This is a genomic window from Pseudomonas sp. B21-056, assembly GCF_026016325.1.
Taxonomy (GTDB): Bacteria; Pseudomonadota; Gammaproteobacteria; order Pseudomonadales; family Pseudomonadaceae; genus Aquipseudomonas.
This window is the reverse complement of sequence record NZ_CP087203.1, coordinates 2,117,948-2,175,618: the sequence shown is the minus strand read 5'-3', so window position 1 is coordinate 2,175,618 and position 57,671 is coordinate 2,117,948. Positions and strand designations below refer to the sequence as shown.

Sequence of the window (57,671 nt, the reverse complement as noted above, 5' to 3'; positions counted from 1 at the left end):
CGGGCCCGTGCGGCGTTCACAGCCACCGCCATCGCCGAGGCGTTCCGGGCCCGCGGCCAGAAGGTGTTGCTGCTGCTCGACTCTCTGACCCGGTTCGCCCGCGCACAGCGTGAGATTGGCATCGCTTCCGGCGAGCCCTTGGGCCGCGGCGGCTTGCCACCGTCGGTCTACACCCTGCTGCCGCGGCTGGTGGAGCGCGCCGGCATGAGCGAGAACGGCTCGATCACCGCGCTCTACACCGTACTGATCGAACAGGACTCGATGAACGATCCAGTGGCGGACGAAGTGCGTTCATTGCTCGACGGCCACATCGTGCTGTCGCGCAAGCTGGCCGAGCGCGGGCATTATCCGGCCATTGATGTGTCCGCCAGCATCAGCCGGATCCTCAGCAACGTCAGCAGCCGCGAGCACCAACGGGCGAACAATCGCTTACGCCAACTGCTGGCCGCCTACAAGCAAGTGGAAATGCTGTTGCGCCTGGGTGAATACCAGGCCGGGGCCGATCCGGTCACCGATTGCGCCGTGGAACTGAATGACGCCATCAACGCCTTTCTCCGTCAGGACCTGCGCGAACCGGTCGCCCTGACGCAAACCCTGCAAGAGTTGCAGCGGCTCACCTCGCAGTTGCCGGAGTAGCCGTGGAAGAAGCGCTGGAAGAAGACCCGCAAAGGCTGGCTCTGGAACAGGTGATCGGCCTGATCACCCCGTTGCGCCAACACCGCCAGGCCAGTGCCGAACGGGCGCAACGCCAGGCACAGGTGGAACTCGATTCAATGCGCGACCACTTATCAGAAACCCGGCTGTTATTGGATCAGCAGCGTGACAACCACCGGCAACGACGCGAGAGCCTTTCGGCGGCGCACCTGAACAAGACCCTCAGTCTCAAAGATGTCGACAGTTGGCACGAGAAAGAAAAAAACATGCTCGACCGTCTCGCCCTGATCCGCCAGGACATGCAGCAACAGCAACTGCGTATCACCGAACAACAAGCGCTGCTTGAAGAGAAACGGTTGCAGGCCAAGGCCTTTCAACGGGCAGTCGAGAAACTCGCCTGCCTGAGCGAGGCCCTCAACGAAGAAGGTTAGAAGCCGATGAATCCACCGATCAAACCCGCGCCAAAAGCGCCGACCACGCCGCAGCGTCCGATGTCCACAGAATGGCCGGCGGTGCCTGAGCGTAACGAGCGTCCGGCCTTGGGCGGTGCCCGTCGTGGCGATACGCAAAGCAGCCGAGCGACCCTGAACAGGCAATTGCCGGACATGCCGATGAGCACCGATGGCCTGTTCTTTTCCCAACTGCTGGTGCTGCCCGTGGGCACCGAGCCCGATCAGCAAGGCTTCGCCGGCGGCGGTGTCGCTTTCCCGGTGCAGACAGAACAGGTGCCGCCCCAATTGATCGACGAGCTGGCGCAACGCTTGTTGGGCCAACCGGATGGTCCGCTCAGCTTCACCCTGCTGATGCCCAACCTCGGCAGTGTAAGTGTCCAGACCCACAAGACCGACAACCGCTGGAACGTGCAACTGGGCTTTGCTCGCCGCGACGTGCTCAAGCGCCTGCAAGGGCATGCCGGCGCCTGCCGGGACTCGCTGTCGCACGCACTGGGCCAGGACGTCGACCTGGACATGCACGAAGACTGCGCAGCATGACCACGCTGAACCTGCGAAAAGTCTGCGCCTTGCGGGCCCGCGTAACCCGCGAGCTGGGTGCCGGTCAACGCTTGGGCTTGCGTGTGCAGGATGAAGACGCCGAGCTGATGCTGTTACCGCCACTGACCGAGACCGCCGCCCCGGCCTCCGGCGTTTGGCTGGACAGCGCCGTCGGTGCGCTGTGCCTGACCGACGCCGAAGCGCTGCTGAGCCTGCTCGGCGACGCCCCCTTGACCCTGCAAGGCGAACAGCAAGCGTGGTACTGGCAGTTTTTCAATCAACGCTTGAGCCCGACGATTGCCGCGCTGCTCGCCCCGCTTGAACCACTGCCCGAGCATCCGGTGACCGCCACCGTCGGCTGCCGTGTCCAGGTTCGCCGCGCCGGGCAGACCCTCCACGCCCAATTGCACACAACACCTGATTGCCTGCTTCGGCTGTTGCGCGCGGGGCCCTGGCAGGCCCGCAAACAAGCGTTGGATGAGACATGGCCCGTGACCACGCCATTGGTCCTCGGTGAGCTGGCCTTGACCCTGGAACAACTGGCGTCATTGCGCCCCGGTGACGTGGTACTGCCCGCCCGGTGCCGATTCGACAGCAGCGGCCACGGTCGCCTCACCCTCGCCGGACGGCAGTGGGCGGCACACGCCAGCGACCAGGCGCAGCAACTTTATTTGCGGCTAAGCCACGAGGAGCACACGCCCGATGAGCACTGAAGACCTCTATTACGACGACGTCGAAACCCTCGAAGACAGCGATGATGTGGCCGACGAAGCCGATAACCGGGAGGCCGTCCAGCCACCGTCCGAGTCGCTCCATGACGATGCCCCTTACGCTGTCGGCGAGCCCTCGGGACAAGCGGAGTCACCCGGCTTCCAGTCGCTGGCACTGGACCTGACCCTGCGCTGCGGGGAACTCAAGCTCACCCTCGGCGAACTGCAAAGGTTGAGTGCGGGGAGCATCCTTGAAATCAGCGGCGTTGCGCCCGGCCATGCCACTCTGTGTCACGGCGAGCACGTGGTGGCCGAGGGAGAACTGGTGGACGTCGACGGCCGGCTTGGCCTTGAGATTACCCGGTTGGCGACCCGATCATGATCATGGACGGGATGAACCCGGTTCTGCTGGCGCTGTTCCTGGGCGCGTTGTCGCTGATCCCATTCCTGTTGATCGTCTGCACCGCCTTCCTGAAAATCGCCATGACGCTGTTGATCACCCGCAATGCCATCGGCGTACAGCAGGTGCCGCCGAACATGGCGCTGTATGGCATCGCCCTGGCCGCCACGATGTTCGTCATGGCCCCGGTCGCCCATGAAATCCAGCAACGGGTGCAGGCGCACCCGCTGGAGATGGGCAGCACCGATAAACTGCAGGCCAGTGCAAAAACCGTGATCGAGCCCCTGCAACGCTTCATGACACGCAACACCGATCCCGATGTCGTGACCCACCTGCTGGACAACACCCAGCGCATGTGGCCCAAGGAAATGGCGGACCAGGCGAGCAAGGACGACCTGTTGCTGGCGATCCCGGCGTTTGTCCTGTCGGAGCTGCAAGCCGGGTTCGAGATCGGCTTCCTGATCTATATCCCGTTCATTGTCATCGATCTGATCGTTTCCAACTTGCTGCTGGCCCTGGGCATGCAGATGGTCTCGCCGATGACCCTGTCACTGCCGCTCAAACTGCTGTTGTTCGTGCTGGTGTCGGGCTGGTCGCGCCTGCTCGACAGCCTGTTCTATTCGTACATGTGAGGCGGCCATGGAAGCGTTGGCGTTGTTCAAGCAAGGCATGTTCCTGGTGGTCATCCTGACCGCCCCGCCGCTCGGCGTGGCAGTGCTGGTCGGCGTGGTCACGTCACTGTTGCAGGCACTGATGCAGATCCAGGATCAGACCCTGCCCTTCGGTATCAAGCTGGCGGCGGTTGGACTGACCCTGGCCATGACCGGCCGCTGGATCGGCGTCGAGCTGATCCAGTTCATCAACATGGCGTTCGACCTGATTGCCCGGTCCGGAGTCGCCCACTAGATGCCCTTCAACGCCCAGGATCTCTTCGAGCTGATGCTGGGCATGGGCCTGGCGATGGCGCGCTTGCTGCCGTGCATGCTGCTGGTGCCGGCCTTCTGTTTCAAATACCTGAAGGGACCGTTGCGTTATGCCGTGGTGGCCAGCGTAGCGATGGTCCCCGCGCCGGGCATCAGCCGCGCCTTGACCTCGCTGGACGAGAACTGGCTGGCCATCGGCGGCCTGCTGCTCAAGGAGGCCGTACTCGGTACGCTGTTGGGGCTGCTGTTGTATGCCCCGTTCTGGATGTTTGCCTCCGTCGGTGCCTTGCTCGACAGCCAGCGCGGCGCACTCAGCGGCGGCCAGATGAACCCGACCCTGGGGCCGGACGCGACTCCATTGGGTGAGTTGTTCCAGGAAACCCTAATCATGCTGCTGATTCTCTCCGGTGGGTTGTCGCTGATCACCCAGGTGATCTGGGACAGCTACAGCGTCTGGCCGCCGACCGCCTGGCTGCCCGGAATGACGGTGGATGGGCTAGATGTGTTTCTCGAGCAACTGAGCCAGACCCTGCAACACATGCTGCTGTACGCCGCGCCCTTCATCGCGCTGCTGCTGTTGATCGAAGCCGCGCTGGCGATCATCGGGCTGTACGCACAACAGCTGAACGTTTCGGTCCTGGCCATGCCGGCCAAGAGCATGGCCGGGCTGGCGTTCCTGTTGATCTACCTGCCCACCCTGCTGGAACTGGGTAACGGCCAACTGGCAAAGCTGGCCGACCTTAAATCGCTGCTTAGTCTTCTGGTACAGGTGCCGTGAGCGAAAAAACAGAAAAGGCCACCCCCAAGCAATTACGCGACGCCCGCGAAAAAGGCCAGGTCGGGCAAAGTCAGGACCTGGGGAAACTGCTGGTGCTGATGGCCGTCAGCGAAGTCACCTTCAGCCTGGCCGACGAAAGCATTGAGCGCCTGCAAGGGTTGTTGGCAATTTCGTTCAAGAGCATTGATGCTCCGTTCACGACAGCGATCGAGCTGATCGGCAGCGAGGGCCTTGCCGTGCTGCTCAGTTTCACGCTGTGCAGCGTCGGCCTGGCGATGCTGATGCGCCTGCTCGGCACCTGGATACAGATCGGCTTTCTGTTTGCGCCAAAAGCATTGAAGGTCGACATCAACAAGATCAACCCCTTCTCCCACGCCAAGCAGATGTTTTCAGGGCAAAACGTCACCAACCTGTTGCTCAGCATCCTCAAGGCCGCCGCCATCGCAGCCACCTTGTATACCCTGGTCAAACCCGCGCTGGGCACCTTGATCCTGTTGGCAAACAGCGACCTGACGACCTATTGGCATGCGCTGGTGGAGCTGTTCCGGCACATCCTGCGGGTGGTCCTGGGGCTGCTGCTGGTGATTGCCATGATCGACTTCGCCATGCAGAAGTACTTCCACGCCAAGAAACTGCGCATGAGCCACGAGGACATCAAGAAGGAATACAAACAATCCGAAGGCGATCCCCATGTAAAAGGTCATCGCCGGCAACTGGCCCATGAAATCCTCAACCAGGAACCCAGCGCGGCGCCCAAGCCGGTGGAAGAAGCCGACATGCTGCTGGTCAACCCCACGCACTACGCGGTGGGCCTGTATTACCGGCCAGGCGAAACACCGCTGCCCAGGATTCATTGCAAAGGTGAGGACGAAGAGGCGCTGGCGCTGATCGAACGCGCCAAGAAAGCCGGTATTCCGGTGATCCAGAGCATCTGGCTGGCGCGCACGCTGTACAAGGTCAAGGCCGGCAAATACATCCCCCGGCCGACGCTGCTGGCGGTTGCACACATCTACAAGGTGGTTCGCCAACTGGAAGAAGTCACCGATGAAGTGATTCGCATCGACGACGCACCGTGATAGCCAATGATCCGGGGGCCGTCAATGCGACGGTTCACTCAACTGCTCCAGGCCTGCCAACTGCAACTGACGGAAGCGGATCTCATCGAGACTGGCGACAGTGGCGGCCCCTTCGTGCACCGCATGCCACACCACAAAGTCGTGCTGGACATCCACGAACAGAAAGTAATGGTTGAAACGCTCGGCCTGGGTGAAGCGCCGTTGCAGCGCCTCATGCAGTTGTTCCGGGCGCAGGGCTCGGCCCTCGATGTGCAGTGCAATGCCCCAGTCATGGTGTTCACAGCGACTGACAAAGGCGACGCCTTTTGCCACCGGCCAGACCGCCGCCCGCCGGGCGGCAACCTGTGCGTAGAACGCCGCTTTTTCCGTTACCTCGATCATCGCTAGTCCCTCAGTTGCACAACGGTGTAGTCACGATCCTTGTCACTCTCCTGAAGGCCCTCGCGCATATCCGCCGGCCACCAGATCACCAACTCTCGGTCGTTGGAGTCCGGGCGCTTACAGGCGTACCCGGAACAGCCATGAGTGGCGCACCCCGCCAGGATGGCGAACAGCACGAACAGAACCGCAACCTGTGGGATCTTCATGGTTTTACTCCCCGGAGCAGCGAAGGCCGGCTCTCTTTGGCCATTTTCGACACCTGTGGTTGACGCACGGCGATGTATATCTCGCTTTCCTGACCCGGTTGCAGCCATGCATGAGGCCAGGCGGCCACACCGATGACCCAGCGGCCGCCACAGCGGCTTTCGTCGATACGCACCGGCTTGTCGGTAGTGTTACGCGCCACGACCACCGCAACGCCCCAATCCTTCTGGACAAACCACTGCGAGCGTTCCCGGTCGAGCGTCAGGCCTTCGCCCGGATCGCACAGGCTCTCGGTTTCGAACGGCAGCGTTTCGCCGGAGCGCATGCCCTCGGGCGCGGTGCCATCGACCAGTTGGGTAAAGACTCGCTGGATATCGCCACGGGTCGGCAGCTCTCCGCCGTCGCGGCGCTCCTGGATCTTTTTCATCTGGTCATCGATGTCATGGGGGTTGCCGTTCTCTACATAGCGCGCCGGATTGACCTGGTCGCCAATCAACCGCGGTGTCAGGATGAACAGCCGCTCGCGCTGACTCAGCTCGCGACTGTGGGACTGGAACAACAATTTACCGATGTAGGGAATGTCGCCCAGCAACGGAATCTTGTGGAGTCGGTCATTGGCTTCCAGGCCATGAAAACCACCAATCACCAGGGAGCCATGCTCGGCAATCACCGCCTGGGTGCTGACGTTGCCCCTGCGCACGCTGGGCTGTGTGTCGTTGATGGTCGAGACATCAATCTGACCGTCCTCGATGTCGACAATCATCTGTACTTGCGGCTTACCCTCGTGGTCCAGCGAGCGCGGGATCACCTGCAGGCTTGTCCCCGCCGTGATGGGCATGATGGTCGCGGCACGTTCAGAGGTGGCCGTGAGGTACTCGGTGCGACTCAGATCGATCACCGCCGGCTGGTTCTCCAGCGTGAGGATCGATGGGTTGCCGATGACCGATGCCGACCCATTGCCCTCCAACGCATGCAGCTCCGCGGAAAACTTGCTCGCGTTCTGGACGAACAACGTCGAACTGGTGCCGGCGTCGAACAGATTGGCGCCGCCACTGAAATTGCCCGAGTTGAAGTTCCAGCGGCTGGACAACTCCGCCAGTTCATTGCGATCGATGTCCAGGATCACCGCATCGATCTCGATCAGGTTGCGCGGGACGTCCAGTTGCTTGACCAGTTTTTCGTACACCGCTTTGCGTTCGGGCAAGTCATAAATCAGCACGGCGTTGTTGCGCACATCGGCACTGACACGAATGCTCGCGCGGCCGCCGGCCTTGCCCTTGGCGGATTTCTTGCCCAGGTTCAGGACCCGGTCCAGACCTTGTTGCAGGACTCCGGTGTCAATGCCGCTGGAATCCATGTTGTAGGGCAGACTGGTCGCGCCCGGTGCGCTGAAGCTCGAACGGCCGCCTCCACCGGCACCCGACAATAGATTGATGCCATTGATGTCGTCGCCGCGTGCGCGGCTTTCCAGCAAATCCTGCAAGATGCTGGCGACACCGGCCACGGTCAGCTCCTGGTCGCGATAGTGAATGGTGCGATCCGCCGCGTTGGCGTACCTGAGCGGCAACACCACAACGTCCTGTTTATCGGCCTTCTCCGGCGGCTCGACCTTTTTGCTGTAGTCACGCACGAACTCGACATATTTGGCCGGGCCGCGGACCAGCACCACCCCTTCGTTCGGCAACACGCCCCAGCCGAAACGCTTATCCAGCAGGCCGACGTCGGTCAGGGCGGTTTGCAGGTCATCCACCGCATCGGATGAGACTTCGATACGCGCCGAGGTGTGCTCGCTGGACGGGCTGATGTACAGCATGTCGTTATAAACGAACCACTGGAAATGGTATTCCTGGCTCAACCGCTCCAGGAAGGCTTCGGGGTTTTCGGCGCGGATGCGCCCATCGAGTTTGCCCTCGATGGGCGTCATATCCAGCCCCAGGCCGAACTCCTTGGCAAAGTCCGCCAGCGCCGTCCCCAGTTCGGTCTGGCGGGCGTCATACGCGTAGGCGGTATGTTTCCAGGAATCGGGAACGGCCGCCCACGTGGCGGGCGTCACCCCTATCAACAGCAAAGGCAACCACATCAAGGCCTTACGCATTTCACACTCCCGGTTGCCGCTGGTTGAGGTTCGTGCGTCCAGCCTGAGTGGACGCCTGATGGTGAAGCGTCGCTTGCGTCAGGCTGAGCATGGCCGCCCGCTGGTTGGCCAGGCTTTCCAGACGGCTCAGCAACTGATCACGGTTACAAGGAACAGCCATCCAACTGATCAGCACCACACAACGGGTCTGTGGGTCGATGGCCAGCGCGCCCTCGCAGGAACACGCCAGGCTCGCGCCGCCCTGACCGAGCACGGCCGCGAGTCGTTGCGGGTCGCTGGCGTCGTAGGGATCGAGCAGCTCGATGCTGCAGCACACCCCGCCGTCGATCACCGCCAGGCGTGCGTTGGCGTCATCGATCCAGCAGTCCAGCGGCGTCGCCGGAAGCTGCCGGGACCACTGGTCGAGGATGTCGGCGAAGTCACTGAATTCCATCGATGATCGCTTTGGTAATGCCGTGTTTGGCGCGCAGACTTTCGTTGACGGCGATGCTGGCGACATCGGTCTCACGCTGGGCGTCGTTGAACGCTTCCAGGTCTTCGATCGAACCGCTTTCCGAGGCATCCATCGCGGCATCGTCCATGTCGGACTGGGCGCGACTCAATGAGTGGTCGAGGTGGTTTTGCACGCTTTTGAAATTGATCACTTGCGGATACTCCAGACAAGAAAGGTTCATCCCTTGAGTGGAGCAAACCCGGTCAGCGGTTCCATCACCGGGTGAAAGCCATTTCAGTCAGTCTGGTCAGCGCCCAGCAACCCCTTGCGCAGGTCCGCCCAATCAATCTCGAATGCACCGTTGGCGTCGCTCAGGCGCAGGCTGTCCGGCACCATCGTTGCGTCGCGCTTGAGCTGCCAGTGTCCGGCATAACGGCTCTGCGCCAGCCACTCGGCCAAGGGCTCGACCATGTCCGGATGAGCACTGAGCGTCGCGACGGCTTCATTGGGTTGGCTGGCGGCCAGGTTCTTCACCAGCGCCCGCGCCCGTTCGGCCAGGCTGGTTTCGTCCAACAGATGCCGCAACGCATCGCTCAGCAACGCTTCCACTGCGTCCATTGCCTGTTGCTGCAATGCTTCCCGCTGCGCCTCAAGCCCTTGGAGAAAAGCGTTGGCTGTTTCCCAGAAACGGGCCAACGCTTGCTGATGAAGGCGTTCGCCCTCCTCCTGCTGGCGAACCAGGATTTGCTGTACCTGCTGTTGAGCGTCGACGAGGATCTCCCGCGCCAACAGGCTGTCAGCGATGGCCTCACGGCGCAAAATCGGCTCGGGCAACACCGCAGCGTCCGTCAGGGCAATAGTGCGTTTGGCGAGCATGGACAACTCCTGGCGCGCGGGGAAAGGGGCTCAGTTCGTCATGACACGCCAGAGGATGGCGCGCCATAACGTCTCGAGTTTGTTTTCGGGGGCCTGGGGCGGCTGTTCGACAATGTCATCGGGCGGCCACGCCAGCCGCAAGCGTGACCAGCAAGCCGTCCCCAACCAGGCGCCGAGCAACAGGCGCGCGTCGTTGCATTGAGGTTGCAGCCAGGCGCCGGGGCGCAATCCCTTGGACACTGCCCGGCACCATTGCCCGTCCGCACCGTCAGGTTCGGCGGGGGCAAAGCAGATGCCCTGCGCCAATGCCAATGCCCGATCACGCTGCACCGGTGTCAGCTCCAGCCAGCGCAACACCGGCTCGGCGACCATGGGGGGCTGGCTGGGGTCAATGCCGACACTGTGCAAAAACACCCCGTGACGGCCGACCATGAGGGCTTCGCACGCGCTGATCGACAGGCCCGCCGAACCGGCAAACCGGCTATGCCAGGCCGGGTGCGCCCAATCCCAGGGATTGCACCACCATCGGACCCATCGATCCTCAGCGCTCAGGTTCATCAGGCCCGGGCCGGCAAATTCGAATGACCGCGACGCGCAAGTCCTGCCCGCCGCAACAATCCTGCGCGCCAGTCACCCCGCAGCAACAGCGCGACGATCACCAGCAACAACCCGGCGCCCGCAGGCACCAGCCAGAGCATCATGTTCCAGAACGGCAGGTTCGCGCTGTCGATCTTGAAAGGGCCGAAACTGGCCCATTGCGTGGTGTCCTGAAACTCCACCGCCGGCACGAAGACAATGGCGAACTTTTTCGAGTCCGCCGATTGTCCGGACATCCCCGGGATACTGCTCGCGACCATCTGCTGGATCCGTCCTCGTACACTGTCGGGATCAAGGGTTGCCGAATACTTGATGAATACTGCGGCGGATGCAGGCTGGACCGGCTCGCCCGGTGCGACCCGCTCAGGCAACACCACATGGACCCGGGCGACGATCACGCCGTCAATCTGCGACAAGGTCGCTTCCAGCTCCTGGGACAAGGCGTAGATATAGCGGGCCCGCTCTTCGAGGGGCGTCGAAATCACCCCTTCTTTCTTGAAGATCTCACCCAGGCTGGTGCGTGAGTGACGAGGCAGGCCCGCGGCGTCCAATACGCGCACGGCACGGTTCATTTCCCGGGTGGCGACAGTGACCACCACACCGGTTTTTTCCATGCGTTTGCGCGCATCGATGTGCTGATCCGCCAGGCGCGCGACCACCTCATTGGAATCCTGCTCGGACAAACCAGTGAACAGCTCGGTTTCATCACTGCAGCCGCCGAGCAGGAGCATGCACAACAGCAGCAGCCCTGCGCTGAGAAAATTCACGGAAAACCTCTACTGCAGATTGGTCAGCTTATCCAGCGCCTGGGCACTCTTGCTCACGACCTTGGTCGTCAAGGCCATTTGCAACGAGCATTGCGACAGCGCACGGCCCATCTGGATGATGTCCGCGCCATCTTCCGTTGTTGCGACTTTCTTCATGGCGCGCATGGCCTGCTGCGAGAGCTTCTCGGTATCGCCCAGGCGCTCGGACAGCGCGCCGGCTACCTGATCCGAAAGATGAGACGTCGTGTTGTCCGGGCGCACGGCGGCGTTGAACAGATCGACATCCGACTGAACGGGCTCGGAAACGAGCCCCTGCTGCACATCCTGCCCCAGCTCCGGCGAAGGGTTCTTGTAATGAGTAAGGTGGGAAATGGTCACAGGGGACTCTCCGTCAGGCCTCGGCCATATAATTGCTGCCGTGCAGCAGTGAGTTGGTGATCTGGGCTGCGGTTTGCGCCGCGCTGCTTTGCAGGTCCGGGCCGTGCACAGACAATTCCAGCCCAACCTTGACCCCGCCTCCCAACAACTGACCCAGGTCGAGCTTCAGGGTAATGTCACCCTGGTTGCCGCCCGCCTGTGGTGAGACGCCGATCGGCGAACCGAGACCTCCGCCAGACTCGCCCGACAGCCCCAATGAACCACTGCTATTGTCAGTCGTGTCGGGAACCGGATTGCTGGCGGTGTCAGCATTGCCAGGGGCGTTCGCGCTGTCAGTCAGCAGGCTCCCAAGCCCACCATCGGTAGGGCTCACATCGTCCTGCTGCTTGCCGAACTGCTGGCTGATCAAGTCGAGGGCTGCACGAAACTTTGCGGTTTCGTCGTCATCCAGAAAATTGTCTTCCTTGAGTTCTTTCGTCCACGAGCCCGAGTCCGGAGAGGGGAACTGAGCCTTGTTGTCATCCATGAACTGCGCGATCTTCTTCAGGATCGGCATGTCGTCGCGGGAGAAGGTCGCACCGTTGTTCTGCTTGGTCAGCAGATCATCGAGCAACGCTTTGCCGAAACCGTTCAGCACCTGCGTCATCAAATCAGGTTGACCGGCGCCACCCAGGCCGCCGCCATTGGCGCCATTACCACTCCCCGTAGCCAGGTCTGCGGAGGCGCCGAAATTATCACCCAGCTTCTTGTGAATGAAGTTGTCGAGTGCTTTCGCGACGCTTTCGGGGTCACGCCTGTGATTGCCGTTGGCAGCCATCATCTTGGCGAGCATTTTGCCCAAGGGTGAGCTCTCGTCCAACTGGCCATCCTTGGTCAGCGCCTTGACCAATTGTGAGATGACATCCTGGAGCGCCTTGCTGGATTTGCTTACATCAGAGGTGGCGTTGTGTACGCCGGGCAAGGAAAAAAAAGCTGCTATTCCTCGCGGTTGATTAATGCCGTTGGAACCTTGCATAGAACCTCCATCCTCAGGTAGCAGCCCCCTCAGGCAAGGGGGCGATCAGAAAGAATTAGTAACTGACGCCTTTCGCGCTCTGCGCGGTGGCGCTGATCTTCTTGTTCGAGGAGTCGTCCTTGCCTGACTGGATGGCGTTGTACACGTCCATGGTCTGTTTCTTGATGGTTTCCGCCGACTGCAACGCGATCAGTTTTGCCTGGTTGGCGTCCTGCTCGGCACTGGCTTTTTCCTGTGCGTTGATCGCGAGGTTGTTGTTGCTGGAGCTCTGCGGCAGGTTGTACTGCTGACCACCGCTGTTGTTGTTAGTCGGCAGGTTGTATTGCTGACCACCACCGTTACCACCAACCTTATTAGTCGCCATTTTCGTATTACCCCTTGGTGTACACCAGCGTGATTGCTTGGTACTCACTAGGTGGCAACGACCCACGGATCGGTTCCAGCCAACGCGCAAAAAAATCAGATGCGCAGTTCCTTGATGCGGCGATACAGCGTGCGGCGCGGCATGCCCAGCTCGGCGCTCACGGCATCGACACAGTTGCGGTGGCGTTTGAGCGACTCCTGGATCAGGACTTTTTCGATCACCCGCAGCTGCGACTTCAGCCCGCACGACAGGTCATTCTCGTGGTCCGGCCCAACCCCCAGCACCGGGAAACCCAGAACGAATCGCTTCGCTGCCGCCTTGAGTTCGCGAATGTTGCCGGGCCAGTCGTGCGTCAACAGCACCTGTTGCAAGTGTGGACACACCCGGGGGGCCAGCGTCTTCAACTCGTTGGCGGCGGCAGTGGCGAACCGGATGAACAACGGCACGATGCGCTCACATTGAACCCGCAGCGGCTGCAGCTCCAGGGTGAGGACGTTCAAGCGAAAGTACAGGTCGCGGCGAAAGTGCCCCTGCTCCACTGCATCGTCCAGTGAGCGTTGCGCCGAGGCGATCACGCGGATATCCAGTTGGATCGTGGTCGTTGAGCCGAGCCGCTCGATCGCACGGGTTTCCAGTACCCGCAACAACTTGGCTTGCAGGCTGAGGGGCATGCTGTCGATTTCATCCAGGTACAGGATCCCGCCCTGGGCCGCTTCGATGTAACCGACCCGTGATCGGTCTGCGCCGGTGTAGGCACCGCTGACCACGCCAAACAACTCGCTTTCAGCCAGCGATTCGGGAATGGCCGCGCAGTTCATCGCAACCAGGCGCCCCTTGCGGCCGGACATCGCGTGGATGCGCTCGGCAATGGTGTCCTTGCCCGTGCCGGTCTCGCCCGACAGCAACACATCGATACCTAACTGCGAAATGCTCTGCGCGATGATCTCCAGATTGGGGATGCATTCTTCGTCAAAATATTCTTCAAACCCGTCGTCAAGATTCATCCACGACCTCTAATCCATCAGGAATGTTCGAATACCGCAACGTTGCCGATTCAGGCAGACGCAGCGATGCGGGCCGCGACGCCCAGCTCCTTCATGCGGTGGTAGAGGGTGCGCTTGGGGATTTCCAGCTCTTGAACCACGGCTTCGACGTCCTGGCGGTGCCGCTTAAAGGCATCCTGGATGAGCATCTTCTCGATGACCCGCAGTTGATCGCGCAGGCTGGGGGCCGGACTGTGACTGTCCACCGGGTCTGCGCCCAACAGCGGGAAACCCAACACGAAGCGCTTGGCGGCCGACTTCAGTTCACGAATATTGCCCGACCAGTCGTGGCTGAGCAGCAGTTGCACACGCCCACTGTCGAGTGTCGGCACCGGACGACCAAAGTCGGCCGCGATGTGCTGGGTGAACTGGTCGAACAATGGCAGGATCTGTTCGCGGCGCTTGCGCAAGGCTGGCAGATGCAGCGTCAGCGCATTGAGCCGGAAAAACAGATCGCGACGAAAAAGCCCTTGTTCCACCAGTTGATCCAGCGGCCGCTGGGCCGAGGCGATGATTCGCAGATCGACAGGAATGAAAGTCGTTGAGCCGAGGCGCTCGATGCCCCGCGTTTCCAGGACTCGCAGCAACTTGGCCTGCAAGCTCAACGGCATGCTGTCGATTTCATCCAGGTACAACGTGCCCCCCGAGGACGCTTCGATATACCCCTGACGAGAGCGGCACACGCCGGTAAATGCGCCACTGACCACGCCAAACAGCTGGCTTTCGGCAAGCTGTTCCGGGATGGCGGCGCAGTTCATGCCCACAAACGGTCCGGATCGGCCGGACTGCTCATGAATGCGGTTGGCCAGCGTATCCTTGCCAGTCCCAGTCTCCCCGCACAACAGCAAATCCATTTCCAGAAAAGCATCATTTGTTACGGCTTGATGACAAGTTGTAAAAATTGTACTACCCCAAACCTCGCGACCACTTACATCGACTTCGATGCTCATCGACAACTCTCTCTCTGTGGATGCAGGCGAATTCTTAAGCGCACGCCTTACAAGGCAGAAATATGTTCATTTAGTTCCCGAGGCCAACAAGGAAACTATAATTTCCTTATAGAAATTCCCGCATAACATCACTCTCTGTTGAACGTTACAGGCAGGGGAAGATCTTCAAGGCAGGTCATTTAATAAACGATATTCCGATGCAGTCAAGCCCTCACAATTGGCTGATACCGGGTAGGCATCCCCCTACCCCTGTGCGGTCCGAAGCGATTTTGAGAGGAATTCGCACTCGATAGAGCGGCTAACACACTGTGGAGGGACCGGGCAATTAGAGGGATAAATATCGTGATCCGCATCACACTCGAAAAAGTGTCAAAGCAACTAACAAGTGATAGTGCCCGAAAAAACAAGTTTGCTCTTACAGCTAATGAATCACGCCCCACAGAACACCACTTACTTTCCGCCTTCGGCAGAACTTAGAATTATCCTGAGAGACCCAGGCGAAAATTAAAAACCCAGAGACAAGTTGGGTTAAACCAATTAAAAGTGTTGAGTTAATTCATGAGCGTTGCGGCATTTCATCTATTCGGTTTTCCGAATGGTGTCGGAGTGGGCGCTGCCGCAAAAAGCAAAGCCCTCAGGTTTCAGGGGGGCATCCTCAGATAGCTTTTCGCCACCACTCATTCGGTAAACCGAACACAAGAGCTGTAAACGGGGCGAACACGTCGCGCACAGGATCCGTGACTCATCCGCGGCGATTCACTTCTGGAGCCTGCAGAATGCGATCATCTTCAACGTCACTAGAAATCTTTTGCAACAAACCGCAGGCCTCGCCGCGATGGAAGAATAGTATTACTAAATATTTTTTTCAGTTGCTTACAAAAAACTGGAAAAGTTCAGACGAATATCCTCTCCATCCGAAACGGATCGATGTGCAAGTAAACGGTCCGAGAATGCATCCAGCCGTGCATCGGTGGAGGGTGTTTTTGAGGCTTATAGGAGAAACGCACCAAAACAGGGCGAATTCAGGCGGATTTCCTTGATTTCGAGGTCAGAATCCAGCCTTATTCCCGTGGCTCACTGGCGTAGAGCACCACTCGCGGCCCCCTACGCTCCTCACGGACGACGTTGTAATAGCGCACACGCGGCGACGAACGGTCGCTTGTGGCCTTCGGTGTTTGTTTGATTATGGATACAAAAGGCTCCCCCATTTCCTGGGCTGGTGTACCCATCTCGGATACCGCTGTGCCTTCGACCGTCTTAATAGATGGCATTTCTTCAGGCGTTGGCAGGCCTTCAGCTATTTTCACCGGTTGCACAGCTTTCGGCACTGGCGCTCGTCCAGCCATCTGCGCGGATTTGCTCGTCTTTTGCTCGGCCGGGTGCCCGGTTGCCAGGCTTTCGCTGTGTGGCGGGGCAATCGCAACCGTCGGCGCCTGGCCTGTCAGTCGCGCAATGTGCGCCGTCAGCACCTGGCTCTGGGTCTTGGGTATCAGCAGGCGCCCAGGCCCTTCCAGGGTTTTCTTGCGCAGAAACGCCGAATTCAGTCGCAACAGCTGCCCCTCCTCCACGCCTGCCGCGGACGCGAGCTGCGTCAGGTCCACGGCGTGATTAAGCTCCACCACGTCGAAATACGGGGTATTCGCCACGGGCGTCAGGTGTACGCCATAGGCTTGGGCGTTGCGCACAATCAAAGACAGCGCCAGCAAGCGCGGGACATAGTCCTGGGTTTCCTTGGGCAACGTCAGGTGCCAGTAATCGGCGGGCCGGCCGCGCTGGCGATTGGCTTCGATTGCCCGGCCCACGGTGCCCTCACCCGCGTTGTAGGCCGCCAACGCTAATAGCCAGTCATTGTCGAACTGATCATGCAAGCGCGTCAGGTAGTCCATTGCCGCCTTGCTCGAAGCCACCACATCACGTCGAGCGTCGTAGGTAGCACTCTGGTGCAAGTTGAAGTCACGGCCCGTGGCGGGGACGAATTGCCACAAGCCTGCCGCCGCACGAGGGGAACTGGCCATCGGGTTGTAGGAGCTTTCGATCATCGGTAACAGCGCTAACTCCAACGGCATCTTGCGCTCATCCAGACGCTCGACAATGTAATGCAGGTAAGGGCCGGCACTGGTGCTGGCCCCGCGTAAAAAGGCGCGATTGCCCAGCAGCCAGTCACGCTGGCTGACAATCCGTTCGTTGATGCCCTGCCTGTCAACCAGGCGAGATCGCTGGGCAATCCGCAACCAGACATCCTCACCGTTGTACACGGGCATGTCAGCCACCGCCGCACGCCCTGAACTCGCCAGGTCGCCATCGGCCTTATAAGCCAGGCCGGCCAGCAGGCGCGGCGAGTGCTCCATGCGCGGCTGCGAATAGTCAACCGTCTGGCAGCCTGCGCACAGTGAACCCAAAGCCAAGGCAACGATTTGAATCGAGTGGGCCAGCGAGCGAGGGCTCAAGGCACCAGGGAGAATGGCCGGCATGGAGGGATGTCCTGAAGGTATCCATCCTACGTGGCCCGGGTGTCGTTGCAGTTCCATCCCAAGCAGGTACGACCGTGTCATTGATCGATGCTGGAACGGCTCTTCTATTCATTGGTGCAATGGAACCGGCAGGCATTGCACGCCACTCAACGACAGAAGGATTTTTCCACAATTGACCGAAGCGGCCCTCAGGCAATGGCTTGGACAGGGAGATACACGATGCTGCCACCAACAACCAACCGCACGACCATCCGTACCGTCCATCCAGAACCAATGGAAGGTTCGCGTCCCACCCCTGAGCTTCAGCAACGCACCGAACAACCCACCCAACGCGCCTCGCAATCGCTGACCGGTGTGGGCAAACGGATGCTGAAAAGCGTCGGTAAGCTGTTCCAGAAGCCCAAGCCCCCCAAGCAGTCAGCCGCCAAGCCGCCCGCCCCGCTGTCAAACGAACGGGCTGCAACCAACGCCGCTCGCCTGGCACGCTCGCCCGACAGCCGCCTGCAAGGCTCCGATGGCCTGCGCCAGTCACTGCTGCGCCCCAGTCCAGGCCAGGCCAGCAGCTCTGCAACCCAAGCGAATGAGTTCGACGAACCACCGGTTTCAAAAGACCAGCGCCGTGTTCGTTTCAACCTGCCGGACGATCCGCAGGTGCATTCAGAAAGACGACAAACGCCCGTCGACCTGACAGATGAAGAGGCCGCAACCAATGCTGCGCGTAAATCCCAGCAGCCCGACAGCCGCCTGCAAGGCTCCGATGGCTTGCGCCGGTCCTTGCTGCGCACCCGTCCAGACCAGGCCAGCGGCTCCGGCACCAAAACGGATGAGACCGACGAGGCCCCTGCTCTCCCATCCCTCGTGGAGCACCCCTTGCGCCGCAGCGGCGGCAAGCGTTTCGATCTGAACGAAGAGGGGCTGGTGCCCAGTACCCGTCCACAAGAAGCAATTACGTTGGGTGCCGGTGGCAAGCCGGACTTTTCCACGTTCAGTACCTCCGGGCTGGCGCCGTTGCTGGGCGATATTCTCGGCAAACCTGGGCAAACCTACCTGGCCCATGAAAGCAAACCGGGCGTGATGGGGCATCAGCTACTTGAGTCGAACGGCCACCTGTTGCACCTGATGCAAGACGACAGTGGGCTGGCATTGCTCCGTAGCAGCAAGGAGGCACTCGACGTGTCCAGCGGCCCGCCTGCGCAGGTGAGCCTGCAACGCGAAGCCGGTCATCTTCAGATTGTCAGCGGCAGCGGGCACCAAACCCAGGAGCTGCCGGGCAAGGCCCACATCGCCCACCTCACCGGCGTGCATCAAAAGTCCGATGGCGACCGCCTGCGTGTGCATGAAGACCGACTCTATCAATTCGACCTGTCCAGCGCGCGCTGGAAGGCTCCGGAAGGCACCGAAGACCTGACGTTCAACAGCCTCGCAACGGGTGGCAACGGTTCGGTCTACGCCAAGAGCGATGACGTCATCGTCGACCTTTCCAGCCCGTTGATGCCGCACCTGGAAACCACCGACCTCACGGCGTTTTCGGTGGCTGCGGACAACATGGCGGCCGTGCTCAGCGGCACCGAGACCCAGTCTGTGCAATTGACGGATATGAGCCCCGGAATCGATGGGCCGCGCCGGGAAAAAACCAAGGCACTGGAACTCGACGGTGGCCAGGCACAGGCCGCCGCGATAGGCCTGAGCGCCGACCGGCTGTTCGTCGCAGATACCCAGGGCCGGCTCTACAGTGCCGACCGCAGCGCCTTTGAAAACGATGAACCGCTGCTGCGCCTCATGCCCGAGCAGGCCCATTACCAGTTGGCCGATCAACCGCTGGGAGGCCATCACAGCGTCAGCGGTTTTATCAGTGGGGACGATGGGCGCGTCCATGCGTTGATCACCAACCGCCAAGGCGAGGTCCACACCCATGCACTCGACGAGCAAGACTCCCGGCTGGAAAGCGGCTGGAACCTCAGCGGCGCACTGGTACTGGACAACGTCCGTGGCCTGACGGCACCGGCGGCACCCGCGCCCGCCGACCGGCTCAACCTGGACCGCGCCGGGCTGGTGGGCCTCAGTGCCGGTCGCATCCAACGCTGGGAAGCCACCGCCCAATGCTGGAAGGACGCAGGCATCAAGGATGTTGATCGCCTGCAACGCGGAGCCGACAGCAACGCCTACGTACTCAAGGGCGGGAAGCTGCTCAAACTGGATGTGAAACCCCAACACCCCAACCTCGCATTCAGTCCCACCACGGCGCTGGCGCCAACGCCGCGCTCGACCAAAGTCACGATGGGCAAGGAAATCGAAGGGCTCGACGATCGGGTAATCACTGCGTTTGCCATGGTCAGCGACAAGCAATTCGTCGCGCTGGACGACCAGAACCGCCTGACCGCCCACCATAAGACCGGCAAGCCCGTTACGCTGGAGTTTCCGGGCCTGGACGGCGATATCAAGGCCTTGTCGCTGGACGAAAAGCACAACCTGCACGCGCTCACCAGCACCGGCGCGCTCTACAGCCTGGCCAAGGAAGACTGGCAAGCCGTGAAGCTGGCGGATCATCTGCGCGCCAGATGGACACCGGTGCCCACGCCCGCAGGTCAACCGGTCACCGCGCTCTACAGCAACGACAACAATGTCCTCAGCGCCCAGGTCGAAGATGCGCCGGGGAATGCGCCGATGCAGTTCAAGGGGGGTCAGTGGCAGGCTTTCGCACCGCGCCCCGTGGAAGAAAATGGCCTGAACGACACGTATGCCAGGATCAATCGCGCACACAAGACCCTGCGCATTCCAGGCACGGGGCTGACCGCCAAGCTGGACGTCAATGTGCTGGGGCGCAGCGGCATGGAAAAAAGCCAGCCTGCCAGCGCCAGCGAATTCATACGCGCCAACGTCTACAAGAACACCCTGGAAACGCCCCGTTGGATGAAGAACGTCGGCAACCATATCCAGCATCGATATCACGGTCGCGAAGGACTGACAGAGGTGTATGACAGCCAGTCAATCCTGTTCAAGCAACTGGAACTGGTTCATGAAGCCGCAGGAACGCCCCCGACCCCGGGTAACGACCTCAAGGCGCGCATCGCCCGACTGGAGCTTGGCCCACAGGGGGCCGAACTGATCAAGGAACTGGAAGCGTTCCGCGACGAGCTGGAAAAGCACAGCTACACGGCGCTGATGGCCATTGGTCAAGGCTATGGCCAGTTCAAGAACCTGCGTCAGCGTGACGGCCTGCTCAACATGCACGGCGAACTGGCGAAGCCGTCGGCGCGCACTCAGTTCGGTAAGAAACTCGCGGACCTCGGCTCAAAGCTCAACATCAAAAGCTCCGGGCATGACCTGGTCAAGGAACTGCAGGACGCCTTGGTCCAAATCGCTCCGTCGGCGGATAACCGCACCGCCAGCCTGCTTGGAACCCTCAAGGACCACGGCCTGAAACTCAGCCACGCGAAAGCCGATATTCCCCTGGGGCAACGCCGCGATGCCAGCGAGGATCATGGCTTGACCAAGGCGCGCCTGGCCTTGGACCTGGTGACCCTGAAAAGCCTCGGTACGCTTCTGGACCAGGTCGAGATGCTGACGCCCCAGAGCGACATGACCGCGTTGCAGAAAAAACTCGCGACGCTGCGCGATACCACCTATGCCGAGAACCCGGTCAAGCAGGTGACGGACATGGGCTTTACCGATAACGCGGCGCTGGAAAGTGCCTATGACGCGGTCAAGACATTCTTGAAATCGTTCAAGAAATCCGACCATGCCGTCAGCGTCAACATGCGGGCCGCTACCGGCAGCAAGGACCAGGCCGAACTCGCCGACAAGTTCAAAGGCATTCTCAAGCAACTGGAGCACGACGACGATGAAATCGCCCTGCAACGCAGCTATGGGTTGAACCTCACCACCCCCTTCATCGGCCTCGCCGACCACGCCAACGGACCCTGGCCGTCTGCCGGCACCTCCGGCAACCGCAATTACCTCCTCAATGCCGAACGTGGCGATGCAGGCGTCACCCTGTACCTGATCAGCGAAGCCGCGGGCAACATCAGCGCGGGCGTCGGCGGCGGCAAGGATTTCTGGCCGGGCTTTTTTGACGAAAATGATCCGGCGCGCAGTGTCGACATCGGTAACGACCGCTCGATGACGCCCAACTTTCGCCTGGGGGCAGACCTGACCGCCACCGCCGCCGCCAGCCAGCGGGCCGGCGTGGCGTTCCTGGTTCCCGACGAAGACATCGACGGGTTCGTCGACAACCTGTTCGAGGGCAAGCTGAACCCGCTGGATGTGCTGAAGAAAGCCGTGGCCCATGAATCCTATGAGGCCCGCCGGTTCAACTTCGATATCACGGCCGGGGCCAACGCCGACCTGCGTGTGGGTTTCAACCTGTCGGAAAAAGACAGCAAGCCCTTTTCTGCCGTGGCACGCCTCGGGATCGCCGCAAACGTCAGCGTTAATTTGCTGACCTACACCGATTACTCCCTGACCCAGAAGAATGACAAGGTTGAACTGCGCGAGGGCGGGAAGAATCGCCCGCGCCTGTTCAACACCCTGGGCATTGGCGGACAGGTCCGTGCCCAGCTCGCCGGCACCCACACCGACCCGACGTCAGCGCCCATTTCCGGCCCGGCGCCCACCCCGGCCGTGCAATCGGCCGCCAACAACCTGGGCGTGGCCGCCACCGTGACCGTGGATGCAAGAACCACCAAACGGGTCAAGTTCCGCTATGAAGTGGCAACGCCGATGACCTCGAAAACCCTTGGCAAACTGTCCACCAGCCTGGAGAGCGCCTTCAAGGATAACGCCACGAAAACCAAGCTGGCGGAACTGGCCGACCCACTGAACTCACGTTACACCGGTATGACCCCGGAAGAGGCGGTTCAGGCGCAGCTTGACGGCCTCAACGAACTGTTTGCCAACACACCGTCACAGAACGACAAGCAATACGCTGCCCTGCGCGAATTGAAACGAGCAACGTCGCAGCACGTGGCATCGGCCGATAATCACAGCGTACTGAGCAATGCACGCTTTGAGACCAGCAAGACCAATCTTTCAGGCCTGGACCATGAGGGCATGATCACCAGCATCATCAACTCGGTGACCGGAATGACTTCCCTCGGCAATGCGGCGCGGGTCGCCGACCTGATGAGCCGGGATCCGAAGCTCAAGGCCATGCTCGATCAGATGCAGGGCAGCCAAGGCACCCTGGCCCGCGTACGACTGGAGCCGAAGGATTCACTGATCGACCAGATCGATGAAGGAAGCCGCAACGGCACGATGACCCAAGGTGACCTCTCCACCCATCTGGAGAATCGGGAAAATATGCGGATCAAGCGGCTGACGGTGTTCCATACCGTTACCCAGACAGAAAACTTCACCTCTCCGTCGCCGCTGGTCAGCTACAACAGCGGTGCTTCGCTGAGCGTCAGTAAAACCCTGGGGCGAATCAATTTCATCTACGGCGAAGACCAGGACACGCCCATTGGCTACAGCTTTGACGGTGAGCTGTCACGGCCTTCAGAACCGCTTAAAGATGCCGCTGGCCAGTTGAAGCAGGAGGGGTTCGAGCTGAAGACCTGATAGGCAGGAACAGGCAGAAAAGGAAGCGCCGAGACAAGGCGGCGCTTTCTCCCTGTCAAGCCGGCAAAAACGTGCGTGCTTCGCGCGCCTGGGCGATAAAGCCCCGGGCCACGTTGCAGAATCCTGGTTCATCGAGGGATGCCAGTTCACGCTGGGCACACAGGCGTACATCCCCTTGGTCAACGGCAAACCAGCAACCGTGCAAGCGGGCGACATCGAAGTTCAAGCTCAGGAGGCGCTGCAGATCGGCAGAACGTTCCGGGCAGCGGCCAACGCTGCAATGAAAGATCACCATCTCGCTGTGCTCTGGCAGCTCGATGATGGCGACTTCATTGTCCTGGCTGTCATACAAGGCACAGACACCGTTCTGCAGGGACAATGAGGTGCCTAGCTGTGCGCCCAGGGAATTGAGGAAACGGGTAAAATCAAGTGCTGGAGTTTTCATCGCTTCAGTCCTTTGGAAAGAAAAAGCCGAGGTTAGCCAGACACTTTGTGGTCATCGAGCCCCATCGGTTCCGATGAAGACGAGGAACCCATCCGCTCCCGGTTGCGACTCACTTCGAACAACGCCTCCCCCTCATTTCAACCACCAAACCGACAGAGATCTGGCGTCCGGCCTTGCAAATCCAAGGCCTGAGCCCGTAAGCCCTGGCGCACTGCTGTTCGGCAGCGACAAACAAATGCTGGAGTGTGCCCGTCAAATTTCAGCCGAAGCGGGATATCGACCCGCCCGGCAGTAAGGAGCGAACAAGGTGCACGCCTTTAGCGCCAGGCTTCATCTACTTGAAACAACAGCAGACTTTCAAAATCCTCCGGCGGCATGGCTTTTCCATACAACCAGCCCTGCGCGCTATGGCAGCCGTGGTCTTGGAGAAAAGCCCGTTGGAAGTCTTCTTCCACGCCTTCCGCAATCAACGTTAGTTTCAGGCTGTGGGCCATGGAGATAATCGCCTTGACCAACTCGGCGTTATCGCGGTTATGTTGAATGTCATGAATAAAAGACCGGTCGATTTTCAGCGTTTCGACGGGTAGGCGACTCAGGTAACCGAGCGCCGAATAGCCTGTGCCGAAATCGTCGATTGCGATCGAAATACCCATGGCATCCAGTTGCTCAAGGATCTCGCGCACGGCAATGCTGTTGTCCAGAAGCAGGCCTTCCGTTATTTCCAGCGTCAACCAGCCTGGTTCGCAGCCGGTGTTCTTCAGGATCGTGCGGATTGAACTCAGCAGGTCGTTTGCCTGGAACTGCCGTGGAGACAGATTAACGGCTATTTTCAGCGGCGAGTGGCGAGCGTCATGGTTCCAGGCAACGGCACGGCGACAAGCCTGCTCCAGGACCCATTCGCCTATACCGACGATCAATCCCGTTTCCTCGGCAATCGGAATAAAGGTGTCCGGCGGTATCTGCCCGAGCTGCGGGTGGTTCCAGCGCAACAAGGCTTCGGCGCCGATCAGTCGCCCCGAGGCCAAATCGATCTGCGGCTGATAGTGCAGCGCCAACTCGCCATTGCGCAGCGACTGTCGCAAGCAGGCTGCCATGGCCAGGCGGTCGGTGGCTTGCTGGGTCAGGCTTGGAAAATAGAGCTGGACACCGTTGCGGCCACGCTCCTTGACGTAGTACATGGCTGAATCGGCGTATTGCAGGAGCTCATTGATGTTATCGGCATCCGTTGGGCTACGGGCGACACCCAGACTGCCGGAGACGAAAATTTCCCGACCCTGGATTCGGTAGATCCCCGTCACAGACTGCAAGAGGTTCCTGCACTGACTTTCCAGAACCGTTGCAGTGGCGTCCTGGGGAAGGATCAGCGCGAACTCATCCCCTCCGAGGCGCGCCACAGTACCGCCGCTGCACACCAGACGAAGCAGGCGCTTGGCAACTTCACGCAACAGCTCGTCACCGGCCCCATGACCCAGCGTATCGTTCACCACTTTAAAGTTATCGAGATCGAGCACCGCCACCGCGACTGGGTGGCCGCTGTGTCTGGCTCGAAGCAACGCTTGCTGCAGGCGCTCCTTGAACAATTCGCGGTTGGGCAATTCGGTCAATGCGTCATAGAAGGCCAGCGCATGCAAACGCTGCTGATAGGTTTTCAGCTCGCTGATGTCCTGGACAGTACCGAGTACCTGCATAGGAGCACCATTGGCGGCGTACTCGATGCGCAGTTCGGAATGCAGATGCAGTAACTGCTGCCCCACCGAGATACAGCACTCCAGCGCGACAGATGAGTTACGGCTGGAGAAAGCACCGTAGATACTCTCAAGAACCCGTGCCCGATCCTTGAGCACGACCAGGTCGAGAACGTCCTTCTGGGACGGACGCCAATCGCGCGGCTTATCGACCATGCGACAGAGCTCCGCCGACAGTCGCAGCGTTCGATGTCGGTAATCCAGCTCCCAATGGCCGAGTCGTACCAAGGCTTCGGCCTGCTCGAGACGTCGTTCGGTGGCCTTCAGCGTGGAGATGTCACGTCCGATGGTGAGCACGCTGGCGACCTGTCCGTGCTGATCGAGCTCAGGCACTACCTGGACATGGTGAATGAGCTGTTCACCATCGGCCTTGGTCCAGACTGTCTCCACTGTCTTGGACTGACCGCTCTTCAAGACACCCAGAATGCCCTGGTGATAACGGTTCGCCACCTCCTCCGGTAGCAGGCCTCCGTAGGTGATGGGTGTCCCTATGAACTCGCTGAGCTGGACGCAGAACACTTGCTCGCAAGCGGGATTGAAGTAGGTACGCCGGCCTTCGAGGTCGTAGCGAATGATGAAATCCAGTGAGTTTTCAACCAGTGTACGAAACTCCTGTTCCCTGATCCGTAGCGCTTGCTCGGTACGCCGCAACTGGGTGATATCGCGCCCCACGGCCAATACGCTGACGACCTCGCCGCCGGCCGACAGCTCCGGAACGATACGGATGTGGCTGGTGACCATCTGACCGTCCTCCCCCGGCCAGGCCAATTCGTATTCGTCAGGCTGTCCATTGCGCAGTACCTCCTGCAACACGGTTTCATAAGCAAGCATTGCGGGGGAAGCGGATGAATGGCTGGGTTTTACGCCAAGCAAGGCCGTAGCCGATACACCGGCCATCTGCGCCAGGGCGGGATTGGCGTAGGTGCGTAGGCATTTCTCGTCGTATCGGGCGATGGTATCCGGCGTGTTCTCGGCCAACGTGCGAAATGCGAGTTTGTCGCTCAACAATTGGCCTTCATAGCACCTGCTCGCCGTGACATCACGCGCGGCATGAAACACGTACGTACCACCGCCCACCTCATCCTTGATAGGAACAAGACTGTGTAGGAAGACACGCCGCCCGGTGGCAAGGTCCAGCTCGTACTCGATGCTGATGGGTGTTCCGGCAACGACGCAGGTGCGACTGTCGAACGTTATCCGTTGGGCGCTGGCTTCAGACAGAAGCTCATCCAAATACCGTCCGGGCGATGCAGCTTTAGCCAGGCCGAGCAACCGTTCAAAGACGGGGTTGACTTCACGAATGCGTAAACGGCCGTCCTCGGCGAACTCATAAAAAGCCAGACAATCGGCGGTACGTTCGAAGGCTTTATGGTAGAGCCGATTGCGGATATCCATTTGTTCGGCGAGCGAAGTGCCAACGGAGGAATCGTTGGAGGCAGGACTTGCAGAGGTACTTATCATCTTGTTTGCCGAAGGAGGAACGCGCTTCACGGGACTTCCAGGGGGCCTGGGAAATCGTTTGTGGAACCTGAAGTGGACTTCCCGTCCGATGAGCAGACCTGCAAACAGGTCATGTATGGCCAAGGATCTCGTATTGGACCTGGCAATACATGATGCAGTCTTCTAGAGGCAACTAGCCATCAGCCCATGCTGTTTTGGAGGTAGGCTTTGCGGCTGTTCCAGTAGGTATCTGCCTACAGAGTGCACTGGCGAGCGCTCAGACCAAGCGGCGGCAGATCCATGTGATCGTCAGTCGGATCGTGAATCGTGGGGACTTACTTCAACAATGCTGAAAAGCGCTCCCCCTGTTGGGGGTGCGCCTGGTTTTAGTGAATCAGAACCTATAGGTAACGGAAGTACCGAAACCACTGGCGCTGTTCTTGTATTTGGCGCTGTACGCGCCCCTGGTTGCTGAAGCGTCGTTGACCTTCACACGCTCTTCCCACAGATAGGAGTAGGCAAGGTCGACCGTGACATTGTCCACCGGCGTCCATCCGGCACCCAGGCTGACCACCGTGCGGTCACCCGTCGGAATACGCGGCGAACGGTTGGTGTTGTTGGTGGGCGACTGATCCACCGAAAAGCCCGTGCGTAATACCCATTGCTTATTGAGTTGGTACGACGCGCCCACTGCGTGTGCCCAGGTGTCGTGCCAATTCTCTTCTTCAGAGACGCGACTCAACGCGCCGCTTAACGCGGGAGGCAAGCCGCTGTTCTCGATGGTGATGTCTTTGAAGCGACTCCAACGCGTCCAGGTGCTGCCCAGGTAAAGGGTCCAATCGTCATTGAGTTGATGTGTCGCTGAAAAGTCCACGGACTCGGGGGTGTCCACATCCAGCGAAGCGTCGTAGCTTTCGCCGCTGAGCCCCAGAAGGGAAAAGGCGCCTCCGGAGACTTTGGTTTTGGCATTGTCCAGGTGGTAACTGACCTTGGAATGGTAAGTCATGCCCACCCGGGTGCTGTCCGTGGCCTGAACCAGAATACCGGCGTTGAAACCAAGGGCCGTGTCGTCGCCCTTGCTTGTGAGCTTGCCGTCGTTGGTACCGGGACTGAAGGGGTTCAATACCATTGCCGACAACTCACCACTGATGCGGTTGATCGTTGGACCGAAACCGATCGAAACCTTGTCATTGAAGGCGTAGCTGACGGTCGGTTGAAAGGTCAGCGTAGTGACTTCGCTTTTGTTGGTGAAGTAACGGCCAGCAAACCCACTGCCATAATCCGTAATCAGACCGAACGGCACATAGAAACCGACACCGAACGCCCAATGTTCATCGATGGGATTGACGTAGTAGCCCATGGGCACCGTGGTCGTCGGGACCATGTCGCCGTCTTGCTGGCCGCCGAAGGTGCTGCGGGTCTGGCTGATGTCTGATTTGGCGAAAAGCGTCGCGGCGCCCACACTGACTTGTTCGCTCTTCAAACGAGACATGCCCGCCGGGTTACCGAAAACGGTGCTCGCATCATCAGCGGAAGAGGATCGACCGGCAAAGCCGGTGCCCATTGCGCTGACGCTTTGTTCATTGAGAGCAAAACCGCCGGCAAACAATTGTGAAGAGGCCAGCGCGACAGCGAGGCCAAGTGGCGTGTTGAGCATCATTTTTTTCATTGTTGGCTCTCTAGGGTGATAGCAGATGGTGTGTTGCAGGGGAAACAGTTCAGGCCTTGCAGCCAGTGGGCGAGCACCAGGATTGAGGTTCGCGACGAGAACTGGCGCAGGACATTCGCGTCGCGATCATGACGCCGCCTCCCAGCGACGGAACAGGACGCTGGCATTGACGCCGCCGAAGCCAAACCCATTCGAAAGCGCGTAGGTCATCGATGCCTTGCGTGCCGTCAGGCCAACCAGGTCGAGACCGCTGGCGGCCTCATCGGGATGGAGCAGATTCAACGTCGGGGGAATGATCTGATCGCGCAAAGCCAACACCGCAAAGAGCGCTTCAATGCCGCCAGCAGCTCCCAGCAAATGCCCCGTAGCGGACTTGGTCGAGCTGATCGCCACGCCTGACTGGCTGCCGAACACGGACCGGATTGCCGCCAGTTCACCCTTGTCGCCAACCTGCGTCGAGGTCGCGTGTGCGTTGATGTGCTGTATGTCACCAGCACTTACACCGGCCTGGCGCAAGGCCTGCTCCATGGCGCGGCGAGCCCCACTGCCATCTTCCGGCCCCGCAGTCAGGTGATAGGCATCCGCGCTGGTGCCATACCCCACCAACTCGGCCAGAGGCGTCGCGCCACGGGCGAGCGCGTGCTCCAGTGACTCAATCACCAGCAACCCTGCGCCTTCTGCCATGACAAACCCGTCGCGATCGCGATCAAACGGACGCGATGCTTCCTGCGGGCGATCAGCAAACCCGGTGGAAAGCGCACGTGCGGCAGCAAAGCAACCGAGCGTCACCCGATCGATCGCCGCTTCGGTGCCGCCGCAAATGGCGATATCGGCCTCCCCGCTTCTGATCAGTCGCGCCGCATCGCCAATGGCTTGTACCCCGGCGGCACAGGCCGTCACTGGTGCGCCGAGTGGGCCCTTGAAACCGTTCTGGATAGAGACGTGACCGGCGGCCATATTGGCGAGAAACGACGGCGCGGTGAACGGCGATAATCTACGCGGTCCACGGGCATCCGTGGTACGGACGGCATCGGCAATCGCACCGAAGCCGCCGACGCCGGAAGCGATAATCGTCGCGGTCCGCTGCTGGTCCGCTTCGTCCGTGGGATGCCAGCCTGCCTGCGCCAGCGCTTCATGTGCGGCGACGAGGGCGAACTCGATGAACCGGTCCATCTTCTTGCGCTCTTTGGGCGCAATGATCCGGTCGGGCGCGTAACCGGCGACGGGATCTTCTTCCAGGGTCGGCACTTGCCCCGCCACGGCGACGCCAGTGCCCTCACCGATTGCATCCGGCAGACTCCGGATGCCGGAGCGGCCGTCCAGCAACCTGCGCCAGACCTCCTCCATGCCGCACCCCAGGGGTCCGACAATACCGCCGCCGGTTACTACGATTCGCTTTTGATCATTGGAATTCATCATCAGGCCCTCTTCATTCTCAGTCGGCGTTTTTACCTGGCTGCCAGTGCTTCGGTTCTTGCTGCGTTGTCAGGACGGATCTTGAACCAGATGGCATACATCGCTGGCAGGAACACCAGCGTCATCACGGTCCCAACGAGTGTTCCGCCGATCAGGGTGTAAGCCAGGGCGCCCCAGAACACGGAATGGGTCAGTGGGATAAAGGCCAGGATGGCCGCCATCGCCGTCAGCAATACGGGCCTGGCGCGTTGCACCGTGGCCTCTATCACCGCGTGGAAGGGATCGAGCCCTTCTTTCTGGTTGTCATCGATCTGCCCAATCAGAATCAGCGTGTTGCGCATCAGGATGCCGGACAGTGCGATCAGACCCACCAAGGCGTTGATGCCAAACGGCTGATGGAAGATGAGCAAGGTCGGCACCACGCCAATCAATCCCAGCGGCGCCGTGAGGAAGACCATCACCATCGCCGACATCGAACGCACCTGCAAAATGATGATCAGTAGCGTCAGGGCAATCATGATCGGGAACAGCGGCAACATCGCTTTCGAGGCTTTCGCCGACTCCTCGATAGAACCGGCCTGTTCGATGCGGTATCCGGCTGGAAGCGTGCTGATGATCGGCTGCAACTCGCTCATGATCTTCGTGGAAACGTCCGGCGGTTGCAGATCCTCGGCGATGTCCCCGCGCACCGTAATGGTGGGCGTACGGTCACGACGCCGCAGGACTGGATCCTCCATGCGCACCTCGACACTGCCGATCTGCGACAGCGGAACACGCTGACCGGCCGAGCCCACTAACGTGAAGCCCTGTATTTTTGCCGGATCGAGCCGGATATCCCCCGCTGCGCGGCCCACGACCTGCACTGAACGAATGTCCTCGCGCACAGAAGTGATAGGGATGCCCGAAAGCAGGAACTGCAATTGCTGACCAACCGCACTCGACGTCAGCCCCACCGCCTGCAAGCGGTTCTGGTCCAACGAGAAATGCAGCGTCGGTATCCGCGAGCCCCAGTCGGTGTTGACGGTCCTCATCATCGGACTTGCCCGCATGACGGCCTCGACCCGGTCTGCAATTTCGCGCAACTTGGCGGGGTCCGGGCCCATCACCCGATAAGCGACGGGAAAGGGTGAATACGGACCGAATACCAGTTGGGTTACCCGGACACGGGCCTCAGGCGCGAGCCCGTCGGCCGCCGCTTGGCGAATACGGTGCTTGAGGGTTTCGCGCTCCTCCTGGCTGCCTGTCAGCACCACAATCTTGGCGAACGATGGATCCGGCAGCTCCGGCGCCATCGCCAGGTAGAAACGCGGTGAGCCCTGGCCGATGTAGGACGTGACGATTTTCGCTTCGTCCTGTTTTTGCAGCCAGGTTTCAATCTTCGCCGTCGTCGCGCTGGTCTGCTCGATGGAGGTGCCATAGGGCATTTGCACTTCGATCAGCACTTCCGGACGGTCGGAGGCCGGGAAAAACTGCTTCTTGACCACGCCCATGCCGAGGATAGCCACGACAAACAAGGCAATCACCGAGCCGGCCACCAGCCATTTGTGGCTGATGACGCGTGTCAGCAACCGGCGAAAGCGGTTGTAGTGGCGGGTGTTATAGATGGCCGCGTGGCCACCCTCGACCTTTTTGATGTTCGGCAACAGCTTCACACCCAGGTAAGGCGTGAAGGCCACCGCGACCACCCAGGACGCGATCAGGGCGATGCCGACGATCCAGAACATGTTGCTGGTGTATTCGCCCGCGGTCGAGTGGGCAAAACCGTTGGGCATGAAGCCGACAGCCGTCACCAGGGTACCGGCGAGCATCGGGGCGGCCGTATGGCTCCAGGCATAGGCGGCGGCCTTGGTCCGGTCGTAGCCCTCCTCCATTTTGACCATCATCATTTCGATGGCGATGATGGCGTCATCCACCAGCAGGCCCAGCGCCAGGATCAGCGAGCCGAGGGTAATGCGGTCGAAGTTCTTGCCGGTGGCGGCCATGACCATGAACACCACGGCGAGGGTCAGCGGCACGGCCGCGGCCACCACCACGCCCACACGCCAGCCCATGCTGAGGAAACAGACCAGCATCACCACCAGTAACGCGACGAAGAACTTGATCATGAACTCGTCGACAGACGAGCTGATATTCACCGACTGATCGGTGACCTTGGTGAACGTCATGCCCAACGGCATGCCTTGGTTGATACTGGCTGTCTCTGCATCCAGTGCCTTACCCAGATCCAGGCCGTTCCAGCCCTCTCGCATCACGATACCCAGTAACAGGGCTGGCTCACCTTTGTTGCGCACCAGAAAGGTCGCCGGATCTTCGTAGCCACGCTCGACCGTCGCCACGTCCGAAAGCTTCAGGGCGCGCCCCTGCACGATGATGGGCGTATCGCGAATTTTCTCGAGCTTGTCGAATGCACCGTCCAGGCGCACGAATACCTGCGGTCCCTGGGTGTCAATCGAGCCGGCGGGCGTCAACACGTTCTGGCTGTTCAGCGCGGCAAAAATGTCCTGGGGAGAAAGCCCAAGCGTCGCCAGTCGATCATGGGCGAACGACACAAAAATGCGCTCGGATTGCTCGCCGATGATGTTGACCTTTTTCACACCTGGCACATGCAACAGACGCTGGCGCAACGACTCGGCATCGCGTGCCAACAAGCGCTGTGGCTCGCCCTTGGCTTTCAATGCGAACAGCGCAAAGGTCACGTCCGAGAATTCATCGTTGACCATTGGCCCGATGACACCGGCCGGCAATGTTTTTGCCTCATCCGAGATTTTCTTGCGGGCCTGGTAGAACTCTTCCTGCACTTCTGCCGGAGGTGTGGTGTCCAGCAGCGACACCATGGTGAACGCCAGTCCCGGCCGCGTGTAGGTTTCGGTGCGGTCGTACCACTTCAGTTCCTGCAAGCGCTTTTCCAGCGGCTCGGCCACCTGGTCCTGCATTTCCTGCGCAGTGGCACCCGGCCAGGCTGAGATGATCGTCATCTGCTTGACGGTGAAGGGCGGATCTTCCGCACGCCCCAAACCGAAGAACGCGAGGACGCCGGCAATCGTGATCAGAAAGATCAGGAAAAGGGTGATCGATCGCTCGCGAACGGCGAGGGCCGAAAGATTGAAACGCCCCTCGCTCATGGCTGGCTCCCTGTGGCAACGATGTCGCCCTGTTGCGCCACTCGGACTTCGTCGCCCTCGTGCAGCAAATGCGCGCCCAAGGCCACCACCTGCTCACCCAGCTTGAGATCGCCGGTGATCGTCGCCGTGTCATCGCCCAGGCCAAGGACCTGAACCGGACGCCATGAGACTTTTGCCGGCTCACCGGAAATCCCCCATACACCGGGGCCTTTACCTGCATCAAACACAGCCGCGACAGGCACTCGCAGTGCCTGCGCCGGCAACTTGTCCTGAGCGATATTGAGCGTGACGGTGGAACCGAGCGGTGCATTAGCGAGCGCACCTTCAAGCACGTACCTGGCCTCGAAGGTGCGCGTTACCGGATCGGCAGCATCGGAAAGCAGCCGCAATTTTGCGGCGGTCGCTATCTTGCCATTGCCGTACAACGTTGCCTGGGCCACCGAGCCGACGGCCGGGCGCAGCGTCTCGGGCAGATCCACACTCGCTTCGCGTTGTCCGGCGCGCGCCAGCTTGACCACCGGTTGCCCCGCGCTGACGACCTGGCCGGGTTCGGCCAGGGTATCCATCACAACACCATCAGCGTCGGCCAGCAGGGTCGCATACCCCGTGGCGTTACTGGCTACATCGGCCTGCGCCTGCGCGGCGCTGAGCTGCGCCTTTGCCGTGTCAGCCGCAGCCTTTGCCTGGTCGTAGGCCGATGCCGAAATCGCCCCTGCCGCCACCAGCTCGCGATTGCGAGCCTCATCATCCGCGGTCTGCTTGGCCTGCGCCCGGGCAGCGGCCACGGCCTGCTGCTGCGCACGCGCCTGCAAGCCAAGGTCAATCGGATCCAGGCGCATGAGTGGCTGGCCGCGCTTGACAGCCTGGCCGGCATCCACCAGCCGCTCCTGCACTTTGCCTGACACTCGAAAACCAAGATCGCTCTGGACGCGAGCCACCACAACACCGGTGAATGAACGCGATACATCGACCGAATTCTCGACGCCAGCCACTCTCACCAGAGGGGGCTGAGTACGTGCATCGACGGTAGGCGATGGGTTACCACACGCCGCCAGGACCAGAGGCAATAAGCAAACGGCAGCAGGTTTTAGCCGAAGCATGATTCTCTACTCAATTAATAGAACAGGGAGACATCTTCAGGCTAGTGACCAATAATGTCAACAGTCACAACCTTGATGACTATTGAGTTGAAAGACCTCGTAACAGCAACATCGATAGAAGCCCTGCGGCCGATGACGCCGTATCCAGGTTGTATTGCAGTTGCACGGGATTGGAATAAGGCCTCATGACCAGGTAGATCGCCTGAGCCGCCTCATCCAATGGGGTTTTGCGTTCGAACTCCCCGGACTCACGACCCAGCAGAAGAATTTGCCGGATAAGCTGGCGCAAGCGCTCGTCATACGCCTGCGCAGGAAGCCACTGTTCGCGAGCGGCAACAGCGGCAATGTCGTAGAGCTTGCGGTCATGGAAGAACAGGTCGCTGCCTGCTTCTGCCAATACCCGGAACAGACGCCTCAGTTTTTCGGAAGCCGTCGGCGCATCCGCGACTGCCGAATCCACAATCGCCATGATCATGACGAGACGATTCGTACAGATCACCTCTCCAATCGCCTGCTTGGAATCGAAAAACTTATAGATGTAGGCCTTGGAGAAGCCAATGGTCTTGGCAATGTCAGACACCGTGGTCTTCTCATACCCATAGCGTCCGAAGTGCTGGGTGGCGGCCTCCACGACTTGATCGCGGACGCTATGGTCTGATGGCCCACGCGACTGGGGTGGATTCATGTGTTTAGTCATTTTTCCAGCTTAGCCCCATGGACCTCGATTGACAACGAGTGACCATTAGGTAATATAGTCACGAACAATATTTGACTGAATCAGGAGTCGTCATGCCTTCCCTCCGAACGCTTGCTCTGCTTGTGAACACCGGTTTAATGGCGGGATGCGCGGTGGGTCCGAACTACCATCGTCCAGACGCTCCGTTATCGGAGAGCTATCAGGGTCAATCTGCCGTCCAGCAAAGAACGGCAACCCGCCCGGCAAATTTTGCCGGCTGGTGGGAAGGCTTTGGTGATCCCTTGCTGAATGACTTCATTGCCAAGGCGCTTGCGCAGAACCTGGATCTGGCCCAGGCGTCGGCGCGGGTCACTCAGGCACGCGCAGGACTTGGCGCGGCAACCGCCGCCCTGTTGCCGTCGGGCAACATCAGCGGACAAGCCGCACGTGCTTATCAATCCGTCGAAACGCCGCAGGGCCAGATGCTCAACTCGACGCCTGGCTATGATCGCTATGGCAATCTGTATGAACTCGACCTCGGTGCAAGCTGGGAGCTGGATGTGTTCGGTGGCCTGCGTCGGGGCCGTGAGGCGGAACTGGCTGAATACCAGGCGTCCGAAGCCGGTCTCACGGCGACGCGCCTGGCCGTCGCCGCGCAGACCGCTGATATCTATATCACCCTGCGCGGCCTGCAAGCCCGACTGGACATTGCCAATCGACAGGTCAAGACGCAACAGGACCTGCTGGAGAAAGTACAACTGCTCCACAGCAAGGGACTTGCCGCCGAGTACCAGGTTCGCCAGACCGAGGGGGCGCTTGCCCAGGTCCAGGCTTCAGTGCCAGTCCTCAACACAGGCCTGGACGCTGCGATGAACGCACTGGATGTCATGCTCGGCACCCCTCCCGGCACCCACCGCGCTCAGTTGACCGCGACGGCGGCGATTCCCCAGGCACCACAGATTACCTCGGCGGGAACGCCGGCCGATCTGCTGCGCCGGCGGCCAGACCTCATCGTGGCCGAGCGCAAACTGGCGGCTTCCAATGCGCGCATTGGCGTGGCGATCAGCGAGTACTATCCGAAGTTTTCACTCAGTGCCTTGATTGGCAGCGCAACAGCGGTTTCCAGCGGCAATCTGTTTTCCAGTGGGGCCAGCCAGGCCTCGGGCGTTTTGGGCCTGCGCTGGAGGCTCTTCGATTTCGGCCGCATCAACGCGCAGATCGATCAGGCGAAAGGACAGGAAGCCGAAGCGCTTGCCGCCTACCGCCAGTCAGTGCTGCGTGCCACCGAAGACGTCGAGAACGCGTTCTCCTCGCTGGTCAACCGCGAGGCGCAGGCCGCTACGCTGACCGGAGGTGAAAGCGCGTTGACCAGTGCCCGGCAATCGTCCTTCATCGCCTATCAGAAAGGCTCGGCCAGCCTGATCGACGTTCTGCACGCCGATGAAACCCTGTTGCAGGCATCCGACGCCAGGGCGCAGGCCCAGACAGAATCGGCACGCGCGGCAGTCGCGGCGTTCCGGGCGCTTGGGGGTGGTTGGCAGCCTTCTGAAAGCCAACCGGTGGCGATTCGTTGACTGCACACTCCCCAGCTCTCGCAGGTAAGACGGTCGTCGTGTGATAAGCGCATCCGCGAGCGGGCCGGCAGATCAGGGAGCACCTGAGCTGCCGGCGAACGTCTGTCAAACTGATGATCGTGCGCAAAGAAGCTGCGAAAACTGCGGGGCTCAGGTCCAAGAGAAGAGCATCTCTGGCGCCTCAGCAAACAGGCATGCTTTCAGCCCAGACCGAAGGTTTTTCTCAGGCTGGAATCAACCGGGCCAGCAGGCATGAAACGACGCAGCTTGCGCAAAAGAGAGGCCTCGCCCTTGGGCGTACGGCGCATTTTCCATGCACCCAGAGCAGCCTCGACAATCGTCGCTGCCACACCATCAGGACTTGGGGCGCCCTGGACACTTTTAACAATCGCGCGGGTCACTGTGTCGCGATCCTTGTCATAGGCCGGGATTTTGCCAACCGCTTGCGGCGCATTGAGATCCAGGTTGGTCTTGGTGAATGAAGGCTCGACCAGCACCACACGGATGCCGAACTTGCGCACCTCATGGTCCAGGGACTCGGACATCCCCTCAACGGCGTGCTTGGACGCCGAGTAGAGGCCCATGTACGGGGCAGGAAGAAAACCCAGTACCGAGCTGACGTTGACGATTCTTCCCGCACGTTGCTCACGCATGTGCGGCAGTACCGCTTGTGCTGTACGCAAGGCACCCCACACGTTGGTGTCGAACAATGCCTGGGCTTCGGCGATCGACGTTTCTTCTACCGAACCCACCAGCGAACCGCCCGCGCTGTTGACGAGCACATCAATACGCTTGGCCTGCACGATCACGGCCTCGACTGCACGCTGGACGGACGCATCATCGCGAACGTCCATTTCCACAAGCTCGACACCTGGCAATGCGTCCACTTTCGCAATACTGCGCACAGTGCCAAACACTCGGCAGCCCTGCTTGACAAACAGTTGCGCGGTGGCGCGTCCGATGCCTGATGAAACACCGGTAACAACGACAACTTCAGGGTTCGACATAGCATGTTCTCTATTGAAGGAGGGTCAAGGCATCCACTTTGTACCTAGTAACCAATTTAGTCAATGGTCACAACCCATGCGCAGCAATGTTCACCGGGGAGCACCAGCCCTTATCCTTGCTTCTATCGAATAGGCTCAGCGTATGTCGTCATGGAAACGCTGTTGCAGAACAACTGGCCGCCGTAAAGTGACGGCCGTGACTCAAGGCATGAGGCTGCGCAGGACCAGATTGGCAATGCGCGTGGACATCTCTTCGACGCCATCAAGGCTGTACTGCAACAGCAACGGATTGATGTACGGACGCAATGCCAGACAGATTGCCCCCACCGTTTCGTCCAGGGGCGTCTTGCGCTCGAACTCGCCCAGTTCACGTCCATCAGAGATGATCTGCGTGACGAACGCCTGGATTCTGCCCTCGTAGAACTGAGTGCAGGGCCAGCGCTCAGAGGCCGCGAATGCCGCAATGTCGTAGAGCTTGCGGTCGTTGAAGAACAGGCTGACACCAGTGAGCACCGCGGCTTTCACCAGGCGGCGAAAGCGTTCGGTGGGCGTAATGGACTCTACGCTGGTAGCCTCGTCCACTGCCGCGACAATCGCCTCCAGGCAATTGGCACAGATAGCCTCTCCGATTGCCTGTTTCGAATCGAAGAACTTGTAGATGTAGGCCTTGGAAAAGCCAATGGCCTTGGCCAGGTCCGATACCGTGGTTTTGCTGTAGCCATAGCGGCTGAAATGCTCGTTCGCCGCTGCGACAATCTGGGCTCGGATTTCATGGTCGACAGGACCACGGGTGTTCTGCACAGGAAAGGATACTTGATTCATGCCGCCAGCTTACCTATCCGTCAAGGGCATGACAACCTGTGACCATATCATGACAAGGTCACAAAATTGACTTCTTGCTTCGGATGACGACCTCACCTTTCAAACGCTCGCCAGGGCCCGGGCTTCAAACAAGCGTGTCGCGGAAATGCGCAGCCAACCGGTCTGCCGCCTGGCGCACCGTGTCGGCCTGATCGTAGAAATCGAAGTGCCTCCCTTCGGCCCAATCCAGTACCTTTGGCCCGGCCAAGCGTTCATAGACCTTGCGGGCCTGATCGGGAAAGGCCGAGCCGTCCGAATGAATGATCAACGCGGGGGCGGTGACGTGTGGAGCTTGTGCCACGGGATTGAAATCCAGCCAGGGCTCCCAGGCCATCACCGCGAACTCGTTGCGCCAGGCACGCACCCCGCCGCCACGGGTTTGATCCATGTAGTACTCGCTGGGGCTGGTGCTCACGGCCGTCATGTCGATGGGGCTGTAGGCGGGAATGGTTTCGATCACGCCCGTTTCTTCATAACGCTGGCGTGCCTGGCGACCGGCTGCCCTCCGCTGCTCGAGAGGGGCTTCGCCGCCAAACAGCATGAGCAATAACTCCGGGTCAGAGAAATAACCCGCGACACTCGCCACCGCTCCCACATCAGGGTCTTTTGCTGCCGCATAGAGGACCGTTCCCCCCGATGTGCAGATACCCAACAGACCCGTTCCAGTCACGTCCGGGCGTTTTCTCAGGAAGATGAGAGCGGCGGACAAGTCCTGCGCCTTGGATACCTGGTCTTCATACTGACGCCTGGCTCCGCTGCTCTCGCCGTAGTTGCGATAATCCAGTGCCAGAGCAATGAGCCCACGCCGGGCAAGCTCACCGGCGTAGTTGCCACTCATCTGCTCCTTCACCGAGCTCATCGAACCACCAATTGCGACAGCGGGATAACGACGCGCAGGATCATAGCCCTCAGGGAGGTACAGGTGCGCGACAACGATCCCGTCTCCGCTTGGAAAGCTCACTTTCTGCGGTTTGGGCCGACTACGTTCGGTAAGTGTCTCTGACATGGTATTTCCTACGGTAAAGAGCACGGTGCTCGCCCCGACAACCAGGCAAAACGTCCGTCGCGTGATCAGTGAAGGGGATGGGTTCGCTTTCATGTCAGAAGCATAGAGGATCTGGATACTTGCTCATCATTTAATAGTACGTGTATTTTTTGATGAACTTATAAGTTGGATTTAATAATGCGCGCGGACTTTCTGGATGGCATTGTTGTTTTTACCCGCGTCGCGCAGAAACGCAGTTTTACCGCCGCCGCGCTGGAACTGGGTGTCACACCTGCTGCGGTGAGTTGGAGCATCAAGCGGCTCGAGGCACGCGTCGGCATGCCTCTTTTAGCACGCACGACACGCTCCGTGGGACTGACCGAAGCAGGTAAGGTATTCCTCGAACAGGTCGAAACCGGCATGGCCCATATAGGCGTGGCGTTTGACGCCGCGCAGCGCTTTGGCTTGCATCCACGAGGCTTGCTGCGCCTGAGTGTGCCCTACGTGGCGCAGCCCCTGATCGAGCCGATGCTCCCCGGATTTACCGCTGCGTACCCCGACGTGGAGTTGGAACTGGTCTTTGAGGACCGTTACGTCGATATCGTTGCCGAAGGCTACGACGCAGGGATCCGCATCGGCGATATGATCGCCCAGGACATGGTGGGCGTGCGCCTCAGCAGGCCCTCAGCACTGAGCGTGGTAGGGTCGCCCGGATACTTTGCCAAGCGAGGGAAACCACTGCATCCCGATCAACTTGGCGAACATGCCTGCATCAACATCCGGTTGGTCAGCGGCGCCCTCTATCGATGGGGTTTCGTGGAGCGGGATATCCAGGGAACAACCAGAGTCTTTGCGATAGACGTGAAGGGACCGATGATCGTCAACGGCCCCGCGACCAGCCTGGCTGCTGCTGTGTCCGGCGTTGGGCTGGCCTATAACATTTCAACCAACGTTCAACCGTTGATTGATCAGGGATTGCTGGAGCCGTGCCTGGAAACTTTCATGCCTGAAAGCCCGGGTTTCTTTGCCTACTTCCCCCATCGAAACCAGGTGCTTCCAAAGCTGCGGGCGTTTCTCGACTTCTGGCGTGAAAAGAACCGCTTGGATGCGCTGGCCGAGGACTGAGCAGTGCGATCCAGCGTTGCCGACGCCGACTTCAGCCTGGCGCGTGTTGCCGCATCCAACTTGATCCCCATCGTTGTAGCTGGCATATCTCACCCTCCTACGACTATCGGTCTCGTTTACAACCCCGAGGTCTTGACGTTGATCGATGCAGCCGGAGCCCTTCACGTCCGTCAAGGGAACCGAACTGCAAATAACCGTGAAAAAGCGGCCTCATTGCTGGCCAGTCGTCGCGGAGACAGCTTGATTGCCAAACATTGCCTCAAAGCGCGGCTTGTTGGCAGCGTAGTATTCAGCCACCACCTTGTCGGCAGAACTGTCGCGTGCAGTCGCCATCAACTTCTCAAGATCAGCCTGGGGAATCTTGAAGTTGGCAAAGAACCTGGCAACGTCAGGATGTTCCGCACTGAAACCTTTGCGGGCAACCGCGTGGATCTGCTCGGCACCACCGAAAATGTGCTTAGGATCATCCAGGTAGCGCAGGGACCACTTGGAGAACATCCAGTGCGGGCTCCAGGCATTGATCAACGACCATTTGCCACGCTTGAGGTTACGGTCCAGCTCGCTCAGCATTCCGGACTCTGAAGAAGCGACCATCTTGTAGCCATCGAGCTTGTACTCCTGGATGGCTTTCTCCGTGAGCTTGTACTGACCATTGCCCACTTCGGAGGTGAGGATCTTGCCGCCGAGTTTCTCTCGCACTTCGGGCTTGTTGAGGTCTTCGATACTGGCAATCTCACTGGTCGCAATGGTCGTCGGCACCGCCATGCCGATCCGACCTTCATACAACGCGCCGAGGTCTTCAAGCTTGTCTTTGTACTTGTCATAGAACGACTTGTGCGTACCCGGCAGCCAGACCATCGGAATCAGGTCGATACTGCCGTTCGCCAGCGCCTGGAACTGGATGCCGATATCGGCCAGGACCAGTTTGACCGGCTGTTTCAGATGGTCTCGCAGTGCCGTGTCTGCCAGTTTTACAGCGATTTCCGTATCCGACCAGTTCACCCATCCAATCCGGATGGGCGTAGGTTCCTCGGCTTGGGCAATCAGGCAACTGGACGCCATCGCCAGGCCTGCGAGCCAACCGAAACAGGTTCTACCGGATAAGGTAATCATGGTTCATCTCCGCGTCTGTATTAGTAGTTATTGGCAGGGCAGCAGAAAAATTTCAGGCCGATAGTAATCCCGGTTTTTTTGTTGGGCAAGCGAAATGTACACTCATGTCAAGCCACGTTGACATAGGCGTACATTGGACATACCGTCATGTCAAAACCAAGCCTGATGTTCTGTCCCCGGAGCACAACATGTCCAGCGATCCCTTGCTGCAGCCCTACAAGATCAAGCACCTGACTCTCAAGAACCGGATCATGACCACCTCCCATGAGCCGGCCTATCCGGTCGACGGCATGCCGAAGGAGCTTTATCGGGCGTACCACGTCGAACGGGCGAAGGCTGGTGTGGCGCTGACCATGACCGCGGGCTCCGCCGCGGTTTCCCGGGACAGCCCGCCGGTGTTCAACAACGTGCTGGCGTACCAGGATGAAGTGGTCAAATGGATGAAGGACCTGACCGACGAATGTCACGAGCACGGCGCGGCGGTAATGATTCAGCTGACTCACCTCGGCAGGCGCACACGTTGGGACAAGGCTGACTGGCTGCCGGTCGTCTCACCTTCCCATCGCCGGGAAGCGTCCCACCGGGCCTTTCCGAAAAAGCTGGAAGACTGGGACATCGACCGCATCATCAAGGACTATGTGGATGCCGCCGAACGCATGAAGGCCGCCGGGCTCGATGGCTTGGAACTGCAGGCCTACGGACACCTCATGGATCAGTTCTGGTCGCCACTGACCAACGACCTTGATGGCCCCTACGGCGGTTCGCTGGAGAACCGGTTGCGCTTTACCTTCGATGTCCTGCGAGGCATTCGCCAGCGCTGCGGCGAGGACTTCTTGCTGGGAGTTCGCTACACCGGCGATGAAGACTTGCCCGGTGGCTTCGACGCAAGCGACGGCATCCAGATCTCGCACATGCTCAAGGACAGTGGCCTGGTCGACTTCCTCAACGTCGTTCGTGGGCACATCGACACCGATGCCGGCCTCACCGACGTGATTCCGATCCAGGGCATGCGCAACTCCCCGCACCTGGATTTTGCCGGCGAGATCCGCTCGGCCACCGGCTTCCCCACCTTCCATGCCGCCAAGATCCCGGACGTCGCCACCGCACGCCACGCCATCGCCTCCGGCAAGGTGGACATGATCGGCATGACCCGGGCGCACATGACCGATCCGCACATCGTGCGCAAGATCATCGAGAAACGCGAAGAAGAGATCCGCCCCTGCGTAGGCGCCAACTACTGCCTGGACCGCATCTATCAGGGCGGCGCGGCGTACTGCATCCACAACGCCGCCACCGGGCGCGAAACCACCATGCCCCACGAACTCCCCAAGGCCCCGGCCAAGCGCAAAGTGGTGGTGATCGGCACCGGCCCGGCGGGCCTGGAGGCTGCACGGGTCGCCGGTGAACGTGGCCATGACGTCACGGTATTCGAAGCGGCCGACCAGCCCGGCGGCCAGATCCGCCTGACCGCCCTCAGCGAGCGGCGTCGCGAGATGATCAGCATCATCGACTGGCGCATGGCGCAATGCGAACGCTTGGGCGTGAAATTCCATTTCAATACCTGGGCCGAGGCCGATACGGTGTTGGCGGAAGAACCGGACGTGGTGATTGTCGCCACCGGCGGCCTGCCCCATACCGAGGTGCTCAAGCACGGCAATGAACTGGTGGTGTCGAGCTGGGACATCATTTCCGGTGACGTCAAACCCGGCCAGAACGTGCTGATCTTCGACGACGCAGGCGACCACGCGGCGCTACAGGCGGCCGAGCTCATCGCCAACAGCGGGGCGAAACTGGAGATCGTCACACCGGACCGCTCGTTCGCGCCGGAGGTGATGGCGATGAATCTGGTGCCCTACATGCGCAGCCTTCAAGACCTGAACGTCACCTTTACGGTCACCTATCGGGTCGATTCCGTAGAAAAACGCGACGGGCAATTAGTGGCGAACTTCGGCAGCGATTATGGCCGGGTGCATAAACAGCGCGTGGTGGATCAGGTCGTGATCAACCATGGCACCCTGCCCCTCGACGACCTGTACTTCGAACTGCGCCCCCATTCGCGCAACAACGGTGCAGTTGAACAGCATGATCTGATCGCCGGGAAAACCCAGAATATCGTGACCAACCCTGAGGGCCGTTTCCAGTTGTTCCGGATTGGCGACGCCGTGTCGGCGCGCAATACCCATGCCGCCATCTACGACGCGCTGCGGTTGCTCAAGGACATTTGAACATCATGCCCCTGGCGTCAGGCGCCGGGGGCCTGCTACGCAGTCCAGCGGGAGCAAGCTCCCTCGCCACGCGGTTTTATGGCGAGGGACCTGGAAGAGTCCCCATCAGGCATGTAGCCCTTTGCGGGCAACCGCAGCGCCTGCTTGCAGCGCCTGGCCGATCCGCTCTTCGAAGCGACTATCGATCATTGATTGCAACGCCGCGGCCGTGACGCCTCGATAGGCCACCAACGCCTCGATCATCTGCAGCGCATCGTGGTTTTCCAGAAGCTGGCTGCTATTGACCACGACGTTCTTTGCCGCCAATTGTGCGATATCGGCAGGAAGGCCGGCCGCCACTGCCTGGTTGGTCAGGGCAGTCATCAGCAAGGCCGGAAAAGCAGGGCCGGTGCCCGACAGCGCAGACAGGTAGTCGATAAAATCCTCTTCGAGAACCTCGGCCGCCGTGCCTACGGATTCGAACAGAAGCCGCACCAGATTCCTCGTTGCCGCGTCCACCTCCCCCCAGCAAAACCATGGCGTAAAGGACTGCCGTATTTCCACCGCCGCGTTGGGCATCGCCCGCACGACAGCCGAAGCCGAGGTTTGCGCGGCAATCGCCTGCGCCGTGATTCCGGCCATCAGGGAAACGATTGTCTTGCCCCTCGCGTCGATATTCAGGCTGGCAAAATGCTCGGGGCGCACCGCGACAATCACCACGTCGCAGCGCTCTACCAGCACCTGATTGTCTGTGACCAGGCAAACGCCCTGCTGGGCCAAGGGGTGGCTACCCGAGCGGTTGGAAATGACCAGATTACCCACCGGCACCAGTGCCTGCTCCAGCAGCGCCTTGGCGATTGCCCCGCCCAACCAGCCGGTGCCACCGATGATCCCCAGGGTTTCATTGATCATCGGCGGAGCCTTCGAACGTGTCCGTCAAGGGAACGAAAAACCCCAGGCTCTTTTTCGGCGTAGCCGAACTTCCCGTAGAAACGATCCAGCTCGCGTCGCTTGGGGGCCTTGCCGGTAAAAATGCTGACGTAATGAGGAATACGCTGGAAACGCGTGGTGATCAGCTCATGGGTGTTCATGCTGATATAGCCGATCTGGGTCAGGTAAATCGTGCGGGCCCGGGTATCGGCACCCTGGTTGTCATAGCCAAACCGCTTGAACATGCTCGCCAGTGCACTGATCCGCTGTTCGTCCACGGTAGCGACCTCCTGAGCCACCTCAGCCGACTGCAGCGCCCAACTGCGCACGGCAAATTCGAATTGCGAATCGAACAATTGCGGGTTGAGCCAACACTCGAACACATTCAGGATCGCTTCGGAAATACTCTCTGCATAGCTTTCGCTCTGGCGGATCAAGCCTCCCGTGTTGGTTTCCCGCCAACGGGAAAGCAAAGCGGCCAGCAACTGTTCGCGATCCTCGAAAAAACCAGTAGAAACTGGTTCGCGACAAACCAAGGCGCTTGGCGAGCGGCATGACCCGGACAGCGTCGATACCCGACTCCTTCAAGGCATCGTAGGCAGCCTCCAGCCAGCCCTCCGGCGACCCGCGCCAACCGGTGTCCTGGGCCTTGCCACGCGCCTTCCCCAACTGCGACATCTCGCTGAACCTTCTTCAAAAACGTGATTGGAATGTACCCTGCCGACCGACGCATGTACACCACAGTACATTTTGTTGACTTGAAACCCGAGACGCAGCCTTCTTGACCCTGGGTGCTTCAGAGCAGTCTGGCAGCGTGAAGAGTGTGTCCTATCCTTACCTTCCCGCCTCTACACCGGACACCGACATGCCCGCCTCCGAATCAGAGCTTCTTCATAGCTGGCATCACAACGCCCGCGCCTGGATCGACGCCATCCGCACCGGCGCCATCGAAAGCCGACGCGAAGTCACCGACCAGGCGATTCTGCTGGCAGTGCTGAGCCAGCAACCCGAGCACGTGCTCGACCTGGGCTGCGGTGAAGGCTGGCTGTTGCGCGCCCTGGCCAAACGGGCCATCGATGCGGTCGGAGTGGATGGCGATGCGACGCTGGTCGAAGCAGCGCGAGCAGCCGGCTCTCCAGCGGTCCATTTGGCGAGTTATGAGGAACTGGTCCAGGCAAAAGTCGACATTGGCAGCGGCTACGACCTGATCTGCGCCAACTTCGCCCTCCTGCACCAGGACATCATCCCCCTGCTCACCACCATGCATGCCCTGCTCGTCCCTGGTGGCAAGCTGGTGATCCAGACCCTGCATCCGTGGAGCACGGCGGCGGGTGTCTATCAGGATGGCTGGCGACAGGAAACCTTCGCGGGGTTCAAGGGGCAGTGGCAACCCATGCCGTGGTACTTCCGCACGCTTTCCAGTTGGTTGAATGCGCTGGATATGGGGGGATTTGGGCTGGCTGGGTTGCAGGAGCCGCAGCATCCGCAAGGAGTGGGGCCGCAGTCGTTGTTGCTGGTGGCTACTCGCCGTTCCGTTTTTGGGCGTCGGCTGGATTGAAGTAAAATGGACTCGTTGCTCAACGGCGGAAAGCCCCGATGGCCAGCGTCAGGTGTTTACTCAGTCGTTCTCGTCTGTGCCTTACATGCTATATGAAGGCCAGCCCAACTGCTGACCCAGATAATCTATCGCTGACTATTGAAACTGCCGGGCCTCGATGCAATAGGTCAGCAACGCCTGATCACTGTCCACCTCCAGCTTGCGCATGGCCGAGATCTTTTGCGCGCTGACGGTCTTATTGCTGCGGTTCAATTGCCGCGCAATGTCGCTGACGCTCATTCCCGTTACAAACAAACGCAACACTTCCAGCTCGCGGGGCGACAGGCTTTGGAACCGCTCTTGCACCTGAAACAATTTACCCACCACAGTGGTCGCGACAGGCGCGGGCGCCTCGTAGCTGCGTCGGGCACTAATCGCGCCCAGGGCTTTTACGATTTCGCCGTGCAGGTGGTTTTTCTGAATCACGCCAGCCACGCCCAATTCCTGCAAGCGGGTGAGGATCAGGTTGTTGGAAATCATGGTCAACACCAACACCTGGGTCTCGGGGAAATGGCGCAGGATGTACTCGATCAGCTTCAAGCCATCGCCATAGGTGTCGTCACCCGGCATGTTGAAATCGGTGATCAGCACTTGGGGCTGATGGGCGCGTAACTGTTCGACCAACTGGCTGGAACTGACCGCCTCGCCCACCAGGCGATAGCGTGAATCGCGCTGCACGATCTCGCGCACGCCCACCAGCACAATCGGGTGGTCATCTGCGATGACGACGTTCATTTCTCGCATCATTTATCCTCCTTGTAGCGGGCAGATGGCGCTCATTCAGTTGAAGACCCTGCCAGCAAGCACTGCGCCACCGCAGTCAACCGTGCGCACAGCACTTGGATCTGCGCGGTGGCGTGGGTATCCAGGCGGCCGTCGCACAGCGCGTTCTCCCATTTCTGACAAGCATTGGATAAAGCCTCGGCGCGCACACTGGCCAGCGCGCCATTGAGGCAGTGCAGGTATTGGCGAACCCGGTTGGAATCCCCGTCCGCCAAGCCCTGCTCGATGTGCTGCACGTCAACCAACAAGGTATCGCCCATCAACTGGCGCATGGCTGGGGACAATTCGATCCAGCCTTCACGGTCGCGGTCCGGCGATGGCATCGCCGGGGCTGTCGCGCAGCGACAATGGGCCATCAAGGCCTGGCGCAGCATGCTTATACTCAGCGGCTTGACCACCCACGCGTTCATGCCTACCGCCAGGCAGCGCTCGCCCGCCTCGCGCAGCGCGTTGGCGGTAACACCGATAATCGGTACCTGCACGCCCTGTTCACGCAAGGCACGGGCCAGGTCATAGCCATTGAGGCGCGGCATGTTGATGTCGGTGATCACCAGGTCGAACGGCTGCGAGCCCCATATTTGCAGGGCGTGCTCGCCGTCCCGGGCCACGGTGGCCTGGGCACCCAGGGCTTCGAGTTGCTCTTGCAGCACGGCCTGGCTGACTGGGTTGTCTTCGGCGACCAGCACGCGCACATTCAAACACGGTGCATCCAGGCACGGCTCCGCCTGCGCCGGACTAACGGCAGACGGTGCGTTGCGCAGGATCGGCAAAGTGATGAACAACGAAAAACTGCTGCCCAGCCCCGGCTCACTGACCACGCGCATGGTGCCGCCCATCAATTCACTCAAGCGCGAACAGATCGACAAGCCCAGCCCGGCGCCGTTGCCATCCTGGCCGCCGGCCACTTGATAGAAAGGCCTGAACAACTGCTCCAGGGCCTTTTCCGGAATGCCCACGCCGGTGTCGGTGACCTGCCATTGCAGGGCAACTTTATCTTCAAGCAATTGCTGCACGGTCAGACGCAAGCGCACGCGCCCCGATTCGGTGAACTTGATCGCATTGCCCAACAGATTATGCAGGATCTGTCGGATCCGCCCCCCATCCCCCAACAATTGCCGCGGTACTTGCGAGTCAATCTGCGCATCGATCTGCAAGCCCTTATTGCGGGCCGTGGCGGTAAACCCAAGCACCGACTCCTCCGCCAGTTGGCGCGGGTTGAACGGCGCCGCTTCCACGGCCATTTGCCCGGACTCGATTTTCGACACGTCCAGCACATTACTGATCAGTTGAAACAGCACGGTGGACGAGCCCTGGATAATGTCCAGGTAGTAACGCTGGCGCTCGCTCATGTCGGTCAGGGCCATCAGTTCCAGGTTGCCCAGCACGCCATATAGCGGGGTGCGGATTTCATGGCTCATCGTTGCCAGGAACAAGGTCTTGGCCTCATTGGCTTCGGTGGCCTCCTGGCGCGCCTGGTTCAGTAACTGGGCTTCGTCAACATGCCGGGTGATGTCATTGCAACCACAGAGGAACACGTCCTCGCCTTCGTAGCGCGCCGCCACCACTACAACCTGCAAGTAGCGCCCCTCTACCGCCAGACACATCTCGCCAGGGGTGTCCGGGCCATCGTTGGCTTTAAGCACATCGAGCAACGGTGCAGTACCGCGCAGTTGCAAGGCGCGCTGGTTCTCCAGGAGCAACTGGTGGTCACTGCGCCGTACCACGCACAGGCCCACCGGGGCGTTGTGCAGCATGATGCGGTTGAACGCCTCGCTCTCGAACAACCGTTCCTGCGCGCGCTTTGCCGGATTGACGATGCGGGTCTTGTACCAATGGTTGATCCACCAACCCAGCAGTACAGCCGCCAGAAACGTCAGGCCCAGGCCCAGCAGCGGCCATTTGGCGTAGCGCAGAAAATCCTGAAAGCTGATGGCATACAAGCCGGTCCAATACTCGCCGCCTTCGCTGAGCATCTTGAAGCGCAAACCATGGCTGTTGAAGCTCAAGCCCAAGGGCGCCATGTTTTCATCGTCGAGACTGCCGAGCAACACATCGCCCTGGGGTGAAATCAGGGTGAACTGGTTGTAGACCGACAACTGCAGCACTCGCTCGAATTCATCGACCTGGGACGTGTCCACCACAGCCGCCAGGGTCAGCAAGCCCTGAGGCTGACCGGCCGGCAGTATGGCGGTGGGCGCGTCGATGCCGATCATAGCCACCACGCTGCGACTGTTCCGATACAGTTGCAACGGCGCACGCATCCAGCGCACGCGACTATCGGTCAGTAACAGGCGTTGGCTCTCCTGCAGTTCGTACAAGCGGCTTACCACTTCGCGATACTGCTCACGCAACAGTGGCTGGTGCTGGCGCAAGCCGCCAATGCCTGGCACGGCGAGGCTGGCGACGTCATTGGGGGTGAACACGAACAGCTGCGGCGAGACGTAAAACGAGCTGGCCCAGTAGCCGCCATAGTAATCGGTCAGTTGCACGCCAAACGCCAGCGCCCGGTGCGTGTCGTCCGTCGAGAACCGCGTATCGTGAGACAAGGTAAACGGCAGCGACAAGGCAAACCCTTTGGCCTGCAACACCACCTGCCCCGCATCGCGCTGCAATTGCGCCACCGAGGTGGACTGCACTGAAGGCAACGGCGGCGCATTGCCACGGCTGTAACCGCTGGCTACGTTGCGCAGGAACACCTCATGTTCGTGGATGATCTCCACCAGGCGGGCGAAGTGGAACTCGATCTTTTCCTGTTCGGCGTCGAGCAACCGCGACACCGCCCAGTAGCAACTGCTGGACAGCAACAAGGCGAGCCCTGCCAGCAGCAACAGGGCTTTGTTCAGGCGTTGTGAGCTTTGCGCCAGTTTATCCAGGCGCAGACTTGCATGTTTCATCATCAGCACCGCAGAAGCCTGAACCAGGACGTGGGGCTTATACTCGGTCCCGGCATTGACCAATAACGCCCGGCTGGCCGGGCGACCCTTCCTTCGGGCTTCTTGACTGTGTGACCCTGGCCACGCAGATAATTGATAGCTCTGAGCCACCCTTTTGCGCACCGCCATGCACCAGCGTAGTAGTCACCAGGCAGCAGCGTGGTGGAGCTTCCATCAATTCGAAGGTGATTTGCCGGGGCTCGGCATCGCGGCTCTGCACCTGGGAGAGCAGAGGGGTGGGAATGTTGATCGACAGTCGGTCACCCAGTCGTACCCATTGGACCTGGGCGGCCATGGTCGGGGCGAGGATGCAAGTCAACCGTTGGGTTTCCAGGCCCAGCCGCTCGATTTCACCGAGGCACTGGGATGATACTGACGCAACACCTGCACAGCGGCGGGTTGATACGCAGAGCTGCTGAAAATCCAGATATTACCCACCTCGCCTCGGATGATGTGCACTTGCTCGGCCGAAAAGGGAGGGGCGAGAGGTTGCAGGAAATGTTTAAGTTTCATCGCCGAGAGGTTAAGCGTGGCGAGGCGGCAGGTGAATAAGACGGATCTTAAAGAGGCGGGCGAGTGAGATTGCCGCATACGTGGCAGGCTGTCTAATTCACATACGCAGTTCACGCGTCTCAACAAATCGTTTGGCCCAAGGGGAAGCGTCACTCACCTTGCTTGGGTCGCAATTACGTTTAAACGAACGATTCACCTAGCCAACGAATCCGTTGGCTCAAAGCATGTGCCCAGCCCAAATCTTACGATTGACCAGGTCGGCAGCAATTTCGATGAAGGCATCCCCGACGAATTTGGCAGCCGGACTGACACGCCTGTCGGCAGGAAAAACCTGAACAAGTTTGCGCATGGGAATGGGGTCAATCAAGGGGGCGGCACTGAGCACGCCAGCTTCGATTTGGGCGTAAATCGATGCCAAAGGCAAAGCGGTCAAACCGAACCCATTGCAGACCAAGGCAATCATCGCGCCAAAGGAATCCGCTTCGACACTGGTCTTGAGCTTGATCCCGAGTTCACGCGCACAATCATCCAGAATCACGCGAAGGCTATGTCGAGCGCTTGGCAACACCAATGGCTGCTCGGCCAAAGACTCGAACGACACCGGTGTATCAAGACGCAGGTTGGCGCTGGCGGGGCCGACCAGCAGCAGATTTTCCATCATCACCGGCACTATACGCAGCGTATGCAGGGGTTGGGGATCGTAAGAAATCGCCAGTTCCAATTCGCCACGCTGAACCCAATCCAGCAGATAGCCGCTGAAGGCCGAGGAAAACCTGACGGCAAGATTCGGATGCGCCTCTTTGATTTTGCGCACTAGAGGAACGGTGACGATTTCCGCTACCGTCGGCGTCGTACCGATGACGACCGTTCCCCGAAAAGAGGTCTTTCCGCCCACCACAGAACTTCGAATGGACTCCATTTCTTCCATGATTCGAGTGGCATGCGCCAAGACTTCACGGCCGGCATCGGTAATTTCCATGCCTCGTCCATGCCGATCAAAAAGGTAGGCCCCGAGTTCCTTTTCCAACAGACGAATTTGCCTACTCAGTGCCGGTTGTGCGATGTGAAGCCGGTCGGAGGCCTTGCTAAGACTGCCAAGCTCGGCCACATGAATTAGGGTCTTGAGTTGAACGACATCCATTACCTGGCCAGTCAAAGTCGGGCTCGGCGCGAAATGCGTCGAAAGTAGTATGAGTGTAAACGCATTAGCGTTCCTTGGAATGCCACAGGGCCCGCGCCGCATGGGGCCTTGCGACTTTCGAGCCGGCTGTATCCCCCAGCCCGCACGGGTTGCAAGGCAAGCTATAAAATTTCGATATATCAGTTAGGCCTGGCTGACGGCTTATTACCCTCGTCACTCTGCGGTAGCGTGCAATCAACGTCGACGCCAAGAGCACTCGACTGACTACAAGAATAAGATTCGAGGGCTTACGTCATGATTTACTGCATTTCTCGTTACCTGACTGACCCGCCTTACACAGTCAGCAAGCAGCTGACCTCTCATATACATCCCCCCTCTTCATGTGCCTTGGTCGTCAAAGGATCACTGCAACTGCGTTAAGCCCATCAACCCATCGAGCTTGCAACGTCGGACACGCATCAGCGTGCGCCTCGTATCGTCTCGCCTTGAAAAAAGGGTGAACAGAATGTCTGCATCAACCAGCGACTCAACACTCCACACTGAAAAGTCCGATCAGATAAAAAGTCCGAATCGCGTCAGAGCCATCATGGGTGCCTGCTCGGGCAATCTGGTGGAGTGGTACGACTTTTTCATTTACGCCTATACCGCCATCTATTTTGCGAGCTCGTTTTTCCCCAAAGGTGACACCACCAGTCAGTTGCTCGCAACCGCCGGCGTCTTCGCCGTCGGCTTTTTCATGCGGCCTCTCGGCGGCTGGATTTTCGGCTGGATTGCCGACACTCGCGGCCGCAAGGTCTCGATGATTATCTCGGTGTTTATGATGTGCGCCGGCTCCCTGCTGATTGCCGTCATGCCGACCTATGAAACCATTGGTGTGGCGGCGCCAGTTTTGCTTGTCGTCGCCAGGTTGATTCAGGGGCTGTCAGTCGGCGCGGAGTACGGCACCGGTGCCACCTACATCAGTGAGATCGCTACACCTGGGCGTCGCTGTTTCTATGGTTCATTCCAGTACTTCACCATCATTGCCGGTCAGCTCATGGCATTGATGACTGTGGTCATTCTCCAGCAAACCCTCACCGGCGAAGAATTGCGCGAATGGGGCTGGAGGATTCCGTTCTTCATCGGCGCCCTGAGCTCTATCGTGGTGGTGTATCTGCGCCGCGCCATGCATGAAACCGCCACCAAGAAAGACATGAACCGCAAAGACGCCGGCTCGCTGCGCGGCATGTTCAAGCACAAACGGGCGGTCGCGCTGGTGGTAGCGTTTACCATCGGTGGTTCTTTGTACTTCTACACCTTCACCACTTACATGCAGAAGTTCCTGGTGATCTCCGCTGGCTTCAGTCCGGAAACGGTGAGCTTCATCATGACGGCGGCTCTGGTCGGCTTCATGTTCTGCCAGCCACTGTTTGGCTTGCTGGCGGACCGTATCGGGATCAAGGCGCACATGCTGATGTTTTCAGGGTTGGCCCTGGTGCTGGTGATCCCCCTGCTCTATTCGCTGCAATCGGTCAGCAGCCCGTTTACGGCGTTCCTGCTGGTGTTTGGCGGCCTGGCCATCGCGTCGTTCTACACCCCGATTGCCGGGATCGTCAAAGCGGAACTGTTCCCGCCTGCGGTACGTGCATTGGGCGTGGGCTTTCCGTATGCCGTCGGCAATGCGGCATTTGGCGGTACCGCCGAATACGTCGCCTTGTCGCTCCGGTCCCAAGGCATTGAAGAGTATTTCTTCTTCTATGTCGCGGCCGTCGTGACCATCACTTTCATCGCCGCGATGCTGATGCCGAATCTTTCGCGCTATGGGTACATCAGCGGTTCCGGTGAGATCGAAGAGCGCACCGGTTTAAAGGGTTGCGCAAAGTCACACGCTGCGAGCGTTTGAAGCACTGACGATTACAGCAGGTATTTGAAAAGGGGCCATGAGATCCATGGGCCCTCTTTGCATCACTGGGTAGCGGATGCAGGTGCAACTTGAGTGACAGTTTCGGCGGGGACATTGGCCGCGTGTTCCCGGTTCGGCCATGCCTGCAAATCAAGATCAAGATCCTTGAACTGACTTGAATCGAAGACAGGTGTTTTGATGCCGGCTTTGCGTTGCTGGTCATAGTCGCGCAGCAAGCGCATGCCTACATTGAACAACAGCGCCAGGGCGATCAGATTCACGAAGGCCAGCAGCGTCATGGTGATATCGGCAAAAGCGAACACAGTGCCCAGATTTTGTACGGCTCCCCAAAGGATCAGCAGCAGCACCAAACCACGATAGACAATGACTGCAGCGCGCTTGTCGCCCAGCAGAAAGCGCAGGTTATTCTCGCCCAGGTAGTAGTTGTAGAGGATCGACGTGAAGACAAACAGCGCCAACGCCACGCTGATGAAGGTGCGTCCCCAGTCTCCGACCACTGCCGCCAACGCGTTCTGAGTCAGCACCAGGCCATCGCCTTCAAAACCAGCCGTGTAAAAGCCTGACAGCAGAATCAGCAGCGCCGTACAGGTACAGATCACAAAGGTATCGAGAAAAACGCTGAAGGCCTGAACCACTCCTTGAGCCGCCGGGTGATCCACTTTCGCCACCGCGGCTACGTTGGGAGCACTCCCCAGGCCCGCCTCGTTGGCAAACACCCCACGTTTGACGCCCATGACAATGGCACTGCCGACCAGGCCGGCAAACGCCTGATCCAGGCCGAAAGCACTTTTGAAGATGGTCATCAGCATTCCGGGAACATGATCAAACTGGAGCACGATCACATAAACGGTCACGCCAATGTAAGCCAGCGTTTTGACCGGCACCAGCAGGTCCGAGACCGCGGCGATGCGCTTGATGCCGCCCATGAACACCAGGCCAAGCAATATGGCAATCGTAATTGCGGAGTAGGTCGTAGAGAAACCGAACGCATTATTCAGCGAGTGAGTCACGGCATGGGATTGCAGTCCGTTGAAGGCGAAACCAAAGGTCACCAATAGCAGTAACGCCATGACCTTGCCCAGCCAGGGTTGTTTCAGTCCGTACTGGATGTAATACGACGGCCCGCCGCGGAACTGTCCGTTAGCATCACACCGTTTGTACAACTGCCCCAGGCTGCACTCAAAGAAGCTGGTGGACATGCCCACCAGCGCGGTAACCCACATCCAGAACACCGCGCCCGGGCCGCCCAACGTTACCGCCAACCCGACACCGGCGATATTGCCCGCACCTACGCGCCCCGCCAGGCTAAGCATCAATGCCTGGAATGAGCTGATCTGCCCGGCACTCTTTTGCACGCTATCGCGGAAGGCGCCGAACATATGCAGAAAATGGCGGAACTGGACAAAGCGTGAACGCACCGTGAAGTAGCCGCCCAGGCCTACGATGAGCACGATCAGAAGCTTGCCGGAGAGAAAATCATTAATGACATCAAGCATGGGTCGAACCTCTTGTTGTTATAGGTACACGGATTCCAGGCACGCACGCGCCTGCACAAGTCGCCGCCCGAAGGCAGGAGAAGTGACTGAATCAGCTTTTGAATTTCAACTTCGTAGCCTGGCCAGGCTCCCGCGAATGATCAGGAAGCCCTCAGGACGACCGGGCTTACCCGGTAAGGCTGCTCACCTGGAAATCGGCGATCTGTTGCCACATCGCGATGGGGTTGGAATACATCGGGAAATGCCCGCAATCAGGAATGGGGGCCAGCCGGACACCTTCGGCCTGGATATGCGGCAGATAGGACAGTGACGCGTTCTGCTCGCCGTACATGAACATTCGTGGGCATTTCAAGCCGAGGAATTTGCTCATCAGATCGGTATTATCGGAAAGATCTACCATCGACTGGAATATCCCCCGCACCGCACCGGCACGCACCTTGTGCCGCAAGCTCGCGGAATAGAGTGCACTGGCATAGGCCGGAGCGTGCCGGGCACGTTCGATGAAGGCGGCGAAAAACACCTCGGGATCGTTGCTCGGATAGTCGATGATCTGCCGGCTGAGGAAGCAGTCTTCCGGGGCGATATTGCCCTCGATATCGACGAAACTGAGCACCCGGTCCGGGAACTGATGCGCCAGCATCAATGCGGTCAGACCGCCCATGGAATGGCCGACCAGATGGAAGCGTTCGATGCCGAAATGTGCCAGCACCTGCAGCGCTGTCTGCAGCAGAAAGGGAATGGAAATCCTGGAAAGATCATCGCACTGGCTTTCACCACAACCCGGTGCGTCGTAAGCCACGAAAGGGTGACCGGCGAACGCGGGCTGCTGCACGATGTCGGCATAGTCCTCCTTGCTCGAACCAAAACCATGCAGGAACACGATCGGCGCAAGGACGCCGTCGCGATGGATGGCGGCCACGTTCAGTTGGACACCCTCCACCGTCAGAGGGAGTTGCACATGAGTGAACGTTTCTGGAGAAGACACGTTGTTGACTCCTTGAACGAAAAGGTAGCGCCGAACCTGGGTTGCCGGCAGCCAGACTCGCAATTTCAAGGGAATCGAGCCTTCTGTAAATTCCTAATACGGGAAGGCTTTCATACGCCAAACCTATCACTCCTGTTCACGCACAGGGCCTTGGTCGACTCACACACGGGACTGGAGACGGGTGACCAGCTCCTGCACTAGCGGATTGGGCCGATCTGCATTCCAGGCCACCGCTGTGGTCACGACATTGAGCTTCTGGATCAGTGCTCGAAATACCACATTGTCCGGTGCCAGTTTTTTCAGCGACGCTGGTACCAGTGCGATACCCTGGCCGCAGCTGACAAAGGCAATTTGCGAGGCGACCGAGCGCACTTCATGCAGCACGCGCGGGGAAAAACCGCTGGCGCGGCAAGTCGCGATCAGATTGTCGAAGTAGACCGGACTAACCTTTCGGGAAAACATCACCAAGGGTTCAGTGGCCAGGCTGGACAGGCTGATTCGCGTGCGCGCAGCCAAGGGGTGATCGCTGGGCAGGGCCACAACCAGGCGGTCCTGAGTCAGCGGCAGTGATTTGATCGAGGCCCCCAGATCACCGTCCAGCCGGGCGAAGGCCAGGTCGATGTCCCCGGCTTCCAGCGCCGGCACCGCTTCGACGCTGTCGATCTCCCGTACAGACACGGTGAGGTGCGGGTAATCGCTCTTCAGTTGCTCGATCAAACCCGGCAAGACATCAAACATGGCCGTAGAAATCGCGCCGATGGTCAACATCCCCGACTGCCCCACCACCGCCTCCTCCACGGCGAGCTCCAGCCGTTCCAATTGGTCGGCGAACTTGCGCACGGCCGGCAGAATCGCCGCTCCCACCGGGGTCAGCTTCGCACCGCGTCGCGAGCGATCAAACAGCTTGACCTTGAGCGCCTGCTCCAACACTTGGATCTGCTCGCTCAGCGGTGGCTGGGACATGCCCAAACGCTTGGCCGCACGGCCGAAGTTCTGTTCTTCGGCCACCGCTAGGAACAACCAGAGATGACGAATCAGTCGAAAATTGATCATGATTAATCCATAGGTTTAACGTATCTAACGCATCTGTGATTAGTAATATACCTATCAAATTGTCTCACTGACACTGGACGCCTCCGTCACCACTGGGGCTTTCCCATGATCAATAAGAGTTTGCTGGATCGCTTGGCGGCGCTGGATACCAACACGGTTTCCGATGCGCTCGACTTCCTCGGCTTGCCGGGTGCCACCGTTGGGCTGCGCCCGTTGTGGAACTGCCCAAAGATTGTCGGCCGCGCCAGCACCGTGTTGCTGGCTCCTAAATCCGACAACGCCCCCACTGTGCACCTGATTACCCCCGTGGTGGAACAGATCGACAGCGATGACCGTGTGCTGGTGATCGCAGGTGGAATCGAAGGCATCTCCTGTTGGGGCGACATCCTCGCCAATGCAGCGGCCAGCAAGAAAGTGCGCGGCACGGTAATCGACGGTTTCAGCCGTGACATCGACGGCAGCGAGTCGATTGGCTACCCGGTTTACGGCCGCGGCGTGACCATGATCAGTGCCCGCAATCGGGTGGTGCAGATCGATGCCGCCGTAACCATCAACGTGGCCGGCGTCGACGTCAGCGAGAACGACTATGTTATCGCCGATACCTGCGGCACCGTGTTCGTGCCCTCAGCCTATATCGAGAAAGTGGTCGACCTTGGCGAGCGTATTGCCCGCCGCCAGGACGGCATGGTCGAGGCTGTTCGCAGCGGTCGCTCTGTCGCCGAAGTGATGCATGACACCCAATTCGAAGCGATCCACACGGAGCACGCCTGATGAACATCGAAGACAAAGAACTGGTCGCCTTGTTTGAAGGCCTGGACACCCCGGGTGTTTCCGATGCGCTGGACAAACTCGGCCTGCCCGGCCAATGCCTCGGTGTGGCGCCACTGGACAACTACAGCAAGGTTATCGTCGGCCCGGCGTTTACCGTGCAGTACGTCTCGGCCAGCGTACCTCCGGGCACCGTTGGCGATTTCATCGAAGACGTCGCGCCCGGCGATGTGGTGGTCATCGACAACGGCGGCCGCACTGATTGCACCGTCTGGGGCGACATCATGACCCAGTACGCTGGTACTCGGCAGATCGCTGCCACAGTCATCGACGGTGTTTGCCGTGACGTGAACAAAGCACTGGGCGATGGCTACCCGATCTTCAGCAAAGGCCGTTTCATGCGTACCGGCAAAGACCGCGTACA

General features: G+C 59.7%; 50 protein-coding genes and 1 pseudogene (2 of these 51 running past the window's edge). 18 read left to right on the top strand and 33 right to left on the bottom strand.

Translation table 11 applies throughout. The features are described 5' to 3' along the window. The 9 genes in view from LOY67_RS09735 to sctU are tightly spaced (at most 7 nt apart) and all read left to right on the top strand, a layout consistent with a single transcriptional unit that may run on beyond the window. Positions 1-636, top strand: partial view of a FliI/YscN family ATPase gene (locus LOY67_RS09735; protein WP_265066965.1) — the 3' portion only. 714 nt of this gene lie to the left of the window's left edge; the window shows 636 of its 1,350 coding nt (coding positions 715-1,350); its start codon lies beyond the left edge, outside the window; it ends in the stop codon at positions 634-636. A 2-nt stretch (positions 637-638) separates the two neighbouring features. Further along, positions 639-1,085, top strand: a complete 447-nt coding sequence (locus tag LOY67_RS09730) for a type III secretion protein (RefSeq protein ID WP_265066964.1) — start codon at positions 639-641, stop codon at positions 1,083-1,085. Positions 1,086-1,091: 6 nt separating this feature from the next. Then, positions 1,092-1,646 carry a flagellar hook-length control protein FliK gene (locus tag LOY67_RS09725; RefSeq protein WP_265066963.1) on the top strand — a complete coding sequence of 185 codons (555 nt, stop codon included), beginning with the start codon at positions 1,092-1,094 and terminating at the stop codon, positions 1,644-1,646. Next, positions 1,643-2,359 carry a type III secretion system protein gene (locus LOY67_RS09720; RefSeq protein ID WP_265066962.1) on the top strand — a complete coding sequence of 239 codons (717 nt, stop codon included), beginning with the start codon at positions 1,643-1,645 and terminating at the stop codon, positions 2,357-2,359. Before LOY67_RS09725 ends, LOY67_RS09720 begins: the two co-directional genes overlap by 4 nt. Then, entirely contained in the window at positions 2,349-2,738 is a 390-nt protein-coding gene (locus tag LOY67_RS09715; RefSeq protein ID WP_265066961.1) for a FliM/FliN family flagellar motor switch protein, read from the top strand. The genes LOY67_RS09720 and LOY67_RS09715 overlap by 11 nt, the downstream gene beginning before the upstream one ends. After that, positions 2,735-3,388 carry a type III secretion system export apparatus subunit SctR gene (sctR, locus tag LOY67_RS09710; RefSeq protein WP_265066960.1) on the top strand — a complete coding sequence of 218 codons (654 nt, stop codon included), beginning with the start codon at positions 2,735-2,737 and terminating at the stop codon, positions 3,386-3,388. Before LOY67_RS09715 ends, sctR begins: the two co-directional genes overlap by 4 nt. Positions 3,389-3,395: 7 nt before the next feature. Then, positions 3,396-3,662: a type III secretion system export apparatus subunit SctS gene (gene sctS / locus LOY67_RS09705; protein WP_265066959.1), complete on the top strand. Its 267-nt coding sequence runs from the start codon at positions 3,396-3,398 to the stop codon at positions 3,660-3,662. Beyond that, positions 3,663-4,457, top strand: a complete 795-nt coding sequence (gene sctT / locus LOY67_RS09700) for a type III secretion system export apparatus subunit SctT (protein ID WP_265066958.1) — start codon at positions 3,663-3,665, stop codon at positions 4,455-4,457. Beyond that, positions 4,454-5,533, top strand: coding sequence for a type III secretion system export apparatus subunit SctU (gene sctU, locus LOY67_RS09695; RefSeq protein ID WP_265066957.1), 1,080 nt, complete (start codon positions 4,454-4,456; stop codon positions 5,531-5,533). The genes sctT and sctU overlap by 4 nt, the downstream gene beginning before the upstream one ends. Before the next feature lie 21 nt (positions 5,534-5,554). Here sctU and LOY67_RS09690 read toward each other — a convergent pair whose 3' ends face one another. The 14 genes from LOY67_RS09690 to LOY67_RS09625 all read right to left on the bottom strand — a co-directional run bounded on the left by LOY67_RS09690 (position 5,555) and on the right by LOY67_RS09625 (position 17,107). Beyond that, positions 5,555-5,914 carry a type III secretion protein HrpV gene (locus LOY67_RS09690; RefSeq protein WP_265066956.1) on the bottom strand — a complete coding sequence of 120 codons (360 nt, stop codon included), beginning with the start codon at positions 5,912-5,914 and terminating at the stop codon, positions 5,555-5,557. A gap of 2 nt (positions 5,915-5,916) precedes the next feature. Next, positions 5,917-6,120 (bottom strand): HrpT family type III secretion system protein, encoded by a 204-nt coding sequence (hrpT, locus tag LOY67_RS09685; RefSeq protein WP_265066955.1) that lies wholly within the window; start codon positions 6,118-6,120, stop codon positions 5,917-5,919. Continuing rightward, entirely contained in the window at positions 6,117-8,213 is a 2,097-nt protein-coding gene (gene sctC, locus LOY67_RS09680) for a type III secretion system outer membrane ring subunit SctC (RefSeq protein ID WP_265066954.1), read from the bottom strand. The genes hrpT and sctC overlap by 4 nt, the downstream gene beginning before the upstream one ends. 1 nt (position 8,214) lies before the next feature. Then, positions 8,215-8,646, bottom strand: a complete 432-nt coding sequence (locus tag LOY67_RS09675; protein WP_265066953.1) for a type III secretion protein — start codon at positions 8,644-8,646, stop codon at positions 8,215-8,217. After that, positions 8,633-8,857, bottom strand: a complete 225-nt coding sequence (locus tag LOY67_RS09670; RefSeq protein ID WP_265066952.1) for a type III secretion protein HrpF — start codon at positions 8,855-8,857, stop codon at positions 8,633-8,635. Before LOY67_RS09670 ends, LOY67_RS09675 begins: the two co-directional genes overlap by 14 nt. Positions 8,858-8,940: 83 nt before the next feature. Then, the gene (sctL, locus tag LOY67_RS09665; RefSeq protein ID WP_265066951.1) at positions 8,941-9,522 is read right to left on the bottom strand and encodes a type III secretion system stator protein SctL; all 582 of its coding nucleotides are present in this window, start codon (positions 9,520-9,522) and stop codon (positions 8,941-8,943) included. A 30-nt stretch (positions 9,523-9,552) separates the two neighbouring features. Then, complete coding sequence (locus LOY67_RS09660; RefSeq protein ID WP_265066950.1) at positions 9,553-10,080, bottom strand: type III secretion protein; 528 nt, start codon at positions 10,078-10,080, stop codon at positions 9,553-9,555. Beyond that, positions 10,080-10,886, bottom strand: a complete 807-nt coding sequence (gene sctJ, locus LOY67_RS09655; protein ID WP_265066949.1) for a type III secretion system inner membrane ring lipoprotein SctJ — start codon at positions 10,884-10,886, stop codon at positions 10,080-10,082. The genes LOY67_RS09660 and sctJ overlap by 1 nt, the downstream gene beginning before the upstream one ends. A gap of 9 nt (positions 10,887-10,895) precedes the next feature. Then, complete coding sequence (gene sctI, locus LOY67_RS09650) at positions 10,896-11,264, bottom strand: type III secretion system inner rod subunit SctI (protein ID WP_265066948.1); 369 nt, start codon at positions 11,262-11,264, stop codon at positions 10,896-10,898. 13 nt (positions 11,265-11,277) lie between these two features. Beyond that, positions 11,278-12,279, bottom strand: a complete 1,002-nt coding sequence (locus LOY67_RS09645; RefSeq protein WP_265066947.1) for a harpin HrpZ family protein — start codon at positions 12,277-12,279, stop codon at positions 11,278-11,280. A gap of 55 nt (positions 12,280-12,334) precedes the next feature. Continuing rightward, the gene (locus LOY67_RS09640; protein WP_265066946.1) at positions 12,335-12,643 is read right to left on the bottom strand and encodes a hypothetical protein; all 309 of its coding nucleotides are present in this window, start codon (positions 12,641-12,643) and stop codon (positions 12,335-12,337) included. Between the two features lie 95 nt (positions 12,644-12,738). Then, positions 12,739-13,647 carry a sigma 54-interacting transcriptional regulator gene (locus tag LOY67_RS09635; RefSeq protein WP_265066945.1) on the bottom strand — a complete coding sequence of 303 codons (909 nt, stop codon included), beginning with the start codon at positions 13,645-13,647 and terminating at the stop codon, positions 12,739-12,741. 50 nt (positions 13,648-13,697) lie between these two features. Further along, complete coding sequence (locus tag LOY67_RS09630) at positions 13,698-14,636, bottom strand: sigma 54-interacting transcriptional regulator (RefSeq protein ID WP_265066944.1); 939 nt, start codon at positions 14,634-14,636, stop codon at positions 13,698-13,700. 1,061 nt (positions 14,637-15,697) lie between these two features. Beyond that, the gene (locus LOY67_RS09625) at positions 15,698-17,107 is read right to left on the bottom strand and encodes a lytic transglycosylase domain-containing protein (protein WP_265066943.1); all 1,410 of its coding nucleotides are present in this window, start codon (positions 17,105-17,107) and stop codon (positions 15,698-15,700) included. 273 nt (positions 17,108-17,380) lie between these two features. Here LOY67_RS09625 and LOY67_RS09620 point away from each other — a divergent pair, with 273 nt between their 5' ends. Beyond that, on the top strand, positions 17,381-22,663 hold the full coding sequence (locus LOY67_RS09620) for an AvrE-family type 3 secretion system effector (RefSeq protein WP_265067733.1): 5,283 nt from the start codon (positions 17,381-17,383) through the stop codon (positions 22,661-22,663). 55 nt (positions 22,664-22,718) lie between these two features. Here LOY67_RS09620 and LOY67_RS09615 read toward each other — a convergent pair whose 3' ends face one another. The 7 genes from LOY67_RS09615 to LOY67_RS09585 all read right to left on the bottom strand — a co-directional run bounded on the left by LOY67_RS09615 (position 22,719) and on the right by LOY67_RS09585 (position 34,297). Then, the gene (locus LOY67_RS09615) at positions 22,719-23,108 is read right to left on the bottom strand and encodes a type III secretion system chaperone (RefSeq protein WP_265066942.1); all 390 of its coding nucleotides are present in this window, start codon (positions 23,106-23,108) and stop codon (positions 22,719-22,721) included. Between the two features lie 317 nt (positions 23,109-23,425). Beyond that, on the bottom strand, positions 23,426-26,344 hold the full coding sequence (locus LOY67_RS09610) for a bifunctional diguanylate cyclase/phosphodiesterase (RefSeq protein ID WP_265066941.1): 2,919 nt from the start codon (positions 26,342-26,344) through the stop codon (positions 23,426-23,428). A gap of 343 nt (positions 26,345-26,687) precedes the next feature. Beyond that, on the bottom strand, positions 26,688-27,962 hold the full coding sequence (locus LOY67_RS09605; protein ID WP_265066940.1) for an OmpP1/FadL family transporter: 1,275 nt from the start codon (positions 27,960-27,962) through the stop codon (positions 26,688-26,690). Positions 27,963-28,088: 126 nt separating this feature from the next. Beyond that, a complete protein-coding gene (gene fabF, locus LOY67_RS09600) occupies positions 28,089-29,381 on the bottom strand; it encodes a beta-ketoacyl-ACP synthase II (RefSeq protein WP_265066939.1) in 1,293 nt (430 codons plus the stop codon). Positions 29,382-29,410: 29 nt separating this feature from the next. Next, the gene (locus tag LOY67_RS09595; protein ID WP_265066938.1) at positions 29,411-32,500 is read right to left on the bottom strand and encodes an efflux RND transporter permease subunit; all 3,090 of its coding nucleotides are present in this window, start codon (positions 32,498-32,500) and stop codon (positions 29,411-29,413) included. Beyond that, positions 32,497-33,600: an efflux RND transporter periplasmic adaptor subunit gene (locus tag LOY67_RS09590; protein ID WP_265066937.1), complete on the bottom strand. Its 1,104-nt coding sequence runs from the start codon at positions 33,598-33,600 to the stop codon at positions 32,497-32,499. The genes LOY67_RS09595 and LOY67_RS09590 overlap by 4 nt, the downstream gene beginning before the upstream one ends. 79 nt (positions 33,601-33,679) lie before the next feature. Beyond that, complete coding sequence (locus LOY67_RS09585) at positions 33,680-34,297, bottom strand: TetR/AcrR family transcriptional regulator (protein WP_413776173.1); 618 nt, start codon at positions 34,295-34,297, stop codon at positions 33,680-33,682. 92 nt (positions 34,298-34,389) lie between these two features. Between LOY67_RS09585 and LOY67_RS09580 the strand changes: the two genes are divergently transcribed. Beyond that, on the top strand, positions 34,390-35,850 hold the full coding sequence (locus LOY67_RS09580; RefSeq protein WP_265066935.1) for an efflux transporter outer membrane subunit: 1,461 nt from the start codon (positions 34,390-34,392) through the stop codon (positions 35,848-35,850). A gap of 200 nt (positions 35,851-36,050) precedes the next feature. On the opposite strand, the gene LOY67_RS09575 is transcribed toward LOY67_RS09580, so the two are convergent. The 3 genes from LOY67_RS09575 to LOY67_RS09565 form a co-directional block, all read right to left on the bottom strand. Continuing rightward, positions 36,051-36,857 carry an oxidoreductase gene (locus LOY67_RS09575; RefSeq protein ID WP_265066934.1) on the bottom strand — a complete coding sequence of 269 codons (807 nt, stop codon included), beginning with the start codon at positions 36,855-36,857 and terminating at the stop codon, positions 36,051-36,053. Between the two features lie 201 nt (positions 36,858-37,058). After that, a complete protein-coding gene (locus LOY67_RS09570; protein WP_265066933.1) occupies positions 37,059-37,679 on the bottom strand; it encodes a TetR/AcrR family transcriptional regulator in 621 nt (206 codons plus the stop codon). Positions 37,680-37,803: 124 nt separating this feature from the next. Further along, positions 37,804-38,724: an alpha/beta hydrolase gene (locus tag LOY67_RS09565; RefSeq protein ID WP_265066932.1), complete on the bottom strand. Its 921-nt coding sequence runs from the start codon at positions 38,722-38,724 to the stop codon at positions 37,804-37,806. Between the two features lie 177 nt (positions 38,725-38,901). On the opposite strand from LOY67_RS09565, the gene LOY67_RS09560 reads away from it, so the two are divergent. Continuing rightward, a complete protein-coding gene (locus tag LOY67_RS09560) occupies positions 38,902-39,828 on the top strand; it encodes a LysR family transcriptional regulator (RefSeq protein WP_265066931.1) in 927 nt (308 codons plus the stop codon). A 210-nt stretch (positions 39,829-40,038) separates the two neighbouring features. On the opposite strand, the gene LOY67_RS09555 is transcribed toward LOY67_RS09560, so the two are convergent. Beyond that, a complete protein-coding gene (locus tag LOY67_RS09555) occupies positions 40,039-40,941 on the bottom strand; it encodes a glycine betaine ABC transporter substrate-binding protein (protein WP_265066930.1) in 903 nt (300 codons plus the stop codon). Positions 40,942-41,129: 188 nt separating this feature from the next. Between LOY67_RS09555 and LOY67_RS09550 the strand changes: the two genes are divergently transcribed. Further along, entirely contained in the window at positions 41,130-43,166 is a 2,037-nt protein-coding gene (locus tag LOY67_RS09550; RefSeq protein ID WP_265066929.1) for an NADH:flavin oxidoreductase, read from the top strand. A 105-nt stretch (positions 43,167-43,271) separates the two neighbouring features. Here the strand turns inward: LOY67_RS09550 and LOY67_RS09545 are convergent, their stop codons facing one another. Next, positions 43,272-44,057 (bottom strand): pyrroline-5-carboxylate reductase family protein, encoded by a 786-nt coding sequence (locus tag LOY67_RS09545; RefSeq protein WP_265066928.1) that lies wholly within the window; start codon positions 44,055-44,057, stop codon positions 43,272-43,274. Next, positions 44,047-44,753 (bottom strand): annotated as a pseudogene (locus tag LOY67_RS09540) (TetR/AcrR family transcriptional regulator). The gene LOY67_RS09545 and the pseudogene LOY67_RS09540 overlap by 11 nt, the downstream one beginning before the upstream one ends. A 187-nt stretch (positions 44,754-44,940) precedes the next feature. Here LOY67_RS09540 and LOY67_RS09535 point away from each other — a divergent pair. Beyond that, the gene (locus tag LOY67_RS09535) at positions 44,941-45,633 is read left to right on the top strand and encodes a class I SAM-dependent methyltransferase (RefSeq protein ID WP_265066927.1); all 693 of its coding nucleotides are present in this window, start codon (positions 44,941-44,943) and stop codon (positions 45,631-45,633) included. Between the two features lie 135 nt (positions 45,634-45,768). Here the strand turns inward: LOY67_RS09535 and LOY67_RS09530 are convergent, their stop codons facing one another. Continuing rightward, the gene (locus LOY67_RS09530; protein ID WP_265067732.1) at positions 45,769-46,416 is read right to left on the bottom strand and encodes a response regulator; all 648 of its coding nucleotides are present in this window, start codon (positions 46,414-46,416) and stop codon (positions 45,769-45,771) included. A gap of 32 nt (positions 46,417-46,448) precedes the next feature. Then, the gene (locus LOY67_RS09525) at positions 46,449-49,349 is read right to left on the bottom strand and encodes an ATP-binding protein (protein WP_265066926.1); all 2,901 of its coding nucleotides are present in this window, start codon (positions 49,347-49,349) and stop codon (positions 46,449-46,451) included. 166 nt (positions 49,350-49,515) lie between these two features. On the opposite strand from LOY67_RS09525, the gene LOY67_RS09520 reads away from it, so the two are divergent. Further along, positions 49,516-49,758, top strand: a complete 243-nt coding sequence (locus tag LOY67_RS09520) for a hypothetical protein (protein ID WP_265066925.1) — start codon at positions 49,516-49,518, stop codon at positions 49,756-49,758. A gap of 360 nt (positions 49,759-50,118) precedes the next feature. On the opposite strand, the gene LOY67_RS09515 is transcribed toward LOY67_RS09520, so the two are convergent. Further along, entirely contained in the window at positions 50,119-51,042 is a 924-nt protein-coding gene (locus LOY67_RS09515; RefSeq protein WP_265066924.1) for a LysR substrate-binding domain-containing protein, read from the bottom strand. 505 nt (positions 51,043-51,547) lie between these two features. Between LOY67_RS09515 and LOY67_RS09510 the strand changes: the two genes are divergently transcribed. After that, positions 51,548-52,924: an MFS family transporter gene (locus LOY67_RS09510; protein ID WP_265066923.1), complete on the top strand. Its 1,377-nt coding sequence runs from the start codon at positions 51,548-51,550 to the stop codon at positions 52,922-52,924. Positions 52,925-52,986: 62 nt separating this feature from the next. Here the strand turns inward: LOY67_RS09510 and LOY67_RS09505 are convergent, their stop codons facing one another. From LOY67_RS09505 to LOY67_RS09495, 3 genes are all read right to left on the bottom strand, one after another. After that, the gene (locus LOY67_RS09505; protein ID WP_265066922.1) at positions 52,987-54,441 is read right to left on the bottom strand and encodes an alanine/glycine:cation symporter family protein; all 1,455 of its coding nucleotides are present in this window, start codon (positions 54,439-54,441) and stop codon (positions 52,987-52,989) included. Between the two features lie 166 nt (positions 54,442-54,607). After that, entirely contained in the window at positions 54,608-55,426 is an 819-nt protein-coding gene (locus LOY67_RS09500) for an alpha/beta fold hydrolase (RefSeq protein ID WP_265066921.1), read from the bottom strand. Positions 55,427-55,585: 159 nt separating this feature from the next. Next, positions 55,586-56,479: a LysR family transcriptional regulator gene (locus LOY67_RS09495; RefSeq protein WP_265066920.1), complete on the bottom strand. Its 894-nt coding sequence runs from the start codon at positions 56,477-56,479 to the stop codon at positions 55,586-55,588. Between the two features lie 105 nt (positions 56,480-56,584). Here LOY67_RS09495 and LOY67_RS09490 point away from each other — a divergent pair, with 105 nt between their 5' ends. Continuing rightward, positions 56,585-57,250 (top strand): RraA family protein, encoded by a 666-nt coding sequence (locus LOY67_RS09490; protein WP_265066919.1) that lies wholly within the window; start codon positions 56,585-56,587, stop codon positions 57,248-57,250. Next, positions 57,250-57,671, top strand: partial view of an RraA family protein gene (locus LOY67_RS09485; protein WP_265066918.1) — the 5' portion only. The gene runs 241 nt beyond the window's last position; the window shows 422 of its 663 coding nt (coding positions 1-422); it begins with the start codon at positions 57,250-57,252; its stop codon lies beyond the right edge, outside the window. Before LOY67_RS09490 ends, LOY67_RS09485 begins: the two co-directional genes overlap by 1 nt.

Coding starts and splice junctions, on each gene's coding strand:
- LOY67_RS09725 (WP_265066963.1), top strand. CDS start 1,092: ATGAATCCACCGATCAAACCCGCGCCAAAAGCGCCGACCACGCCGCAG.
- LOY67_RS09720 (WP_265066962.1), top strand. CDS start 1,643: ATGACCACGCTGAACCTGCGAAAAGTCTGCGCCTTGCGGGCCCGCGTA.
- LOY67_RS09715 (WP_265066961.1), top strand. CDS start 2,349: ATGAGCACTGAAGACCTCTATTACGACGACGTCGAAACCCTCGAAGAC.
- sctR (WP_265066960.1), top strand. CDS start 2,735: ATGATCATGGACGGGATGAACCCGGTTCTGCTGGCGCTGTTCCTGGGC.
- sctS (WP_265066959.1), top strand. CDS start 3,396: ATGGAAGCGTTGGCGTTGTTCAAGCAAGGCATGTTCCTGGTGGTCATC.
- sctT (WP_265066958.1), top strand. CDS start 3,663: ATGCCCTTCAACGCCCAGGATCTCTTCGAGCTGATGCTGGGCATGGGC.
- LOY67_RS09690 (WP_265066956.1), bottom strand. CDS start 5,914: ATGATCGAGGTAACGGAAAAAGCGGCGTTCTACGCACAGGTTGCCGCC.
- hrpT (WP_265066955.1), bottom strand. CDS start 6,120: ATGAAGATCCCACAGGTTGCGGTTCTGTTCGTGCTGTTCGCCATCCTG.
- sctC (WP_265066954.1), bottom strand. CDS start 8,213: ATGCGTAAGGCCTTGATGTGGTTGCCTTTGCTGTTGATAGGGGTGACG.
- LOY67_RS09675 (WP_265066953.1), bottom strand. CDS start 8,646: ATGGAATTCAGTGACTTCGCCGACATCCTCGACCAGTGGTCCCGGCAG.
- sctL (WP_265066951.1), bottom strand. CDS start 9,522: ATGCTCGCCAAACGCACTATTGCCCTGACGGACGCTGCGGTGTTGCCC.
- LOY67_RS09660 (WP_265066950.1), bottom strand. CDS start 10,080: ATGAACCTGAGCGCTGAGGATCGATGGGTCCGATGGTGGTGCAATCCC.
- LOY67_RS09645 (WP_265066947.1), bottom strand. CDS start 12,279: ATGCAAGGTTCCAACGGCATTAATCAACCGCGAGGAATAGCAGCTTTT.
- LOY67_RS09640 (WP_265066946.1), bottom strand. CDS start 12,643: ATGGCGACTAATAAGGTTGGTGGTAACGGTGGTGGTCAGCAATACAAC.
- LOY67_RS09635 (WP_265066945.1), bottom strand. CDS start 13,647: ATGAATCTTGACGACGGGTTTGAAGAATATTTTGACGAAGAATGCATC.
- LOY67_RS09630 (WP_265066944.1), bottom strand. CDS start 14,636: ATGAGCATCGAAGTCGATGTAAGTGGTCGCGAGGTTTGGGGTAGTACA.
- LOY67_RS09625 (WP_265066943.1), bottom strand. CDS start 17,107: ATGCCGGCCATTCTCCCTGGTGCCTTGAGCCCTCGCTCGCTGGCCCAC.
- LOY67_RS09620 (WP_265067733.1), top strand. CDS start 17,381: ATGGAAGGTTCGCGTCCCACCCCTGAGCTTCAGCAACGCACCGAACAA.
- LOY67_RS09615 (WP_265066942.1), bottom strand. CDS start 23,108: ATGAAAACTCCAGCACTTGATTTTACCCGTTTCCTCAATTCCCTGGGC.
- LOY67_RS09605 (WP_265066940.1), bottom strand. CDS start 27,962: ATGAAAAAAATGATGCTCAACACGCCACTTGGCCTCGCTGTCGCGCTG.
- fabF (WP_265066939.1), bottom strand. CDS start 29,381: ATGATGAATTCCAATGATCAAAAGCGAATCGTAGTAACCGGCGGCGGT.
- LOY67_RS09595 (WP_265066938.1), bottom strand. CDS start 32,500: ATGAGCGAGGGGCGTTTCAATCTTTCGGCCCTCGCCGTTCGCGAGCGA.
- LOY67_RS09590 (WP_265066937.1), bottom strand. CDS start 33,600: ATGCTTCGGCTAAAACCTGCTGCCGTTTGCTTATTGCCTCTGGTCCTG.
- LOY67_RS09585 (WP_413776173.1), bottom strand. CDS start 34,297: ATGACTAAACACATGAATCCACCCCAGTCGCGTGGGCCATCAGACCAT.
- LOY67_RS09580 (WP_265066935.1), top strand. CDS start 34,390: ATGCCTTCCCTCCGAACGCTTGCTCTGCTTGTGAACACCGGTTTAATG.
- LOY67_RS09575 (WP_265066934.1), bottom strand. CDS start 36,857: ATGTCGAACCCTGAAGTTGTCGTTGTTACCGGTGTTTCATCAGGCATC.
- LOY67_RS09570 (WP_265066933.1), bottom strand. CDS start 37,679: ATGAATCAAGTATCCTTTCCTGTGCAGAACACCCGTGGTCCTGTCGAC.
- LOY67_RS09565 (WP_265066932.1), bottom strand. CDS start 38,724: ATGTCAGAGACACTTACCGAACGTAGTCGGCCCAAACCGCAGAAAGTG.
- LOY67_RS09560 (WP_265066931.1), top strand. CDS start 38,902: ATGCGCGCGGACTTTCTGGATGGCATTGTTGTTTTTACCCGCGTCGCG.
- LOY67_RS09555 (WP_265066930.1), bottom strand. CDS start 40,941: ATGATTACCTTATCCGGTAGAACCTGTTTCGGTTGGCTCGCAGGCCTG.
- LOY67_RS09550 (WP_265066929.1), top strand. CDS start 41,130: ATGTCCAGCGATCCCTTGCTGCAGCCCTACAAGATCAAGCACCTGACT.
- LOY67_RS09545 (WP_265066928.1), bottom strand. CDS start 44,057: ATGATCAATGAAACCCTGGGGATCATCGGTGGCACCGGCTGGTTGGGC.
- LOY67_RS09535 (WP_265066927.1), top strand. CDS start 44,941: ATGCCCGCCTCCGAATCAGAGCTTCTTCATAGCTGGCATCACAACGCC.
- LOY67_RS09530 (WP_265067732.1), bottom strand. CDS start 46,416: ATGCGAGAAATGAACGTCGTCATCGCAGATGACCACCCGATTGTGCTG.
- LOY67_RS09525 (WP_265066926.1), bottom strand. CDS start 49,349: ATGAAACATGCAAGTCTGCGCCTGGATAAACTGGCGCAAAGCTCACAA.
- LOY67_RS09520 (WP_265066925.1), top strand. CDS start 49,516: ATGCACCAGCGTAGTAGTCACCAGGCAGCAGCGTGGTGGAGCTTCCAT.
- LOY67_RS09515 (WP_265066924.1), bottom strand. CDS start 51,042: ATGGATGTCGTTCAACTCAAGACCCTAATTCATGTGGCCGAGCTTGGC.
- LOY67_RS09510 (WP_265066923.1), top strand. CDS start 51,548: ATGTCTGCATCAACCAGCGACTCAACACTCCACACTGAAAAGTCCGAT.
- LOY67_RS09505 (WP_265066922.1), bottom strand. CDS start 54,441: ATGCTTGATGTCATTAATGATTTTCTCTCCGGCAAGCTTCTGATCGTG.
- LOY67_RS09495 (WP_265066920.1), bottom strand. CDS start 56,479: ATGATCAATTTTCGACTGATTCGTCATCTCTGGTTGTTCCTAGCGGTG.
- LOY67_RS09490 (WP_265066919.1), top strand. CDS start 56,585: ATGATCAATAAGAGTTTGCTGGATCGCTTGGCGGCGCTGGATACCAAC.